The 56497-nt window shown below is 69.6% G+C and carries 51 protein-coding genes and 3 pseudogenes (2 of these 54 only partly in view); 25 read left to right on the plus strand and 29 right to left on the minus strand.

Annotated features, from left to right (window positions below; all coding sequences use genetic code 11):
* The 3 genes from ACIQ8J_RS18520 to ACIQ8J_RS18530 all read right to left on the minus strand — a co-directional run.
* A protein-coding gene (locus tag ACIQ8J_RS18520; RefSeq protein ID WP_403273268.1) for a hypothetical protein crosses the window boundary here: on the minus strand, nt 1-16 show its 5' portion. Its footprint begins 419 nt before the window's first position; the window shows 16 of its 435 coding nt (coding positions 1-16); the start codon lies at nt 14-16; its stop codon lies beyond the left edge, outside the window.
* Nucleotides 13-183: a hypothetical protein gene (locus ACIQ8J_RS18525; RefSeq protein WP_403273267.1), complete on the minus strand. Its 171-nt coding sequence runs from the start codon at nt 181-183 to the stop codon at nt 13-15. Before ACIQ8J_RS18525 ends, ACIQ8J_RS18520 begins: the two co-directional genes overlap by 4 nt.
* A 376-nt stretch (nt 184-559) precedes the next feature.
* A complete protein-coding gene (locus tag ACIQ8J_RS18530) occupies nt 560-937 on the minus strand; it encodes a hypothetical protein (RefSeq protein ID WP_403273266.1) in 378 nt (125 codons plus the stop codon).
* A gap of 317 nt (nt 938-1254) precedes the next feature.
* Here ACIQ8J_RS18530 and ACIQ8J_RS18535 point away from each other — a divergent pair, with 317 nt between their 5' ends.
* Together ACIQ8J_RS18535 and ACIQ8J_RS18540 are read left to right on the plus strand one after the other, a co-directional pair.
* A complete protein-coding gene (locus ACIQ8J_RS18535; protein WP_403273264.1) occupies nt 1255-3636 on the plus strand; it encodes an ATP-binding protein in 2382 nt (793 codons plus the stop codon).
* 48 nt (nt 3637-3684) lie between these two features.
* On the plus strand, nt 3685-3870 hold the full coding sequence (locus ACIQ8J_RS18540) for a hypothetical protein (protein WP_403273263.1): 186 nt from the start codon (nt 3685-3687) through the stop codon (nt 3868-3870).
* A 362-nt stretch (nt 3871-4232) separates the two neighbouring features.
* On the opposite strand, the gene ACIQ8J_RS18545 is transcribed toward ACIQ8J_RS18540, so the two are convergent.
* A complete protein-coding gene (locus ACIQ8J_RS18545; protein WP_403273262.1) occupies nt 4233-4850 on the minus strand; it encodes a hypothetical protein in 618 nt (205 codons plus the stop codon).
* A gap of 1433 nt (nt 4851-6283) precedes the next feature.
* Here ACIQ8J_RS18545 and ACIQ8J_RS18550 point away from each other — a divergent pair.
* The 6 genes from ACIQ8J_RS18550 (at nt 6284) to ACIQ8J_RS18575 (ending at nt 14050) form a co-directional block, all read left to right on the plus strand.
* Nucleotides 6284-7552, plus strand: a complete 1269-nt coding sequence (locus ACIQ8J_RS18550) for a phenylacetate--CoA ligase family protein (protein ID WP_403273260.1) — start codon at nt 6284-6286, stop codon at nt 7550-7552.
* Nucleotides 7549-8880, plus strand: a complete 1332-nt coding sequence (locus ACIQ8J_RS18555) for an MFS transporter (protein WP_403273259.1) — start codon at nt 7549-7551, stop codon at nt 8878-8880. The genes ACIQ8J_RS18550 and ACIQ8J_RS18555 overlap by 4 nt, the downstream gene beginning before the upstream one ends.
* Nucleotides 8877-10016: a GNAT family N-acetyltransferase gene (locus ACIQ8J_RS18560; protein ID WP_403273257.1), complete on the plus strand. Its 1140-nt coding sequence runs from the start codon at nt 8877-8879 to the stop codon at nt 10014-10016. Before ACIQ8J_RS18555 ends, ACIQ8J_RS18560 begins: the two co-directional genes overlap by 4 nt.
* Entirely contained in the window at nt 10013-11185 is a 1173-nt protein-coding gene (locus tag ACIQ8J_RS18565; RefSeq protein WP_403273256.1) for an acyl-protein synthase, read from the plus strand. The genes ACIQ8J_RS18560 and ACIQ8J_RS18565 overlap by 4 nt, the downstream gene beginning before the upstream one ends.
* Nucleotides 11182-13710 carry an aldehyde dehydrogenase family protein gene (locus tag ACIQ8J_RS18570; RefSeq protein ID WP_403273255.1) on the plus strand — a complete coding sequence of 843 codons (2529 nt, stop codon included), beginning with the start codon at nt 11182-11184 and terminating at the stop codon, nt 13708-13710. The genes ACIQ8J_RS18565 and ACIQ8J_RS18570 overlap by 4 nt, the downstream gene beginning before the upstream one ends.
* A gap of 136 nt (nt 13711-13846) precedes the next feature.
* Nucleotides 13847-14050 (plus strand): hypothetical protein, encoded by a 204-nt coding sequence (locus tag ACIQ8J_RS18575; protein WP_403273253.1) that lies wholly within the window; start codon nt 13847-13849, stop codon nt 14048-14050.
* A gap of 804 nt (nt 14051-14854) precedes the next feature.
* Here ACIQ8J_RS18575 and ACIQ8J_RS18580 read toward each other — a convergent pair.
* The 5 genes from ACIQ8J_RS18580 to ACIQ8J_RS18600 form a co-directional block, all read right to left on the minus strand.
* Nucleotides 14855-15523: a TetR/AcrR family transcriptional regulator gene (locus ACIQ8J_RS18580; RefSeq protein WP_403273251.1), complete on the minus strand. Its 669-nt coding sequence runs from the start codon at nt 15521-15523 to the stop codon at nt 14855-14857.
* A 26-nt stretch (nt 15524-15549) separates the two neighbouring features.
* Entirely contained in the window at nt 15550-15984 is a 435-nt protein-coding gene (locus ACIQ8J_RS18585; RefSeq protein WP_403273249.1) for a PPOX class F420-dependent oxidoreductase, read from the minus strand.
* Nucleotides 15981-17564, minus strand: a complete 1584-nt coding sequence (locus tag ACIQ8J_RS18590; RefSeq protein ID WP_403273248.1) for a cytochrome bc complex cytochrome b subunit — start codon at nt 17562-17564, stop codon at nt 15981-15983. The genes ACIQ8J_RS18585 and ACIQ8J_RS18590 overlap by 4 nt, the downstream gene beginning before the upstream one ends.
* Before the next feature lie 541 nt (nt 17565-18105).
* The gene (locus tag ACIQ8J_RS18595; RefSeq protein WP_403273246.1) at nt 18106-19044 is read right to left on the minus strand and encodes an SDR family NAD(P)-dependent oxidoreductase; all 939 of its coding nucleotides are present in this window, start codon (nt 19042-19044) and stop codon (nt 18106-18108) included.
* A 46-nt stretch (nt 19045-19090) separates the two neighbouring features.
* A complete protein-coding gene (locus ACIQ8J_RS18600; RefSeq protein ID WP_403273244.1) occupies nt 19091-19978 on the minus strand; it encodes an SDR family NAD(P)-dependent oxidoreductase in 888 nt (295 codons plus the stop codon).
* Between the two features lie 72 nt (nt 19979-20050).
* Here ACIQ8J_RS18600 and ACIQ8J_RS18605 point away from each other — a divergent pair, with 72 nt between their 5' ends.
* A complete protein-coding gene (locus ACIQ8J_RS18605; protein ID WP_403273242.1) occupies nt 20051-20980 on the plus strand; it encodes a LysR family transcriptional regulator in 930 nt (309 codons plus the stop codon).
* 483 nt (nt 20981-21463) lie between these two features.
* A complete protein-coding gene (locus ACIQ8J_RS18610; RefSeq protein WP_403273241.1) occupies nt 21464-21658 on the plus strand; it encodes an acyl-CoA carboxylase subunit epsilon in 195 nt (64 codons plus the stop codon).
* A gap of 347 nt (nt 21659-22005) precedes the next feature.
* Here the strand turns inward: ACIQ8J_RS18610 and ACIQ8J_RS18615 are convergent, their stop codons facing one another.
* Entirely contained in the window at nt 22006-22851 is an 846-nt protein-coding gene (locus ACIQ8J_RS18615; protein WP_403273239.1) for a dienelactone hydrolase family protein, read from the minus strand.
* 105 nt (nt 22852-22956) lie between these two features.
* Between ACIQ8J_RS18615 and ACIQ8J_RS18620 the strand changes: the two genes are divergently transcribed.
* Nucleotides 22957-23934, plus strand: a complete 978-nt coding sequence (locus tag ACIQ8J_RS18620) for a GlxA family transcriptional regulator (protein ID WP_403273238.1) — start codon at nt 22957-22959, stop codon at nt 23932-23934.
* A 22-nt stretch (nt 23935-23956) separates the two neighbouring features.
* Here the strand turns inward: ACIQ8J_RS18620 and ACIQ8J_RS18625 are convergent, their stop codons facing one another.
* From ACIQ8J_RS18625 to ACIQ8J_RS18635, 3 genes are all read right to left on the minus strand, one after another.
* Nucleotides 23957-24202: a transposase gene (locus ACIQ8J_RS18625; RefSeq protein WP_403273237.1), complete on the minus strand. Its 246-nt coding sequence runs from the start codon at nt 24200-24202 to the stop codon at nt 23957-23959.
* Between the two features lie 29 nt (nt 24203-24231).
* The gene (locus ACIQ8J_RS18630; protein WP_403273235.1) at nt 24232-25080 is read right to left on the minus strand and encodes an arylamine N-acetyltransferase; all 849 of its coding nucleotides are present in this window, start codon (nt 25078-25080) and stop codon (nt 24232-24234) included.
* A gap of 180 nt (nt 25081-25260) precedes the next feature.
* Complete coding sequence (locus ACIQ8J_RS18635) at nt 25261-25590, minus strand: hypothetical protein (RefSeq protein WP_403273234.1); 330 nt, start codon at nt 25588-25590, stop codon at nt 25261-25263.
* Here ACIQ8J_RS18635 and ACIQ8J_RS18640 point away from each other — a divergent pair.
* Together ACIQ8J_RS18640 and ACIQ8J_RS18645 are read left to right on the plus strand one after the other, a co-directional pair.
* Complete coding sequence (locus ACIQ8J_RS18640) at nt 25568-25960, plus strand: ATP-binding protein (protein WP_403273232.1); 393 nt, start codon at nt 25568-25570, stop codon at nt 25958-25960. The genes ACIQ8J_RS18635 and ACIQ8J_RS18640 overlap by 23 nt on opposite strands.
* A gap of 232 nt (nt 25961-26192) precedes the next feature.
* Complete coding sequence (locus tag ACIQ8J_RS18645) at nt 26193-26396, plus strand: superinfection immunity protein (protein ID WP_403273231.1); 204 nt, start codon at nt 26193-26195, stop codon at nt 26394-26396.
* A gap of 560 nt (nt 26397-26956) precedes the next feature.
* On the opposite strand, the gene ACIQ8J_RS18650 is transcribed toward ACIQ8J_RS18645, so the two are convergent.
* The 6 genes from ACIQ8J_RS18650 to ACIQ8J_RS18675 form a co-directional block, all read right to left on the minus strand.
* A complete protein-coding gene (locus tag ACIQ8J_RS18650; protein WP_403273229.1) occupies nt 26957-27403 on the minus strand; it encodes a hypothetical protein in 447 nt (148 codons plus the stop codon).
* Nucleotides 27404-27525: 122 nt separating this feature from the next.
* The gene (locus ACIQ8J_RS18655) at nt 27526-28548 is read right to left on the minus strand and encodes a helix-turn-helix domain-containing protein (RefSeq protein WP_403273227.1); all 1023 of its coding nucleotides are present in this window, start codon (nt 28546-28548) and stop codon (nt 27526-27528) included.
* Nucleotides 28549-28854: 306 nt separating this feature from the next.
* Nucleotides 28855-29832 carry a magnesium transporter CorA family protein gene (locus ACIQ8J_RS18660; protein WP_403273225.1) on the minus strand — a complete coding sequence of 326 codons (978 nt, stop codon included), beginning with the start codon at nt 29830-29832 and terminating at the stop codon, nt 28855-28857.
* Between the two features lie 1072 nt (nt 29833-30904).
* Nucleotides 30905-31876, minus strand: coding sequence for a pyridoxal-phosphate dependent enzyme (locus ACIQ8J_RS18665; protein WP_403273224.1), 972 nt, complete (start codon nt 31874-31876; stop codon nt 30905-30907).
* A gap of 322 nt (nt 31877-32198) precedes the next feature.
* Nucleotides 32199-33029, minus strand: coding sequence for an ABC transporter permease (locus ACIQ8J_RS18670; RefSeq protein WP_403273222.1), 831 nt, complete (start codon nt 33027-33029; stop codon nt 32199-32201).
* Nucleotides 33026-33631, minus strand: coding sequence for an ATP-binding cassette domain-containing protein (locus ACIQ8J_RS18675; protein WP_403273220.1), 606 nt, complete (start codon nt 33629-33631; stop codon nt 33026-33028). The genes ACIQ8J_RS18670 and ACIQ8J_RS18675 overlap by 4 nt, the downstream gene beginning before the upstream one ends.
* 687 nt (nt 33632-34318) lie before the next feature.
* Here ACIQ8J_RS18675 and ACIQ8J_RS18680 point away from each other — a divergent pair.
* Nucleotides 34319-34750, plus strand: a pseudogene (locus tag ACIQ8J_RS18680) (transposase); the annotation flags it as partial.
* 59 nt (nt 34751-34809) lie between these two features.
* Here the strand turns inward: ACIQ8J_RS18680 and ACIQ8J_RS18685 are convergent.
* A complete protein-coding gene (locus tag ACIQ8J_RS18685; protein ID WP_403273294.1) occupies nt 34810-34992 on the minus strand; it encodes a hypothetical protein in 183 nt (60 codons plus the stop codon).
* Between the two features lie 1056 nt (nt 34993-36048).
* Between ACIQ8J_RS18685 and ACIQ8J_RS18690 the strand changes: the two genes are divergently transcribed.
* On the plus strand, nt 36049-36453 hold the full coding sequence (locus tag ACIQ8J_RS18690; protein ID WP_403273219.1) for a hypothetical protein: 405 nt from the start codon (nt 36049-36051) through the stop codon (nt 36451-36453).
* A gap of 1669 nt (nt 36454-38122) precedes the next feature.
* Here ACIQ8J_RS18690 and ACIQ8J_RS18695 read toward each other — a convergent pair.
* Nucleotides 38123-38230: pseudogene (locus tag ACIQ8J_RS18695) on the minus strand (dihydrofolate reductase); the annotation flags it as partial.
* Between the two features lie 248 nt (nt 38231-38478).
* Between ACIQ8J_RS18695 and ACIQ8J_RS18700 the strand changes: the two are divergent.
* The 6 genes from ACIQ8J_RS18700 to ACIQ8J_RS18725 all read left to right on the plus strand — a co-directional run bounded on the left by ACIQ8J_RS18700 (nt 38479) and on the right by ACIQ8J_RS18725 (nt 43845).
* A complete protein-coding gene (locus ACIQ8J_RS18700) occupies nt 38479-39207 on the plus strand; it encodes a hypothetical protein (RefSeq protein WP_403273218.1) in 729 nt (242 codons plus the stop codon).
* Between the two features lie 295 nt (nt 39208-39502).
* On the plus strand, nt 39503-39985 hold the full coding sequence (locus ACIQ8J_RS18705; RefSeq protein ID WP_403273217.1) for a hypothetical protein: 483 nt from the start codon (nt 39503-39505) through the stop codon (nt 39983-39985).
* A gap of 9 nt (nt 39986-39994) precedes the next feature.
* Nucleotides 39995-40282 (plus strand): DUF6585 family protein, encoded by a 288-nt coding sequence (locus ACIQ8J_RS18710; protein ID WP_403273291.1) that lies wholly within the window; start codon nt 39995-39997, stop codon nt 40280-40282.
* Nucleotides 40283-40854: 572 nt separating this feature from the next.
* Nucleotides 40855-41505 carry a response regulator gene (locus ACIQ8J_RS18715; RefSeq protein WP_403273290.1) on the plus strand — a complete coding sequence of 217 codons (651 nt, stop codon included), beginning with the start codon at nt 40855-40857 and terminating at the stop codon, nt 41503-41505.
* Nucleotides 41502-42602, plus strand: coding sequence for a sensor histidine kinase (locus ACIQ8J_RS18720; RefSeq protein WP_403273216.1), 1101 nt, complete (start codon nt 41502-41504; stop codon nt 42600-42602). The genes ACIQ8J_RS18715 and ACIQ8J_RS18720 overlap by 4 nt, the downstream gene beginning before the upstream one ends.
* Nucleotides 42603-42675: 73 nt before the next feature.
* Entirely contained in the window at nt 42676-43845 is a 1170-nt protein-coding gene (locus ACIQ8J_RS18725; protein WP_403273215.1) for an agmatine/peptidylarginine deiminase, read from the plus strand.
* Between the two features lie 171 nt (nt 43846-44016).
* Here the strand turns inward: ACIQ8J_RS18725 and ACIQ8J_RS18730 are convergent, their stop codons facing one another.
* From ACIQ8J_RS18730 to ACIQ8J_RS18740, 3 genes are all read right to left on the minus strand, one after another.
* On the minus strand, nt 44017-44214 hold the full coding sequence (locus ACIQ8J_RS18730; protein WP_403273213.1) for a hypothetical protein: 198 nt from the start codon (nt 44212-44214) through the stop codon (nt 44017-44019).
* A 340-nt stretch (nt 44215-44554) separates the two neighbouring features.
* Nucleotides 44555-45097 (minus strand): RICIN domain-containing protein, encoded by a 543-nt coding sequence (locus tag ACIQ8J_RS18735; RefSeq protein WP_403273211.1) that lies wholly within the window; start codon nt 45095-45097, stop codon nt 44555-44557.
* Between the two features lie 485 nt (nt 45098-45582).
* On the minus strand, nt 45583-46845 hold the full coding sequence (locus tag ACIQ8J_RS18740; protein WP_403273209.1) for a hypothetical protein: 1263 nt from the start codon (nt 46843-46845) through the stop codon (nt 45583-45585).
* Between the two features lie 196 nt (nt 46846-47041).
* Here ACIQ8J_RS18740 and ACIQ8J_RS18745 point away from each other — a divergent pair, with 196 nt between their 5' ends.
* Nucleotides 47042-48298, plus strand: a complete 1257-nt coding sequence (locus ACIQ8J_RS18745; protein WP_403273207.1) for a hypothetical protein — start codon at nt 47042-47044, stop codon at nt 48296-48298.
* Between the two features lie 221 nt (nt 48299-48519).
* On the opposite strand, the gene ACIQ8J_RS18750 is transcribed toward ACIQ8J_RS18745, so the two are convergent.
* Nucleotides 48520-49263, minus strand: coding sequence for an SDR family oxidoreductase (locus ACIQ8J_RS18750; protein ID WP_403273206.1), 744 nt, complete (start codon nt 49261-49263; stop codon nt 48520-48522).
* A 160-nt stretch (nt 49264-49423) separates the two neighbouring features.
* Here ACIQ8J_RS18750 and ACIQ8J_RS18755 point away from each other — a divergent pair, with 160 nt between their 5' ends.
* Entirely contained in the window at nt 49424-50371 is a 948-nt protein-coding gene (locus ACIQ8J_RS18755) for a helix-turn-helix transcriptional regulator (protein WP_403273205.1), read from the plus strand.
* A 190-nt stretch (nt 50372-50561) separates the two neighbouring features.
* On the plus strand, nt 50562-50741 hold the full coding sequence (locus ACIQ8J_RS18760) for a hypothetical protein (RefSeq protein WP_403273204.1): 180 nt from the start codon (nt 50562-50564) through the stop codon (nt 50739-50741).
* A gap of 119 nt (nt 50742-50860) precedes the next feature.
* Here ACIQ8J_RS18760 and ACIQ8J_RS18765 read toward each other — a convergent pair.
* A pseudogene (locus tag ACIQ8J_RS18765) lies at nt 50861-51298 on the minus strand (IS5/IS1182 family transposase); the annotation flags it as partial.
* 474 nt (nt 51299-51772) lie between these two features.
* Between ACIQ8J_RS18765 and ACIQ8J_RS18770 the strand changes: the two are divergent.
* On the plus strand, nt 51773-53626 hold the full coding sequence (locus tag ACIQ8J_RS18770; RefSeq protein ID WP_403607867.1) for an alpha/beta fold hydrolase: 1854 nt from the start codon (nt 51773-51775) through the stop codon (nt 53624-53626).
* A gap of 93 nt (nt 53627-53719) precedes the next feature.
* Here the strand turns inward: ACIQ8J_RS18770 and ACIQ8J_RS18775 are convergent, their stop codons facing one another.
* From ACIQ8J_RS18775 to ACIQ8J_RS18785, 3 genes are all read right to left on the minus strand, one after another.
* Nucleotides 53720-54070, minus strand: a complete 351-nt coding sequence (locus ACIQ8J_RS18775; protein ID WP_403273202.1) for a hypothetical protein — start codon at nt 54068-54070, stop codon at nt 53720-53722.
* A 59-nt stretch (nt 54071-54129) separates the two neighbouring features.
* Entirely contained in the window at nt 54130-55062 is a 933-nt protein-coding gene (locus ACIQ8J_RS18780) for a helix-turn-helix domain-containing protein (RefSeq protein WP_403273201.1), read from the minus strand.
* Nucleotides 55063-55217: 155 nt separating this feature from the next.
* Nucleotides 55218-56497, minus strand: partial view of a LamG-like jellyroll fold domain-containing protein gene (locus ACIQ8J_RS18785; protein WP_403273199.1) — the end only. Its footprint extends 6355 nt past the window's final position; the window shows 1280 of its 7635 coding nt (coding positions 6356-7635); its start codon lies beyond the right edge, outside the window; its stop codon occupies nt 55218-55220.

A 56497-nucleotide genomic window follows, 5' to 3' on the forward strand; every position in this document is an offset into this window, starting at 1 on the left:
GACACTGCGGGCTCACGGTCCCCTCCACCGCCAGCTCGGCGGGGAACGGACGGTTGGGGGGATCTCCAACAGCGGTTCGCTGTCGGTGAGTTCACCGACCGTGCCTTTGATCCCGTCCAGGACCCGACGCCGCTCGTCCATCCGGACGGACAGCTTGTCGATGCCGGACTGGGCCTGGATCACGCTCAGCCGCGTCGGGGACGGTGCGCCACCAGTGTTGCGCGGTCGAGTGGTTGGCCTTCTCCACCACGCCCTTGTGGTTGCCGCGGCGCGGCGGGCAGATGTCCACCCCGGCCCCGTAGCGCTTCGCGACCATCGAGAACGCCGCGGTGACCTGCCCGCCGGTCGGACAGCAGACGGTGGCCATCCGGTCGAGGCGGACCTCAAATTCGCCGCCGACCAGTTCCCCGCCCAGGCCGCCGAGAGATCGGTGTACAGCTCACAAGAGCCGACGCTTCATGGGGACCGAGCCAGGTGCCGGTGACCAGTCCTGACGCGAAGGAGCCCCGCCGCTCACCGTGCCGGAGCGGCGGGGCCCTCCCCGGTCCTCACTTATTGGCTAGGGGTGCAGCTCGACCCAGTCGACGACCGTGTTGCCCGGTACCTGGGTGTAGTCGTCGCACGGGTCGGCCTGGCGCTGGAGCTTGGAGCGGTGCGGCTCTCCGGGGTTGGGCGCCCAGGCGTAGACCGCCCAGCCGGAGTAGACGCAGACCTTGCTGACTCCTGTGATGGGGCCGATGGCGTAGCTGCCTGCGTCGTTGTAGCAGTACCTGATGTCGGGGGTGATGACGGCAAAGGCGCAGTTCGACGCGGCTGCGGCCGTCTTGGTGACACGGACCCCGTCGTCAGCAGAGGCCGAGGTGGACGTCATCCCCAGGAAGCCGAGGCTCGCGGCGAGGACGGATGCGGTGGCGACGATTCTTCGCGGTGTGTTCACCGTGCTCCTTCAGATACGGGCCGTCGGCGGCGTCCCCTCCGACGGCGGATCGGAATGTGAGGAAGACACATCGGCCGCGTGGCGACCTCGCGGCGCTTCAACAGACCTTCCCCCGTGGCGGGTTGACCTCAGTGCGGCACTCCGCCCGCCCCCTGGAATGCGGGGCACGCATGATCCTGCCGTCCGTCCCGCGCCGCCGACAGGACGTCCAGCGGACGTTTAGCGGACGTTCTCCGGGGTTGGCCACGATGTCGCACCGGAAGTGAAGCCGTGTGGCCCGGGGCCGCGCGGTCCGAGCCGCGGGGCGAGGAGAGGACATGCCGGAACGGTTCGACACAGTGCTGCGCGCCTACAGGCGGCGGGCCGGACTGACCCAGGAGGAGCTGGCGGAGCGGGCGGGGCTGTCGGCCCGGACCATCCGCGCGCTGGAGTCCGGGCAGGGACGGGTGCCCCGCACGGCCTCGGTGCGGGAGGTCGCAAAGGCGCTCGGGCTGGGGGCGGACGACCAGCGGCGCCTGCTCGCCACGGCCGCGGCGGACGAGCCGGAGGGGGCGGCGGAGCCCGGGGCCCTTGGCCGCCGACGGTATCTGCCTTATGACATACCGGACTTCACCGGCCGCACAGCCGAGGTGGCCCGGCTTGCGGAGTTGGTCAGCGGCGGCGCCGCGAGCGCGGTGGTGGTCTCGGCGATCGACGGCATGGCGGGCGTCGGCAAGACCACGCTGGCGGTGCACACCGCCCATCTCATGGCCGGAAGGTTCCCGGACGGCCAGTTCTACTGCGACCTCCACGGCTTCACCCCGGGGTACGACCCGGTGGGCCCTGCGTCGGCGCTGGAGGCGCTGTTGCGCATGGCCGGTGTCGACGGCGCACGTATCCCGCACACCTTGGAGGAGCGGTCGGCCCTGTGGCGTACCACGCTGTCGGCCTGGCGGGCGCTGGTGGTACTGGACAACGCCGCCGACGCGGCGCAGGTACGTCCGCTGCTGCCCGGCTCCGCCGCGTGCGCGGTGCTGGTGACCTCTCGGCGGCGGCTCCTGGCGCTGGAGGGTGCCGTTCCGCTCTCGCTCGATGTGCTGCCCGAGGCGGAGGCGTGCGCGCTGGTGGCCCGGATCGCGGGACGCGACCGGGTCGCCGACGCGCCCGAGGCCATCGCCGAGATCGCCGAGCTGTGCGGCTACCTGCCGCTGGCCATCCGGATGGCGGCGGCCCGGCTCGCCCACCGGCCCGCGTGGACAGCGGAAGACCTCACCGCCGAGCTCCGCGCGGGCCGCCGCCGGTCCGGCCCCGTCGGCAACGAGCAGGCGGTCAGCGCGGCCTTCGCCCTCTCCTATGCACGCCTGAGCCCCGGCCATCAGCGGCTGTTCCGGCTGCTCGGCCTGCACCCCGGCGCCGATCTCGACGCGTACGCGGCCGCGGCCCTGGCGGGCACGGACGTGGCAACGGCACGGCAGTGGCTGGAGGAACTCGTCGACGTACACCTGCTGGAGCAGTACGAACCCCACCGCTATCAACTGCACGATCTGCTCCGCCGACACACCCAGGAGGTCCTGCACGAGACCGAGCCCCCCGCACAGCGGGAAGAGGCGGAGCTCCGGCTCTTCGACCACTATCTGCACACGGCGCTGCACGCCCGCCCCCTGGTGGCGCCGGGACAGCGGCTGCTCCCCTTCGAGGTCGCCTGCCCGCCCGCCGACACCCCGGACGTGAGCGACCGGGCCTCGGCCCTGGCCTGGTACGAGGCCGAGCACGCCAACCTCGTCGCGGTGATCACGCACGCCGCCGCGCGGGGCAGGAACGAGCACGTCTGGCAGTACACCCATGTCCTCCAGCACTTCTTCGACATCCGGGGGCGCACCCTGGACTGGGTCAACACCCATGAACTCGCCCTGGCCACCACAAGGGACCTCGACAACCGCCTGGCCCACGCCGAGATCCTGACCAGCCTCGCCGTCGCCTGCTGGCACGCCGGGCGCTACGAGGACGCATTCAACCGGGGGCTGGAGGCGCTGGCTCTGTGCCGGGAGATTGGCGACGCGTGGGGCGAGGCCGTCATCCTCACCAACTTCGGTATTGCCCAAGGGCAGTTGGGGCAGAGCGAGGAGGCCATCGACCTTCACCAGCAGGCCCTGGCCCTCTACGCCGGCATCGACGCCCCCTGGGGCGAGGCCCTGAGCCTGACCAGCCTGGGCGCGGTCTACGCCCGGCTCGGGCGGGCCGCGGAGGCCCTCGACCACCACCGGCGGGCGCTTGACCGCTACCAGGGAATCGGCGACCCGTGGGGCGAGGCCCTCACCCTCACGAACATGGGCACCGGTTACCGGCAGCTGGGACAGTTCGGTGAGGCCGTCGGTCACCACGCACAGGCGCTCTCCCTCAGCCGACGGATGGGCGACCGGCGCGCCGAGAGCGAGGTCCTCAACGACCTCGGTGCCACCTATCACGCGGCCGGCCGACGCGACGCCGCCCGCCGTCGACACCGGCTGGCGCTGGAGATCGCCCGCGCCATCGACAGCAGCCCGCAGATCGCCCGCGCCCACCAGGGCATCGCCTACGCCCTGGTCCCGGACGACCCCGACGCCGCCCGCGACCACGCCGAGCAGGCACTCGCGATCCACGGCGCGTTGAGCGCCCCCGAAACCGCCGAGCTCACCGCGTTCCTCGACACCCTCAACCAGGGCCCGGCCCCGGGTCACTGACAGTCGGCTCGCGCCTACACCAGTGCCTGCCCGTCCCCGGCGGGCCCGGTGTTCGTTGCGGAGACCGGCTCGAACGGCCCGCAGGCCCGCCCCCTCAAGTACGGGTTCGCCGGTACGGACAGCCTCGGCCGCCGGTACGCGCAGCCCCGGTTCCCCCATGTCGGCCCGGCGATGCGCGCGGCCGGGCCGGTCGTCACCCGACTGCTCGGCGCTGCGGTGGAGCGTGCCCTGTGAACGAGCCGGCTACCGACGTGGAGACAGTGCTGACGGAGGTCCTCGGAGGGCACGAGCGGGGCATCCTGTCCCGTGCCGTGGTTGTCGCCGAGGTCCTGGACCGCGCCCCCATGACGACCTCCGTGCACGCGATGCCGGCTGCGGCGACCGGTCGGCCTTGCGGAGTCGGGGGGCTTCCGCTGGTTGACGGCAAACCGGCGCCGTTTCCGTACCGCGTCCTCCACCCTTAGCGGAAGTGAGCTTCGGCACTACGATCGCCTGCACCAACTAGCAACTCTCACCCCGCAGGTCGGCCCACGCCCCCAACCTGCACGAGGTCTTGAAAGTGCGCCAGCACTGGCGATACCGACGCTGACACCCTGCTATTCGCTCAGTCCCACGACGCCCCACCCCCGTCGCGCGGCTTCGGCCAGGACCCTGCCCCACTCCTCCAACAGGCCGACGAAATCGTCGAATTGGCCGACCCAGCCGTCGTCAACGGCGGCATGCTCATCGAAGGCCCCACGCAACCCGCCCAGCCGGGACCGTACCCCCTCCCAGGTCGCGGACAGTTCCCGAACACTGTCCGGCGACCTCGCCACAAGCACGCCGTAGAAGACTTCGGGGTCATCGCAGAAGAAGCCCGGATCCGTGTGCTCCGCCTCACCGTCCAGTCCCTGCCAGACCAGCCCGAGCAACACGGTGTCCAACCCGGCCCGCACCAACGGGTCGGCGTGGTCACGGACGCACTCCCATCGGTGTCCGGCCCAGAAGTGCGCCTTGAACGAGCCGAGAGTGTGCAGGAACTCGTAGACGGCGAAGTGGTCGCCGTCGGGCCCTTGCGGCCACTCCCAGTCGCCTCTGACCCCTGGTCTGTCGTAGTCCCACAGCCCCGTTTCGTCGGAGTACCAGGCATCCCTCAACCGTGCCAGACGCTCCCGCTCCGGCACCTCCCCCAGCCACGACCAGTCAACGATCGTCACAGTGATGTCCAGTCCCATGAAGGATGAGACTACTGAGCAAGTCTGCAGCGTGCCGGCCTTCCCGCCTGCCGCGACGGAGATACTGGCACCGAGGACTCATCCGGCGCGGTGGTCTGTGTTGAGCCCGATGCCGTAACGGCTTCGGCCTCCGTGTCGGTGGTCCGTGGTCCGTGGCCCCTGGGACGGCGATGTGATCCTGGCATCCTCCAAGCCGCTGTCAACAGCCTCGCCTCCGGCAACCTGACGCGCCGGTTGTCCGGTATCCCGGGACAGTCGGTCTCCCCATGCAGACTGCACTGATCAAGATCCTGTAGTCGGCGGGGATCATCGCGACACTGGAGAACGACGCATGGACCCGGAACACATCCTGGAGTTCGGGACGATGTCCGATCTACCGCCCGCGCTGAGACCCACGTTCGTTCCACCGGGAATCCAGCTTCAGTCGTCGACGCGGCCGTCGCATCCGATGCGTCGCATCGTCCAGTGCTCGGGCAACCACCCCGCGCCATTTCTCCAGCGGCTCCCCGGCCTCGTGGACGTCGAGCTCCAACTGACGGCCGGTGTTGTCATCCGCGAGGTCGCTGAGCACGCCGGTCCCCCCAGGGGATCGGATCCAGCCAGCGGACCGGCAGCCCGGTGCAGGCGAGAGTGGTCGGCAGTCACCAGCTTGTCGTCCGGGACGTAGACCAAGCCCTCGATAGGGTACGCACCCTCCGCCTCCGGCAGCCCCGGTGCCCGCACCTGGCCCTCGGTGAGCCAGAGGACGGTCTCGCCGGTGGGCACCGCCCGATCCCGTCGACTGCGCGCTGGGCAGGGTGAATGTCACCGAACGCCGCGAAGTCCTGCGCCAGTTCGCCCACGGTCTCGACGCGACCGGGCACCGGGTGGGCGCCCCACGGGCTGGTGGTCGCCCATGCGGCCTGCTCCTCCTGGGTGACGCGGCGCGGCCTCGCCCAGGGCGTCGGCCGGCTTGGTGGCCCGCGGCTGGAAGGGGCCGGCGTCCGGGGGACGTTGGAGGCTGGTTCACGCCATGGCGGCGCGGATGTGGGGAAGTGTCGCGGTGCGTTGATATCGGCCTCATTCACGCCCGGCGCCGTTCTCCTCCCGTAAGAACGTCGCCGTGAGTTGCCCCATGGCCGCGGCCCTTCATTTACGTGTTCCAAAGTCGCTGGAACGGCTCTCCGAGCAGCCTCGACGTCATCTCCCCGGTGCCCTGCTTCCGGCCACGCGGGCCGGAAGTGCGCTCTGCGGCCCGACTGCACTTGCCATCGATTTGGTGGTGCGTTCCGCGTGTTCCATGATGTGAGTGGGGATCAGGCATGGCTCACACCTGCGAACTGCAGGGCACACGTGCATTGTTGACCAGTCAACAGATGAGGTCGGGGGACCGTCACGCCGTGGATGCCACCTGTTTCCTTTCCCTTCAACTTTCATCTCCAGGTAAAGGCAGCATGCCCGTCCAGCGGTTTTCAGACCTCGTGCGTTTCGCCCGAGACTGCTCCCCTTTCTACGCCGACCTCTACGCAGACCTGCCGCCCGAGGTGAACAGCCTCACCGATCTGCCCGTGGTGGATCAGAACGCGTTCTGGGCCGCCAATACCCTGCACGACAACCGCGTCCTGACCGCCCCCCTGGGCGAAGCCGTCGTGTTCAAGACGGGCGGCACCACCGGTACGCCGCGCTTCTCCTGCTACACCCGGGAGGAGTGGCGCGAGTTCGTCACGGCGTTCGGCGCCGGCCTCGTCGACGCGGGTCTGCGGCCCGGCCATCGGGTGGCCGACCTGTTCTACGCCGGTGAGCTCTACGCGAGCTTCCTGTTCGTCCTGGACTCGCTCGCACACGCTCCCGTGGCCAACGTACGCCTGCCCATCGGCGGCGGAGCCCCCCTGGAGTCGACGATCTCGGCCCTCCAGGACTTCGGCGCCCACGTCGTCGCCGGTACGCCGACCACCCTGTGCCGGCTCGCCGAGCACCTGACGTCGGCGGGCCGCCAACTCCCGCAGGTCGAACTCCTGTTCTTCGGTGGCGAGGCGCTCTTCTCCGACCAGCGTCGCCTCCTCGCGGGCGCCTTCCCCAACGCCGTACCCCGTTCGCTCGGCTACGCCAGCGTGGACGGCGGCCTGCTCGGCAGGCCCGTCGCCGGCCCGGACACGCGCACGCACCGGCCGTTCACCCCGCACACCGTCGTGGAGATCCTCGACGAGACGACCGGCGAACCGATCCGCGAGGCCGGCCGTCCCGGGCGGGTCGTCGTCACGCAGCTCTTCCGCAGCCTCATGCCCGTCATCCGCTACCCCGCCGGCGACCGCGCCGAGTGGACCGACACCGAAGGCGGGGCGTTCCGCATCCTGGGCCGCGCCGAGGAAGGCGTACGCGTCGGGCCCGTCTCGCTGTACTGGGACGATGCCACGAGCGCTGTCGCCGAAGCCGACGCCGACGGCCTCGTCACGGGCACCCAACTCGTCGTACGCCGCTGGGCGGGTCGCGACGGCCTGATCCTGCGCCTGGCCACCGCCCCCGGGCACGACCCGGGCACGTTGGACGTCCTGGCCAAGGCGGTCGTCACCGGGCTGAACACCGCTCGGCCGCTCTACCCCGACAGCGTCGCCACGGGATTCGTCCACCCCCTCGCAGTCGAGTGGACCCGTCACCGCGACCTCGTCGTCAACTCCCGCTCCGGCAAACTCGTCCGCGTCCTCGACGAGAGGCCGACCGCATGAGTACCCCGAACGCGGCCCCCGGCCGCCGGCTCCCGCTCGTCCTGCGCAACCGCGCCTTCGGGACGGTATGGCTGGGCCAGGTGCTCACCCAGGCCGGGACGCGCATGTTCCAGGTGGGCACCTCCTGGTGGCTCATCGGCTACGCGGCCTCCGGCGACGGTGGCCTCGCGGCCGGGTTGCTCATGGCCGTCAGCACCCTGCCCGCCGTGGCCCTGGCCCCGCTCGTCGCCCGCGCCATCGCCCGCCGCTCCCGCCGCTCGCTGCTGCGCGCCGCGGCCGCCGGCGCGGGAACGGCCTCCGCGGCACTCGCGCTCTGGGCCGCGGCGAGCGACCTGCCGGTCGTCGCGGTCTACGCGGCGGCCCTGGCCCTGGCGACCTGTCAGGCCTTCTTCGACCCGTGCCTGACCACCTCCGTGCCCGAACTCGTGGACGACGAGGACATCGAGGCGGCCACCGGCTTCGAACTGTCCACCCAGTCGCTCGCGAGCCTGGGCGGAGCCCTGCTCGGCGCCCTCGTCGTGGACATGGCCGGCGTGGCCGGCCTCGCGGCGGGCTGCGCCGTCGCCTACGGCACGGCCGCGGTGCTCATCACGACCGTCCGCTTCCGCACCCCGCCCGACGACACCGCGCCCTCCGCCGCCCCGGCCGAGCCCGCCCCGCGGCGGACGCTGCGTCAGATCCTGGGCGCGCTGCCGTACGTCCGCGCCATCCTGCTCTGCTTCACCGCGGCCAACCTCTTCACCACCGCCGTCTTCGTCGTCATGCCGCTGTACACTGCCACGGTCCTGCACGGCGAGGGCGGCACCGTGTCCCTCCTGGAGGCGTCCCTCGGCCTGGGCACGCTCATCGGCTCCTTCACCGGCGCCCGGGTGCCCGGCCGTCCCTCGGTGGTCGGCTCCGCCTGCCTGGGCGCGATGGCCGTCGCCCTCGCCGTCCCCGGTCTGATCGCCGCCCGGCCCGTCATCGCCGGCGCCCTCCTGGTGACCGGCTGGTGCGTCGGAGTGATCGGCGTCCGCTTCGTGGCCCTGTTCCAGCGCCTGGTCCCGGCCTCCGACAAGCCCGCCTTCTTCGCCGTCATGCAGGCCGTACTCGGAGCGACCTTCCCGGTCGCCTCGCTGCTGTTCGGCCTGCTGGGCGACCACCTCTCCGCCCGGACGCTGTGCCTGATCCAGGCGGCCGGCCTGGTGCCTGCCGCCCTCGCCCTGCTCCTGCTCCCCGGGCATTCCCGAACGGCGGACGGGCCCGCCGCCGGGCCCGACGACGAAACCGCCGCGCACCCGGCGCCGGCTTCCGTCCCGCCCGCGCCCGCTGCCGGAGGCACCCGATGACCGCAGTGATCGAGCAGGCCGCGCCGGCGGACATCGCCGACCTCCGCCAGCTGTACTACGCCGTCTACGGACCCCACTACCCCACGGCGCTGGGCACCGACCCCGCCGAGATGTCCCGGCTCATCCGCGACCCGCACACCCTCTGGCTCGTCGCCCGCTGCCCCCGTACCGGCGCCCTCGCCGGTTCGGCCGCGATCCACGGCGAGGCCGGCACCCGCATAGGCCGCCTCGAAGGACTCGCCGTCCACCCGGACCAGCGCGGATCGGGGCTCGCCGGGCGGCTGACCGAGGCGCTGTGCTCCGCCACCCTCGACGCCGGGACCCTCGACTCGGTGTACGCCACCGTCCGGACGGTCAGCGCCGGACCCCAGCGGGTCGTGGCCCGCCACGGCTTCCGCCCGTTGGGCATCCTGCCCAACGCGGTCGACCTCGGCAGTCGGGAAAGCCTCGCGCTCTACGCGCGCCACTCGCCCGGGGTGTTGGACCGCCGGGTGCCCGTCGCCGACGTGCCCGCCCTCCTGGCGCCGCTCCTGCGCACCGCCGGGGCGAGCCTCGGCATCAGCTACGCGGACGCCCGGCCCGCGGCTCCGCTGCCGCTGCCCGCCGGGCCCGGGGCCGCGCCACTGGAAGTGATCGAGGCGCCGGCCTTCGTGCGCCGCCGCTTTCACGCGCACTTCCCCGACGGCGGCCGCTGGTTCTACCCGCTGCACACCCCGAACATCCTCCTGACCCCCGCCGACGGAGGCGGCTTCGAGGTGTACGCCTACCTCAACCGCACCGGGGGCTACTGCGCCCTGGTCGCCGCCCACCCCGACCCCGCGGCCGCCGCGGGGTGGCTGGAGCCGGTCACCCGTACCCTCACCCGCGCGGGCGCCGGCTACGTCGAGGCGCTCGTCCCCCTCGAACACCACGCCGCGCTGTCCGCCTTCGCCGCCCAGGGCTTCATCGCCGGGGCCGTGTACCCGGCCATGCGCCGGGACGGGGACGGCTTCCACGACTACGTGGTGATGTCCCGCACCACCGAGCACATCGACTTCCGCGGCGTGGTCGTCGAACCGCCGCTGCAACCCTTCCTCGATTCCTATGTGTCGGCCTGGGCGTCGGCGCATCTGCCCTCACGTGAGGTCGCTCCATGACTCCCTCGAACCCCCATCTCGCCCCCGTCGACGTCCCCGACGCCGCCGCCCTCGCCCGACTGCAACAGCTCTGCGACCTCAGCGATCCCTACACCTGCGGCCCCGCGGAGGAGGAACTGTTCACCGGGGCCATGGCGGAGATCAACGCCTGGCACCGGGACCGGTCCCCGTTCTTCCGCGACCTCCAGGACACCGACCTCCGGGAAGCCGGCCTCCCCGACCTGCCGTACGAAGCGCCCCTGGTGCACGCGAACTTCTTCAAGCGCCACGAGGTCCTCTCCATCCCCCGGGACGACGTCCATCTGCACCTGACCTCCTCCGGCACCACCGGACAGAAGTCGCAGATGTTCTTCGACGAGTGGACGATCCGCTCCGCCCAGCGCATGGTCGCCCGCATCTTCGACCACAACGGCTGGATCACCCCCGACCAGCCGGTCAACTACCTGCTCTACAGCTACGAGCCCGCCCGCGACCTCAACCTGGGCACCTCGTTCACCGACAACTACCTGTGCGACTTCGCCCCGGCCCGGCAGGTCGAGTACGCCCTGCGCGACACCGGCAACGGGCACGAATTCGACCCCTTCGGCTGCGTGGCCGCGCTGCGCCGCTTCGCCGAGGACGACGTCCCGGTCCGTATCCTCGGCTTCCCCGCGTTCCTCTGGTTCACCCTGGAGCGGATGCGCGCCATGGGCCTGCCGCCACTGTGCCTGCCCGAGGGCTCCCTGATCATCCTCGGCGGCGGCTGGAAGGGCCACGCCGACCGCCGCATCGGCAAGCACGAGTTGTACGCCCGCGTCACCGAGCAACTGGGGGTGCCGTCCGAGCGGATACGCGACACCTTCGGCTCCGTCGAGCACTGCGTCCCCTACATCGAGTGCACGCACCACAACCTCCACGCACCCGTCTGGTCCCGCGTCTTCATCCGTTCCACCCGCACCCTCGAACCCCTCCCGTACGGCGAACGCGGCTACCTCCACCTGGTGTCCCCGTACATCACCTCCGTACCGGCGCAGAGCGTCGTCATGGGCGACCTCGCCTCGCTCCACCCGGGCGAGGAGTGCGACTGCGAGCTGACCACCCCGTGGTTCACCATCCACGGTCGCGCCGGAGTCAGCCGCAACCGCAGCTGTGCCGTGGCCGCCGCCGAACTGATGAAGGGAATGTCATGACCGACACCATCAACCACCACTACTGGCAGGGCACCTTCATCGGCGACGCCGAGGCCGCCGACCGGCTGGCCGCACTGCCCGCCGCCGTCGAGGCCGCGCTCGCCGAGCCCCTCGACACCGAGACCGTCCTTGCGGCCTGCGACGCCCTCGCGCAAGCCCTGCGCGACCCGGGCCACCCCGTCCGGGACCGGCTCGCCCCCCACCTGCCCGCGGACGGCGCCGAGGAGCTGTACGCCGAACTCGCCGCCTTCCTCGACCGAGGCGCCCTCACCCGCAAACTCCGCCGCGAACTGGGCGGCACCGCCCCGCAGCGGCTGAACCGCCCCGACGCCAAGGAAACGGTCTACGAGGCCTGGGCGCCCGTCGGCCTGGTCGCCCACATAGCCCCCGGCAATGCCGCCACCGTTGCCCCGCTCAGCCTGATCGAGGGACTCCTCGCCGGCAACGTGAACGTCCTCAAGACCAGCAGCGCCGACACCCTCCTCGCCGCACACCTCCTCGCCGAACTCGCCGCGCAGGACCCGACCGGTGCCCTCGCCGAGCGCGTCATCGTGCTGCGCTTCCCCTCCTCCCGCCAGGACTGGCTGCGCCTGATGTGCGCCCCCGCCGACGCCGTCGCGGTCTGGGGCGGCGAGTCCGCCGTGGCGGGCGTCGCCACCCATGTCCCGGCCGGCTGCCGCCTCGTGGAGTGGGGACACAAGATCTCCTTCGCCTACCTCACACAGGACGCCTGGTCCGACGAGGCGACCCTGAACGCCCTGGCCGAGGACGTCTGCCTCTTCGAGCAGCAGGCCTGCTCCAGCCCCCAGGTCGTCTACCTCGACACCGAGGACACCGGCGAACTCCACGCGTTCTGCGACCGGCTCGCCGCGGCTCTCGCCGCCCGGCCGGCGCCCGCCGCGCAAGAGCTCGACCCGGCCGAGTACGCGGAACTGACCACGACCGAGCACCTCGCCCGCCTGGAGGAACACCTCGGCTTCACCCGTGTCCTCGCCGCCCCCGACGGCACATGGCGCGTCATGGCCGACATCCGCCCGGCCCTCACCGCCTCCCCGCTGCACCGCACCGTCTGGGTCAAGCCGCTGCCGCGCAAACACCTCATGGCGACGCTGCGCCCCATGCGCCGCTACCTCCAGACGGCGGGCCTCGCGGGCAGCCGCACCGACATCGCCGAACTCTCCACCCTGGTCCTGGCCGCCGGAGCCACCCGGGTCACGCCCGTCGGCGCCATGACCGCCGGCTACTCCGGGGAACCGCACGACGGCGTCTACGCGCTCCAGCGCTACAGCCGCCGCGTCGCCGTCCAGGCCGACGAACGCTTCGCCACCACCGCCTGCCTCGACGACCTCGCCCGCCCGGTCGCCTTCCCCCGCCCCGCCGGGCCACTGCTGGACAAGGCCGCCGTCCAGGGCCTCAACCGCGGCGTCGAGCGGGGCGACGCCGAGCTGTACTTCCGCAGCGGAGGCAGCACCGGCGCGCCCGCCCTGTCGCTCTTCACGTACGAGGACTACGACACGCAGATGCGGGCCGCCGCCCGCGGCCTGCTCGCCGCCGGCTACGACCCGGCGCGTGACCGCACCGCCAACCTCTTCTACTGCGGCGGCATGTACGGCGGGTTCATCAGCTTCTTCTCCATCCTGGAGCGCCTGGGCGGCGTCCAGATGCCGATGGCAGCGGGCCCCGACCACCGGGCCACCGCGGAGATGATCGTCGCGTACGAGGTGGACACGCTCTTCGGGATGCCCTCCTACCTCTGGCAGCTCCTGCACGAGGAAGCCGACCTCCTGCGCTCCTACGGCGGCATCCGCAAGATCTACTACGGCGGCGAGCACTTCACCGACGAACAACGCCGCATCCTCATCGAGACGTTCGGCATCGAGGTCGTCCACTCCATCACCTACGGCAGCACCGACCTCGGACCCCTCGGCTACCAGTGCACGCGCAGCACCGGCGGCGTCCACCACCTCCACGCAGACCTCCACACCCTGGAGATCGTCGACGTCGACGCGGATCGCCCGGTGGCACCGGGTGAGACCGGCCGGCTCGTCTTCACCACCCGTGCCCGCCGCGGCCAACACCTCGACCGGTATGTCATCGGCGACCTCGGACGGGCCCTGCCCGGACGCTGCCCCTGCGGCAGCCACGCCCCGCGCTTCGAACTGCTCGGCCGGCTCGGCGAGGTGATGCGCGTGGCGACGTACTTCCTGAACTACCGCCGCTTCGCCGCCATCGCGCAGGAGCACCTGCGCTACAGCGGCGAGATGCAGGCCGTCCTGACCAGCGGGCCCGTCCGCGAGGGCCTCACCCTCCGGATGGAACGGTCCCACGCCCCCGACCCGGACACGGCGCGCGACGCCTTCCTCGCCGCCTACCCGGAGGTGCGCTCGGCGGTCGCGGAGAAGCTGCTCGACTTCACCATCGAGACGGTCGACGGAGCCGCGCTGTTCCGCACACCGACGAGCGGCAAACTGCCGGCGGTCGTGGACCGCAGGAGCGCACAGCGGCCCCCGGACCGGAGCGCCTGACCCGCCGCTCTCGCCCACGCCGCCCCCGGGCCGGCGTGGGCGAGAGCGTCTTCGGCGTGCGGCGCGCTCACCGCACTGGGTGCCCAGTACGGTGTGGCGGTCGGCGTTGACACGGCCGCCCGCCACACACCTCCCGATGCAGGAGCACGGCGACCGGTCTGTTGGGGACGGCCTGTTCGGGGTGTCGGCGTGGCTGCACCGGCTGCCGGAACACATCAACGTGCCCTACAACACCCCCAGCAGTACCGGTGGGTGGCCATCCGGTGGCTTGGGCGGCACCCTGCCCGTCATCGAGTCCGGCGTGATCTTCGAGGGCGAGGGGCCGAGTCGACGATCGTGAAGCTCGGCGTGTAGATCTCCAACACCAAGAGCCGCCACGACACTTGAGCGGTGAGCAGCTCGCGGAGCTCGCCGAGTTGGGAGTTGAGTGGGCATGAATGACGACGCGGGGACCGGGCTGGACCGGAGTGGCTCCGTCGTCCATTCCCAGGGCGGCCGCCGCTACCACCGCACCGCCGACTGCCGCGCTTCCAGTCCGGGCGAGGCCTCGATGGCCCGCCCCGACGACGGCCGAGTGTCAGGCCGGCTGCGCGCATGGCGTGTGCGTCACAAGTCCGAGACGACGCAGTGGTCCTCCGGGGGCGTCAGCACCAGTTGTTGGTGTGGGCCGTCAGCTCGTCGTCCTCCGCCGCCCAGCCGACGGTCCAGGCGAAGTGGTCGCCCTCCTTGCCGTTGGTGTCCAGCACCAGGTCCCAAGTACGGCCGTCGGAGTTGGTCCGGCACGGCGATTTGATCCCATCGACCGTGTCTACATGCGCCGACGGACCGGAGGCGGCGTAGGGAGAGACATGGGTCCAGGTGCCGTCGGCCTTCGTATGGGCGTAGGCGTCCTCGATGTTCCTCGGCGGGCGACTCGCCCTCCTGGTACCGCGCGCCGCTGTGTCAGGCGGGACCGGCCTCGGCCCAGATGGGGCGGCAGAGCAGGACGACGTCCAGGACCTCCGCCGCCCAGAGCCTGGAGATACCCCGAGGGATGTCGCCCCGGGGCCGCGCGACTCTGGAAAGATCAGCGGCAAGCTGGCCGGCGTCCTCGGCGATGCAACCGCCGCCTCCAACGGCTCTGCGGGCAGTGTGGATATCCGGCTCAGCACTCCGGCGGCTCACCGCCCAGTTCCCGCCGCACCCCCTGGGCCTCGTCGAAGGTGAGGGGCGGGCCCGGGAGCGGATGCTGGGCGGCGGCCCGGAAGCCGTCGAGGAGCAGCGCCAGTTGGCGGCGCCAGGACCCGGAGTGCACGGCCTCGACGGCGGGCAGGGAGGCCCCGAGGGCGCCGAGCGCGAACAACAGGTCCTCGGTGATGACATCGGTGCGCAGCACCCCGGCCCTGGCGGCCCGCCCCATCAGTACGTCGAGCGTGGCCCGGTTGTGGACGTGCACCGCGTCCAGGGTCGGGGCGCCCTCGACGCCAGTGGTGATCAGGTCGGCGACGCCCCGGTCCCGGGCGAGCAGGGCGCACACGCCCTCGACGTACGAGGTGAGCGCGGACCACGCGTCGTCCTGCCGCCGCGCCCGCTCGCCCGCCGCCATCACGGCCGTCAGGTCCTCGTGGAAGACGGCCTCGACCAGGTCGCCCCGGGTGGGGAAGCGCCGGTAGAGGGTGGCGTTGCCGACGCCCGCGCGCCTGGCGATCTCGTCGAGCGGGACGTTGATGCCCTGCTCGGCGAAGAGCTCCCGGGCCGCGGCCACCAGCAGTTCGCGGTTGCGCTGGGCGTCACGGCGCAGTGCGGGGGGCTTCTTGGCGGGGGTCGGGGTCATGGGCCCCGACCCTAACGCAGCCGGGTTCAGTTGGGGCTGTAGGCCCAGGAGGGCTGCCACGGGGTCCCGAAGAACCCCCCGTCAGTGCCCCCGGCGACCAGGCGCACCCCGACCGTTCCGGCCAGCCCGTGCCTCATGCGGCTGCGGGCCAGCAGGACCACGGCCGAGAGCCCGTACTTGTCGACGAGCGCGGTCCGGTAGCGCACGCTGCCCTCGGCGCCGAGGAAGCCGGCCCGCGCCCGTATTGGTGCCTCCCCCGGGCCACTGGCGACCAGCACCCCGGGGCGGGCCCGCAGCCGCGCGGCCAGCGCCGAGCCGGTCGGCACGACGAGGCCGAGCGCATGCCCGTCGGGGACGACCCAGGAGGCCTCGGTGACGGCGCTCCCGTCGGACCGGAAGCTGGTCAGCAACACCCGCTTCGCGTCGGCCAGTCGGCCCTTCCGGGCCCGCAGCCCGATCAATGCCGGCCCCCTTGCTGCCCGTGCCCGGCGGCGAGGCTGTCATGCTCCTCGGCCGTCGCCTTGGGGATCTGCCCGTACTCGCCGAAGTACGCCCGCGAGAGGCGGGCCCGTACCGATGTACCCCCGTCCGACACCGGTACGGGCTGTTCATGGGCGGTGAGTGTGTGCAGCCTGTCCTGCGGCAACGGCTCGTGGATCTCGACGTACTCCCCATGCGGCAGCTTCTTGATGATGCCGGTCTCCCGGCCGTGCAGCACCAGGTCCCGGTCGCGCCGCTGCAGGCCGAGACACCACCGCCGGGTGACCTCGAAGACGAGGACCGGCACGACGAAGAAGCCGATCCGCACGCTCCAGGTCATGGCGTTGAGCGAGAGGTGGAGGTGGGTGGCGAAGAGGTCGTTGCCGCCGCCGGCCAGCGTGACCAGGTAGAGGCTGATCCAGGCGGCGCCAAGTCCCGTACGCACCGGAGCGTTCCGGGGCCGGTCGAGCAGATGGTGTTCGCCCGCGTCCCGGGTGATCCACCCCTCCACGAACGGGTAGACCGCGATCAGCCCAAGGATGCCGGGAAAGAGCACGAACGGGATGAAGACGCCGAGTTGGAGGGTGTGCCCCCAGGCGTTGATCTCCCAGCCGGGCATGACCCGGATCAGGCCCTCGGCGAAGCCCATGTACCAGTCGGGCTGGGCGTTGGTGGACACCTGGTCCGGCCGGAACGGCCCGAAGGCCCAGATCGGATTGATGGTGGCGACGGCGGCGACGGCCGCGACGACACCGAAGACCAGGAAGAAGAAGCCTCCGGCCTTCGCCGCGTACACCGGCAGCAGCGGCATGCCGACCACGTTCTTCTCGGTGCGGCCGGGCCCGGCGAACTGGGTGTGCTTGTGGTGGAAGACCAGGATCAGATGGGCCACCAGCAGGCCCAGCATGACACCCGGGATGAGCAGCACATGCAGGCTGTAGAAGCGCGGAATGACCTCCGTGCCCGGGAACTCCCCGCCGAAGAAGAACATTTGGAGGTACGTTCCGACGACCGGTACGGACAGCATGACGCCCTCCATGAACCGGACGCCGGTGCCGGACAGCAAATCGTCCGGCAGCGAGTACCCGAAGTACCCGTCCAGCATCCCAAGGAACAGCAGCAGGAAGCCGAACAGCCAGTTGATCTCGCGGGGCTTGCGGAAGGCGCCGGTGAAGAACACCCGCATCATGTGCACGAGCATCGCCGCGATGAAGACGAGCGCGGCCCAGTGGTGGATCTGCCGGATGAGCAGCCCGCCGCGCACGTCGAAGCTGATGTGCATGGTGGAGTTGAAGGCTTCGGAGACCTTCATGCCCTTGAGGGGCACGTACGACCCGTCGTAGACGACCTCCACCATGCTCGGCTTGAAGAACAGCGTCAGCCACACGCCGGTCAGGATGATGATGACGAAGCTGTACAGGCAGATCTCGCCCAGCATGAACGACCAGTGGTCCGGAAAGACCTTCCGCATGTTCGCCCTGGCGAGCCGGTAGATCCCGAGGCGGCCGTCCGCCCAGTCGGCGACCCTCTCGCCGCGCCCCGCTGTCCTGGCGTCTGGCACCACAATCCCCTTGCTCCCGGGCGCGTTCCGCCGGGAACGCGCATGCCGAACAGCGCGAGAGGTTCACTCCCCGCCGACACCTCCATACTAACTGGGGAACTCTCCCCACTTAACTGTGATCCCACTCATCCCTCAGCAACACCCGTTACGAGTAGGGCACTGGCCGGATACCCCGGTGCTCCACGGCGCCGCCCCGACCGGACCCGCCACCTCGCCCGGCGTTTGGCGGCTGGTCATGTTCTCGTCCGGGTCAACTGCCGCGAATATGGCTTCCGTTGCATGCGGGGAGGTGGCGGGACGTTGGTGTGCATCCAGCAGCCAGGGAGGAGAACAGCAGTAGCCGTATGGCGCGTTGGAGGTCGGCGGGGGCCGATCGCGCTGGTGGTGGGCGGCGGCACCGTCACCCGTACCCGGGGTGAGCGGTTCCTGTGCTGCCAGTTGACCGGCTCGGCGGCAGGGGAAGTGCCAGTCGCCGACCAGCAGGGTCCGCCAGGCCGGTCCGGCCGCCGACCGCGCTGCTGTTCCGGCGCAAGCCGATGGTTCATCCGGTGTGGGTGAGCAACCCCTCCGACAGTGTCCACAGGCGCCGGGCGTTGTCCGGGTCCACGGCGTAGCGGGCCACGCCGTGCAGGGTGCCGGTGCGGTGGTCGACGGTCTCGGTCTCGGTCTCGTTGCAGTCGGCGAAGTAGCGTCCGCCGACGCCTTCCAGCAGGGGTGAGGTGGCGAGGAGTACGGAGGTGGCGGCGCCCTGTTCGACCGTCTTGATGAGCTCGGCCGGGACGCCGCCGCTGCCGCGCCCGCCCTCGGTGTGGCGCTGGAGGTTGGTGTAAATGGCCCCGGGCATCAGGGCGTTGGCGGTGATGTTGTCGTCGGCCCAGCGGCGGGTGGCCTCCACCGCGAACAGGACACCCGCGGTCTTGGACTGGCCATAGGCGAGCCAGGGATCGTATCGGCGGAAGGCGAAGTTGACGTCGTCCCACACGATGGGGGACAGCTGGTGTCCGCTGGAGCTGACGGCGACGATGCGGGCGGCGCCGTCGGCGGCGAGCGCGTCGTGCAGGCCGGTGGCGAGCGCGAAGTGGCCCAGGTGGTTGGTGGCGAACTGCCACTCCCAGCCCTGGTCGGTGTACCGCTCGGGGCAGGCCATGACGCCCGCGTTGTTGACCAGCACGTGCAGCGGGCCCCGCCAGGCCGTGGTGAACGCGGCGATCGACGCCGGGTCGGCGAGGTCCAAGTGTGCGACGTGCACGTCCTGATTGCCGGTCGCTGCGGCGATGTCCTTGGCTACGCGCTCGCCGGCCGCCACGTCGCGGACGGCCAGGGTGACGGCCGCCCCCGTACCGGCCAGGGCGCGGGCCGTTTCCGCGCCGAGACCGGAGGACGCGCCGGTGACGAGCACGCGGCGGCCGGTGAGGTCGATGCCCTGCGCGACCTCTTCGGCCGTGCTGGAGAATCCGTAGGGCGTGGCGATGCGGGACATGAGTGAACTCCTCGTGCCGTGCGGTGAATTGGGGCGAGGCGCGGGGTCAGGGTGTGAGCATGCCGTCCTGTTCCACCGGGGGCGTGCCGCCGTACCAGTCCAGGGCCTTGCCGAACCGGATCAGCTCGCCGTACAGGGCCGGGTCGACGTGCGCGGCGAACACGACGTCGAGCACGGCCCGAGCCGCCTCGGACGGCGACTGGGCCCGGCTGTAGTCGCTGAACCACGGCCGGGAGGTGGCGGTGTCGACCATGCCGGGGCAGACGGAGGCGATCAGGGTGGCGGTCGCGAGGTCGCGCTCGCGGCGGGCTTCGGCGACCGCGCGCACGGCCGCGACCTGGGCGACCTTCGAGGGCACGTTCAGCCAGCGCGGCCAACCCGCCTCGGCGGCAGTGTTGTTGTGGAGGGCGGTGCGCCAGGACTCGACGGCGTACTCGACCTGGTCGAGGCTCGCACCGTCGAACAGGTGGCGCACCCGGGGGTCGAGGTGACCGAGGGTGCCCAGGCTGCTGGCCACCACGAGCAGCCGGCCGCCGGGGCGCAGGACCGGGCCGAAGGAGCGCAGGACCGCGTGGGTGGCGGTGTTGGACACGTCGATGAACTCGTCGGCGCGCTCGGCCTGCGACTCGTTCGGCAGCAGGCGGGCGACGGCGTTGGAGATCACCACGTCGACGCCGCCGTACTGGTCCCGCAGCTCGTCGGCGAGTCGGCCGATCACGTCGGTGTCGGTGACGTCGAGGACCCGCCCGCGCACCTGGGCGCGCGTGCCGGGCAGCTGAGCCACCTCGCGGGCGGCATCGGTGACGCGCCGTTCGCTGCGTCCGGTGAGCAGGACCAGGTCGTTCGTTCCCATGCGGGCCGCGAGTCCTTCGACGAGGGCCCGGCCGAGTCCCTGGTTGGCGCCCGTGACGAGGGCGATGCGTGGAGCGTTCATGCCTGCAACGGTAGGAACGCGCGGCTGCATGAGTCCAGCGAGAGTTACGCACCAGTGGTATGCGTAAACGTCATGGACTTCACGGATGTGTCGCTGACCGCTCTGCGGGTGTTCCGCGCGGTGGCCGAGCAGGGGACCTTCACCGCGGCCGCCGTGTCACTGGGGTACACGCAGTCGGCGGTGTCCCGGCAGATCGCTTCGATCGAGCGGGTCGCGGGTGCGGAGTTGCTGGAGCGGCGGCGCGACGGCGTCCGGCTGACCGCGGCCGGGCGGGTCGTCATGCGCCGCGCGACGGTCGTGCTCGACCAGATCGACCAGGCCGCCCGCGAGCTGTCGGGCCTGCCCGAACAGGGCGGCACCGTGCGACTGGGCTGGGTCCCCAGCACCGGGACGACCCTGGTGCCGTACGCCCTCGCCGCACTGCGGCGCAGTGACCCCGGCCTGCACGTGGTCAGCCGCGAAGGGGGCACCCCGGCGCTGGTGCGCGCCCTGCGGGCGGGCAGCGTCGACCTCGCCCTGATGTCGTCGGCACCGCCGTTTCGCGCACCGGACACCGAGTCGCCCCCGCTGGCGCTGCAAACGCTCAGCGAGCGCGCCCTCTGCTTGGCCGTGCCCGCGGCGCACCCGCTGGCCCGCGGGGATTTCGTCGACGTGGCCGACCTGCGCGGACAGCGGTGGATCGCCGGATCGTCATCCGGCGCGGACCGGCTCATGGGGGTGTGGCCGGGCCTGGACGAGCGCCCCGAGATCGCCCACACGGCCCGGGACTGGCTGGCCAAACTGCATCTCGTGGCGGCGGGCTGCGGGCTGACCACCGTGTCCGCCGCGATGGCCCCCGCCGCGCCGCCCGGCGTGCGCATCCTGCCGGTACGGGGCGGACCGCAGGAGACGCGGCGCCTGCTCCTGGCCCGGCTCCCCCAGCCGCCGACCGAGCCCGTCATCCGCCTCGCGGCCGCCCTACGGGCCGCGGCCCTCGGCACCGACACCGTCCCGAACCCGTGACACAGCCGGGGAGCGGACCCGCATGGAGCGGGCATCCCTGTCGGCGGCGGACGCTATGGCGTCCCAGCCGCGTGGTGTGATGTTGGAGGCGGTCACTGCGGGACGCAGGGCTCGGGCGAGTGTGACGGCGTCGTCGACGGCCCGGCGTCTGTTGCAGTTCGTCCTCGGTGAACACCAGATCGCCCATGACCATGCTGGTGAGAGCGATTCAACGCATTGCGGCGTGGCGCCGCGGGAGCAGAATCCACGACGCGGGACCGTTCCCCCCTCCGTCTTCCCCGGTGGCCACCACGTTCCCCGGTCGCGGACAGCGGCTCCAGCCTGCGCTGACAGCAGGCAATGAGGTGCCGGAGGTGAGGTGCGAAGGTCCGCCCCGCCGTACTGAACAAAGCCCTAGGCCATCACGCACGTCGGCGAAACACGATCCACCCGAATGGCGGAGCTGGAGATGAACCGCCGCACCATTCGGAGCAACGTGAAGAAATGCGCCATCACCTGCACATCCACCGTGGCCGGCCCAATGCCCTCGAAATAGCAGCCCTCACCGTCGTCCTGAGTGCGCTTGGTAACGCGATATCCGCAGGGGGAGGCGAACCCGCACGCAGGACGTCCAGAGCGCACTGGGACCGCTCCTGGACCGACCACGTGCCGGCGACCTCCTGGCAGAAACGCCACTGACCCCTCCCCCACCACGACCGGCACCAACACGGCCTCCGGCGTGGCTCCTCGGCCTCGGGCTCCGGTACGGCCAACACCCGCCCCGCCTCCCGGCCCAGCCCGGGGTGCCCTGAGCCGCGGCAAAATCCACCCCGGTGTGGTAGTCGATGGACCACATGCCCCCGGCCTCGTGGTACGGGGTGATGACCCGGTCCTCGTCCAGCGGGGCGGTGGGCGGCCGATGCCAGGCCGGTGAGAGTCCCAAGGGTGCCGATGTGAAGTCGATGCCCGTGTCGCAGAACGGTCTGTCCTGCGAATTGCTGGAGGATCTGGCCGCGCTCGCGGCGGCGAAGGCCCAGGTGCGGCGCTCAGCCGGATGTCGTCTCGGAGCGTCCGAACGGGCTCAGGCGGTCGGTCAGGAAGGCGAGGATCTCGTCCCTGGCCTTCAGTGTGGGATGCCCGTCCTCGTCGACGAGGTGTGCGGTGACGACGCTGTGGGGAGTCCCGACCACGTCACGGAAGAACGGGGGCGGGCTGCTGCTGGCCGAACTGCCCGCAAGGACGCGGCCGTCGAAGGCGTCGCCAAGGAGTGCCCGGTAGGCGGCGAAGCGCTGGCCGGTGCACCAGCGGTCGTCGGCGAAACGGTAGGCGAGAACCTTCAGTCCATCGCGCGCGATGCGGTCTCGGACCGCGCGCGCGTCCTCGTCGCTGATCTCAAGTCCGGCGGGGTCGTCCAGCGGCAGTGACGGATGGTTGACCACGGGCGCGATGACGGCCGGTTCGAGCGCCATGGTGAGGGCGAAGTTGCCGGTGAAGCACAGACCGATCGCGCCGACTCCCGGACCGCCGCACTCGGCGTGGGCCTGGCGCGCGAGCCCGCGCAGCCAAGTGGTGACGGGGCTGGTGCCGCCCCCGGCGAACGCGCGGAACTCGGCACTGACGCACGCGCGACGGACAACCTCCTTACCACCCTCGACGGTGGGATAGGCGCCGTCGATCCCGAAGAGTGAGGGGACGTAAACGGTGAAGCCCGCCTCCCGCACCCATCGCGCCAGCCGAAGGACGTCAGGGCTGATGCCGGGCATCTCCGGCATCAGCACGACACCCGGCCCGGAACCCGCGGCGTACACCGTCTTCACCACCCCCTCGACGTCAACAACTCGGCGAGAGAAGTCGGTGATCGCGTCGTCAAGACGTCCGTCGGCAGCGTTCATGGTGACAGCGTGGACCGATGTCCTGTACAAGGTGAGAGGCCAGATCGCCATGTATGAGGGTGATCTCGCCATGGGTCGGGCCGGCGGTGCGGAGGGGAGGCGAGCGTGAGCGTGAGCGCGCTGCGGGTTGGTGTCCTGGCCTATCCGGGTTGCTTCGCTTCCGAGGTGTTCGGCGTACCCGATCTCCTGACGATGGCCACGCACGTTGCCGGACCGGACCACCCCGGATACCAGGTGTCGATCATTTCGCCCCGCCATCGCGTCGCCGCATCGGGTGGTGCGGCGTTGGCCGTCACTCCGCTGCGCGAGGTCGACGTCCTCGTCGTGCCAGGGTTCGAGCTGGTGCCGGGCCTCGACCTGGACGCGAAGCTCGCGCCCCTCGCCCCCGAGATCGCGGCGATCCGCTCACACGCCGCTGCGGGCCATGCCGTCGTCTCGATCTGCGTCGGTGCGTTCCTGCTCGCCGAGGCCGGACTCCTCAACCGACGCCGGGCTACGACGTCTTGGCTCCTCGCGGACGAATTGGCGCGACGCTGTCCGGACGCCGAAGTCCGACCCGAACGTCTGGTCGTCACCGACAAGGGGGTGACGACGACGGCGGCCTTCAGCGCCATGTACGACTTCGCGCTGAAACTGATCCGCCGGCACAGCGGTGCCGACGTGGCACGGACAACCGCGCGCGTGGCGCTCGTCGACGATGCGCGATCGTCCCAGACTCCGTACGTCGACGCCCGGCTTCTTCCGCAGCCCGGAAATGAGTTCTCCCACCGAGTCATGCGACGGCTCGACCAGAATCTTGCCGCCCGGTACGACCTCGTCGCGCTGTCGGAATCCTTCAATGTCAGCACCCGGACGCTGCTGCGACGCTTCGCGGACGAAGCCGGTCAGAGTCCGCTCGAATATCTGCAGTCGTCGCGCGTCCGTCGCGCCCGCCACCTCCTTGAGACCTCGGACCAAACCATCGCCCGCATCTCCACCGCGGTCGGGTACAGCGACCCCGGCACCTTCGCCGCTCTCTTCGCCAAGCACACCGGACGACGCCCAAGGGACTACCGCGCAACCTTCCGACGAGGTACCCGGTGACGGCCCTCCCCGGTGGTCCGGCTTAACGGGCCGGCGCCCCAGGGCGCGCGCGGAGCATCCGCTCGAAGGTGCCGTCCTTGGCCCAGCGCTGGAAGCGGGTGTGGAGCGTGGCCCACGACCCGTACCGCTCGGGCACATCCCGCCAGGCCACGCCGATGCTGAACTTCCACACGACTCCGTTCAGGACCCTTCGGTCATCCGACCGCTTCCGCCCCCCTGTCGACCGAGGTGATTGCGGGGGGCCAGGAAGGATCGGAATTCCGTCCAAGGCTGATGCGGGACGCAGGGGCGGCGTGCTCAGGTCAGCTTGGGCAGCAACAGCTCGACGTCCTCTGCGGACAGCTTGATCCCGAAGACATCGGCCAGCACCTCGGGCACCTCGCTCGGCTCCAGCTCCCGCGCCTCCGGCGGGCCCGGCACCCCCGGCCTCACCGTGGTCAGCAGACGGTTGTCCAGGAGGTGGAGCCGGTCGGGGTGCACGCGCTGCACGAAGACGCGGTCGCTGAAGGGCGAATGCGGGCTGGAGGCGCCGAAATGGTTCGTCACCCGGAAGTCGGCGGGATACTGCGGGTTGAGCGTGAAGGTGTGCCGGACCATCCATCCGTCGCCGGAGTTGTCGACCTGGCCCTCGCCCGCGGGCTGGTAGAGCGCCCACCCGTCAGCACCCGGCGTGATCTCCTCGCGCCGTAGCCGATACGCCCACACCCCGTCCGTCACGTCCGTCGCGTCGGTCAACTCGATGGGCTCCAGCGGGCTCGCGCCGAAGCCGATGTCACTCAGCCAGCGCTTCCCTTCCAGCTCGACGATCACCATGGCGTGTGTCGCGGGCCTGATTCCCGTCGACCCCATCTGGACCCGGCCCTGGACCGCGAAGAACGTGAAGCCGAGGCGTTCCAGGGCCGCCGAGTAGAGGGTGACGTGCTCGTAGCAGGTGCCACCGCGCAAGTCGCCGATCAACTTGGCCTGAAGTGATGCGAGGTCGAGCGGACGGCTCTTGCGGAGTACCGCCTCCAGGTTCTCCCAGCGCACGGACAGCACATGCGCCCGATGCAACGTACGCAGCGTCGCCAGGGACGGGGAGCGGTCCCCCTGGTAGCCGAGGTGAGCCAGATAGGCATCGAGGTCGAGGTCGTCGCCGTTCCACATGCGGGGGTCTCCTTGTGTCATCACATCAATTGCCGGATGGCGTACGCCATTCGCAGCGATCTCCCCCGCCGTGCTATTCCGTCCCGGACCTCAGCCTTTGGTCCCCGGTCCCCGGCCCTGGATACGACTGGTCGATCTCCGCGACCATAGCCTTCGACGCACGGACCCCGTCGTGACCGACTACACCTCGTTGAAGCCACGCGACGCGTCGTAGATGTCAGCCTCGACGACGACTGCGAAGAAGCTCGTCCTCGTCACGACGTAGTGGACCATTACGTGGTCTTCCCAGGCCGCACGCGTCACAGCGTCGTTCGTGTAGGCAAGGTGACTGCCGGCGCCTTCGGGCTCAGCGGCGATTCTGCCGACGAGACGCAGGAACTTCTCCCGATCTGCGGCCGGCATGTAGTCACGGAGCCGCACACCCGACGGGAGACCGTCACCTCCCAACAGCGCCTGTGCAAAGCCGAGTTCGAGCAAGCCGGTCACTTTGGAGGAGTTCGACTTCTCCACCTCCCCAAAGCTGCCCGCCGCCCAGATCGGCGACCTGGCCGCCCTGCGCTGGCCCCACGCCGGCGCGTCCGTCGTCCTGTTCAGACCCGTCGGCGTCGGAGACACATGTCGCCCAGGCCATGGGGCACTTGGCCCTCCGACAGGGCACCCACGCCCGCACGCCCGCTTCGCCAAGACCAGCCGTATCCTCGCCGAACGCGCCAGCAGCCACGCGGACCGCACCCGAGAGAAGCACATCCGCGAACTCGTCCGCCCCGACGTCCTCGTCCTCGTCCTCGTCCTCGACGACTTCGCCATGCCCACCAGCTCTCCACCGCCCAGGCTGACGACCTCTACGAGTCGGTCAGCGAACGGCAGGACCGGTCCCTGATCACCACCGGCAACAGGCCCCCAGCGACTGGTATCCGCTTTACCCCAACCCCCGTGGTCGCCGCATCCCTCCGGCATCGGCCGATCAACACCAGCCACCAGGTCGTCATGAACGACCCAACTACGGGCCGAACCAGCGCCCCGAGAACCACACCGGCAAGCCCGCAAGCCCAAGGGGACCTGACCAGCTCGTTAAGCTGGAGCCACTACTTGATCAACTTGGGAGGCAGCAGATGGCCGCAGACATAGGGCCCGTCGAGGTGGTTCCGCTCATCGCACTGGCCTTCGCGCTCTACATGCTGCCGTCCTACATCGCCTTCCGCCGACACGTGCACAACCGCTCGGCGGTGCTGTTCATCAACATCGTCCTGGGGGCAACGCTTGCCGGGTGGGCAGTGGCAATGTTCCTCGCAACCCGACGGGTCCGTTCTGCCTGACCCTGCGAGACGGATCCAGCCGGACCTCCCTCCGGAGACCACCTGATCCCGAGGCTGTCGAAGAGAACAGCCCAGCGGGCAGTCGGCATCCTCATCCCGATCCTCATGGACCGTCATCTACCAGCAGACACTGACATCGCCGTACCACAGGCGTCGTGAAACAGCCAAGACGCCCTATCCAGCGCCTCGTCGGCCTGAGAGCCATGCCACGCAGAGCGATCCCGGCAACCGTCTGGAGCCGCCGTGCAGCGCGTGGCATGCCCCGCGCGGGATGGCGGTGTTCTGCTCCTGGTGGCTGCGGTGATCGGTGCCATTGAGAGCGAAGCAGCGCAAGGCGGCGACCTCGGACTCGATCCAGTCCAGCCACGAGCCGTATGTCGGCAGGAAGACCAGGCCGACGTCTTCAGGCCTGGGCCGGTTCCAAGTTCACGGTGTTGCGACTCCAGCCATAAGCGTCTCTACTCGCGGCTGTCGCCGCTCGACCCCCTTGGTGGTGTCCGACGGGTCAGTCACTGGGCCCGCCGGGCACCCCCTGGAGGTAGGGCCGCTGGCGTCAGCGGCTACTTCGGGCCGTAGTCGCTGCATGCGTAGCCGCTGGTGCCGACACCCTCATAAGTGTGCGCCTCCAGAATCACATATTTCAGGCCCTTGGGCTGCTGCAGGGTGGTGTCCCAGTACGACTGGACGTACTTGCCCACGTCGCCGACATACCAGGGATAGATGGTTCGCGAGCCGTCTTGGTTGGCTGTGATCAGGCGGGCCTTGGGGGGATTCCCAGCGCCTAGGTCAACGACGGAAATCTTGACGTCGTACCGAGCGGTGGGTGCCCCGCTGCCGACGAGGGACACATGGGCGTGGAGGGTCTTCTCCTTGTCTCCGCAGTCCAGTTGGAGAGCCTTCTGTGCGGCCTGTGCGGCTTGGGCTTGGGGCCCGGTAATCAAAACTCCTCCCAAAGCCAGGGATACTGTTGCCGCTAGAGTCACTGAGCGCTTGAACTGGCGTGCCATCAGGTACTGCCCCCGTGGTTGCTGAACGGCCGAGTCCACCCCGGCCGTGAGTCATCGAGGCGACTCATCCATGCCTCGTCAACGGACATCTACGAGGATTGCCGGGATGCAGCAGGAAGTCGTTAGCCGTGAGTCCACAGTTCTTGGCGATGGGTCCACTCGGTCGGCTCGTGGCTGCGGAGGGCTTGGTGTCGGTAGCCCTTGGGTGGCATGCCGTAGGCGGTGCGGAAGGCACGCGTGAAGTCGGCGGCGCGGGTGAAACCCCAGCGGGCGGCGATGCAGTGGATGGCGGTGGAGCACATCGCTGGGTCGGCGAGGTCGCGGCGGGCACGTTCAAGGCGCTGGTGGCGGATCCAGGCCGCGATGGTCTCGTGCTCGGTCTGGAAAAGGCGGTGCAGATAGCTGGCGGAGATGTTGTGGGCGGCGGCAATTGCACGCGGGGTCAACCGCGGGTCGTGCAGGTTCTGTTGGACGTAGGCCCGAATGCGCAGCACCAGAGTCCGGCTACGGGATTCCGGCGGCAGGGAACGGTCGGCGTCCAGAGCGTGAGCGAACAGCGCGGACAGCAGGTCGACCACGACCGTTCCCAGGCGAGGGCCGTCGGACGGCTGATAGGGGCTGGTGTCCGCGGTCATCTGAGTGAGGAACTGTACGAGCAGGGCGCCAATCCCTTCCCGTCCCGGCATTCGGTGGGCGAACAGTCGGTCCATCCTGTTCCGGGGCAGGTGCAGTAGCGCCCTGGGGACTTCGATCCCCATCCCCGAGAACAGGTCGGTTCCGTTGGAAGAGTTGACTTCGAATGCCCGTGAGCTGTCGAAGACCTGTATCTCGTAGGGCCCGTACACGGCCTTCTGGTCGGCCCAGGTGATTCGGTTGGTCCCATGCAGCGGAATCCCGATGTGGTATTGCTCGGGATCGGACTGGCGGATGAGCTTCGGGGTGCGGCGAAATCGAAGCGCCTGGTGGGTGGTGGGCCAGACATGAACCGCGCCGAGCTCCAGTACTCGCTGATGCGCCTGGTAATCCGCCGCGTATTCGCTGTGAAGGTCCAGCGGCGCATGGGTTCGCCCGATGCGCTCGCACCAGAAGTCGAACCGGTCCGCAGCGGGTAGGTCTTCCGTTCGGAACTCCGCCTCGGTCAGCATCCCGTCTCCTCCGCCTCCTGGCCTCGAACTGCCTCGCCGCCCTGGATCAGGCGCCGATGGGCAGGCTTCGATTCTCGTGCACCTCAAAACCCACCCCCGTCTGCACCTGCCGTCACGGCGGCGCGCGGAATCGTCGTGCCTCCGGGTGGCCTGCCGCTGGGGGCCCGGCACCTGCCCACGGCCCCGCCGCCGCACCTCGGACACGACCGGCGCGGAGTGGCAGGTCACCGCGGCGGCCATGCCCCGGCCGATTCTCGGGGATGTTCGTTGTCGGCCCCCTTTGTCCAACCGGAGTGCGGGGCTTCGTCAGATCCAGTCCTTGCGCTTGAAGGCGGCGTACAGGACGACGGACAGGATGATGATGGCAGCGGTCGAGGTGACGAAGCCCGCCTGGGTGCTGAAACCGGGATAAGGGACGTTTTGGCCGTAGAAGCCGGTGATGGCGGTTGGCACAGCGATGATGGAGGCCCAGCTGGTGACCTTCTTCATGATGAGGTTCATGCGGTTGCCCTGCACCGTCAGGTTGGTCTCCATGATCGAACCGATCATGTCGCGCAAGGACTCGGTCCATTCGCCGGCCCGCAGAACGTGGTCGTAGACGTCCTGGTAGTAGGGCACCAGCGGCTCGGACACGATGTGCAGGTCCCGGCGCAGAAGACTGTTGACGACTTCACGCATGGGCAGGACGACGCGCCGGAGTCTGGAGAGGCTTTTGCGCAGCTCGTACGAGCTTCGCTGGACGGTGTCGATCTGCTGGCGGCCCTCCTCGAAGAGGAGGTCTTCGACGGTTTCGATGCGGTCGTCGAGGTCCTGAACGGCGGCGAAGTGCCCGTCGACGATGTGGTCGAGCAGCCCGTGCAGGAGGTACCCGACACCGTACTTGGCCAGATCCGAGTTGTTGTCCCAGCGTTCGACGACCTCCTCGATGTCGAAGCGGTCGTCGGGACGGATGGTGATGAGCGCGGTCTGGGTGATGAAAACTGACAGTTCGCTGGCGGTCAGCCGACCGCTGGCAGGGTCTGTGCCGACCGCGTAGGCGCTGAGGAAGGCATGGGTCCGGTAGCGGTCGAGTTTGGGACGCTGGTGCTCATTGCGGGCGTCTTCAACCGCCAGTTCGTGCAGTCCGAACTCTTCACTGATCATGGCGAAGTCGGCCGGGCCAGGTGCGCAGAGGTCGAGCCAGACCGCCACATCCGGTTCTGTTACATATTCGGATATATCCTCTACGGGGAAGTCTTCCAACGCCAGGGTGCCGTTGCGGTAAAGCCGTGTTCGAGTCGCCATGGCGCCCCACCCTAAGCGCCGGTGCATCGAGGCCGGAGGGCGGGAGGCGCAGGCGGCCCGGGGCCGGCCGGCAAGCCATCATTTGTCGGCAAGACGCCCTGCCAGTGCCAGTCGAGCGCTGCCGCCCGGCCTCCGGCGGGCAGGCTTGCCGGAGGCCGCAGTGAAGCCGTTTCCTCTTGAAAGTTGCCGCTCAACGGGGATGGTGTGGCTGGACGGGTTGCGACACTGCGCCGCTGGCGCACCCCACACCACATCACCGGCCTCTGCCCCCGTCCCGTACGACACCGAGGTCGGCACCACGAAGACGTTCCCGCTCGTCCGCCGGGTCTACGCCAGCGTGAGGCCCTGCGGACGAAACAACTGAAGGACCGTCGCAAGAGACAGGTGGACAAGGAAGGAATGGTGCGGGAAGCCCGGCGAGGAAGCCTGGGAGAGCAATCTCGCCCTGCTCCACTCCTACCGGCACGCCCACGGCCACCTCGGCCCCGAGCAGGACGCCGTACGGGGCGGAGACGGCGAACAGACGGTGATCGGCCAACTGATGGCCAACCTGCGGCGCACCGGCGGCCTCGGCAAGGACAACGACACCACCACAACCCGCGCCGCCCAGCTCGCCTGAGCACCCTCGGCGTCCAGCCCGCGCCTCAGCAGGCCGCCAAGCGGGCCCGCCCGACCGCCTCACCCAGTTCCCCAGGGCCAGTTGCCCGGCGCGGGAGGCGACGCGGCGTACCAGGGACGCGGCATCCATATCTCCGCTGGCGCTGGCGTGGATGGAGGCGAAGAGGGTGTTGTCCGCCTGCCGTACGACGCCGAGGGCGGAGCGGTACACGCCGGGGATCGCCTCCACACAGTCCGGCCGGAAGGAGGTGATCATGGCGGGATTCACGCCCCGGGCCGGGTTGCCAGTCCACCGTCGGGCCGGGACCGCCTCGTGACAACCGAGGGCGAACGACGGGGCAGAACTCGGCGCTGACGAGTCCTCCAGCTCCTCCGCGCCAGTCAGGCCATGGTTGGCTTCTTCTCCGATCCGCCCTCCGCGCGGTCACGGTGTCCCCGTTCGTACCCGTCGGTGTCACTGCTGGGCACGCGACACCTCGCTGATTCGACGTGTCGCCTCGTCGTGGCCGAACAGTCCCGGCAGACCCCCGGTGTGCAGCAGGACGGTGCGCTCCCCGGGCCGGATGGTGCCGTCCCTCACCGCGGCCGCGAGCCCTGCGGCGGCGCGGCCCGTGTACACCGGGTCCAGGATCACGCCCTGCGTGGTGGCGACGGTGGTGATGGCGTCGAGGACCGGTTCGTGCAGCACTCCGTATCCCCGGCCCACCTGGTCGTCCCGGACCCGCAGATGATCTGCTGTCAGGTGCCGGCCGGTGAGCTCCGAGGCGAAGGCGGCGGCGACATGGGCGGGATCGGGGAGCGCGCCGACATCGATGCCCAGGACCCGTTCGGGGCCCAGGGCGGCGACCAGTCCTGCCATCGTGGCGCCGGAGCCCAGGGCGGTGACGACATGCTGGATGCCGGGCTGCTGGGCAAGGATCTCTTCGCCCGCCTCCTGGTAGCCGCGGGCGCCCAGCGCGTTGGAGCCGCCGAAGGGCACCAGGTACGGCACAACGCCCGTGCCGCGCAGGTCGGCGCAGGTCTGCTCGGCTCGGTCGCTCAGCGCGGCGGGCCCCGAGACGTCGCCCGCCCAGACGATCCGGGCGCCGAAGACGGCGTCCAGGAGCAGGTTTCCGCTGAGGTGGTCCGGTCGGCCCGAGCCCGGCATCACCAGCACCACGGCCAGTCCCGCTCGGGCGCCCGCGGCTGCGGTGAGGCGGGCATGGTTGCTCTGCGGGCCGCCCGTGGTGACCAGGGTGTCGGCGCCGTGCCGTAGTGCGTCGGCGATCAGCCACTCCAGTTTGCGTACCTTGTTGCCGCCTCCGCCGAGCCCGGTCAGGTCATCGCGTTTGATCCACAGGTCGTAGGGGTGCAGGCCGATCGCCGCGGCCAGCCGCGGGGCCGACTCCATCGGCGTGGGCCACGCCGACAACGTCATCTTCTCCATCACAGCAGGCTCCCTCGCCGACGTCACGACGCACCGGTCCAGGCCGTCCAGTGCGCCCAACCCAGCTTTCCACACATCTCGGAAGGCCAGCGGGGACGGGAGAGTGACCGCCGCAAAGACCTGATCCTGAGAAGACTCCGACGCCGCCGACGCGCTGGGACTACCGCGGGGGCGGACTCGGTGGCGACCACACTACTGGTGTCCGGTGCCGGTGAGGGCGTGGATCGGTGGTCAGGGCCGTAGCGGCCCGGCCCCCAGCTCAACTCGCTGTCCTTCCACGCCCATACGGACCAGCCCCGAACCCTTCGTGCTTGGTTGCGAGTCAGGTCGCGCCTCGGCGGGCTTGTCCAGCACCGCTTGGGGACCCGATGAGTGCTGCAGCACACGGGGTGCCGGACAGGGCGTTGCGCGTGCGTCGGTGGAAGGCGAGCAGGCCGAGGATCGCCGCCCCGGCGAACCAGGTGAGCTGGAGGGCGAGGCAGGAGAGCAGAGGTGTGCCGGTGAACCCGGCGGCGGTGGCGGCCTGGACGGCACCGTAGGAGGGGAGGTAGGCGATGGCCCAACTGTTGGCGCCGGCGCTGACGATGGGGTTCTGCAGGGCGATGTCGAGGACGCTGGTCATGACCAGCGCGAACATTCCCTCGACCTCGCGCCGCAGCAAGGCTCCGAAGACGACGCCGAGGGCGCCGTAGGTCTTCGCCGCGCAGAACAGTGCGGCGGCCAGCAACAGGGGCTGCTGCGGCGTCCAGAACAAGTAGGCGATGGCGGTGGCATAGGCAGCGATCGCCACCGAGGCGACGGCGAGTGCGGCGGTCTTGGCCAGTACGAGGTGGATGCGCGGGTAACCGGCCAGTGCGAGGCGGCGGTCGAAGCGGCCGCTGGCGAAGGTCGCGGCGAACATCATGAAGCCGGTGATCAGTGTGACGGCGTTGATGGCGCCGGTGACCTGGGTGAGCTGGTTGCCGGCGGGGGTCAGGACGCTGCCGGTGGCCCGCAGCCGGAAGTGGACCTGTGCGCTCGGGATGACGAAGTGGGCCACTGCGCTCCAGGTGGGCACGTAGGCGGCCACCAGGAACATCGCGAACCGGTTGTTGGCGTGGACAACGAGCTCATACCGGCTGGCGGTGCCGAAGAGGATCAGGTGCCGTTTCACACCGACGCCTTCCGGTGCGCGCGCAGCACGCCTTCGTCCAGATGCCAGAGTTCGTCGAGGCGGTCCGTGTCGTGCGCGAGGTGGGAGACGACGAGCACGGAACGCCCGGCATCGCGCAGGTGGTTGGCGAGGTCCCAGAAGCACAGGTAGGTGTCCCAGTCGAAGCCCTGGTAGGGCTCGTCCAGCAGCAACGTCTGCGGGTCGTGCATCAGGGCCAGGGTCAGATTGAGCTTCTGCTGGGTGCCTCCACTGAGCACCTCGGCGCGTTCGTCGAGGTAGTCAGCGAAGTGCAGGCGCTCCATGATCTCCCTGGCGCGGTGTAAGTCGGGCAGTCCGTAGGCGGTCCGGAACAGTTCGAGATGATGGCGGACCGTCAAGGAACCGTTGAGAACGACGCTTTGCGGGCAATAGCCGAACCCGCCGTGGTGGTGGACGGTGCCGTGGTCGGGCCGCAGTTCACCGGCGAGGATCTTCAGCAGGGTCGACTTACCGGCGCCGTTCTCGCCGACGACTCCGGCAAGAACGCCGCCGTGCAGATGCATGTCGACCCCGCTCAGGACCGTGCGGCGGCCGTAGCGGTGGTGCAGGTTCCTGGCCTCCATGAGACCTCCCCTTCGAGTTGATGGCAGTTTCGCGATCGTGCATGGCAGCGGACCGCAATCTCCTGATCAACGCACCGCGCCGCGGGACGTCACGCCACACCGCCCTGCGGCCCGGGTCGGCACGGTTTACTGACGACGGGCCGTCGACCCGTGATCGAGAGACGGCGGACTCGTTGCCGTACGTGCGGGCCTCAACGCCCGACCAAGAGGGAAGCCGACGACCAGCCGGGAGCAAGCAGCGCGGCCACTCGCCTGGACACTGTCAGAAGCTGTCCTACGTGTTAGGGGCGGGCCTGAGCCGGTCGTTCGTAGAATCGGTGAGACCCAGGGGCTTCGGCTATGGCTCAGAAGCTGTTGCTGTCCTCAAGGCCGTGACACTTGGCCGCCCGGAGCCCCGCGACGACTCGACCGCCGATGGTAGACCGAAGTCTGGCGGCGCTGATGGCTGGCCGAAGTCTGGCGGCTGGGGCCCTGTTGATGTCCTTGCGGTGCTCCCCTGGTCGGAGCGGAGCGGTTCCGGCGGTCGGAGGGGTGACCGCGATGTCGATGGTTCAGGTTCGGGGGTCGAGTGATCCCGCCGCTGACGGTGCGGATGGCGAGGGCGAGTAATCCCCGGGGGGCACGGCCGCGATGTGGGTGCGGGACTGGCTGGCTGAGGAAGACCGGGCGGACCGTCTCCTGACGGTGATGGTCGACCGGCCAGCCCGGACAGCATCCATCACGCCGATCAACGATGGGGCATCACCCTCTGGGACCGGTCCGCGACGATCCGCGAGCCCCAGAGCGGCCCGGATTCGCCAAGGAGGACTTTCACATCTACTGGGACCACCGCACACTGACCTGCCCGCGCGGCGTTACCAGCCCGCTACGGAAGCCCACGCTCGGCGAGGACACCCCCGCCTGTCGGTCCTGCTCCCCCGTAAAGCATGCCGAGAGCGCGACGACCGGCTCAAGTGCACCGGCAATGTCGAGGGCAAAGGGCGGCACATCTGTCTACTGCCACGGCCTCAGCAAGAGATCCAGACTCTGGTCCGCGCAGAGCAGAAGACCGATCCATGCCGCAAACGCTATGCGCTCAGAGCAGGTTGCGAGGCCACCATCTCCGAGACCGATACGGCCCGCCGCCTCGCCCTGACTTCTCGGTCGGGGCGAGGCGGCGGGGACAAGCGCTCAGAACATCAGCCGGTCATGGTGCCAACCGACTGGTCGACAGACCCGTGGTCGTTGTCCATCGGTGCCAGCTGGCTCTGGGCTGCGGTGCGTACGTCGGGCGAGGCGGCCGCCGCTGTGGCGGTGGCTGCCGAACCCAGCAGGGCGAGTGCGGCCAGGCCGAGAGCCGTGACAGTGAGTCGAATGTGCATTTGTGCCTCCAATGAGAGTGCGGTTGATCTCTTAAGCACGATCTCCGGGCATACGGTCCGCCGCAATAAGTACAGATCCATTCGGGTGGCGGGGCACGGTTTCGGCCCGCAGCTCCTTAGGGTCGGAGATGTGGTGTGGTAGCGCGGGCCCGGTCAGACAGCGAGCAGTTTCGCGATCGAGGTGGTCGAGGTGATCGAGGTGATCGAGCGGACCGGTCGGGCAGCAGGCCCCAGGCGGCGCGGATGACGTCTTCGGTGGCGACGCGGGAGGCTCCAGTGCCTCCCAGGCGGTAACCGACCAGTAGGTCACGACATGGCGTGTCGGAGGCGTTGTACGCCGAGGACCGATCACTGAGGCAACACGCTTCCCCACTGCCAGTTTTGAACTCACGGGCCTGCCAGGGTGGTTGCCGCAAAGTGGTCTGCGCGGTCCGCAGGCGCATGCAGGTGCTATGCGCATGCAGGGGCCTACACAGCGCCCGCCGATGTGATCGTTCCGTGGCCGGACGGCGACATCACCATCGGTGTCAGTTCCGTGATCCGGATTGATCGTCAAGATCTGGGCGGCGGCACGGGCCAGGGATCGCCATCGGGTGAGCTGTGCGCCGGTCGTCCAGCTATCACGTAGTCGTGATACTCGTCCTGAAGCACAGCGGTGTTGACCCACCGTCCGCGTACTGCTCCAGTGACGTCTTCGGGACGGCTGTGAGGGCGGCGAGGGTGTCGTCCCACTGCAGGGCCCTCTTCTCGTGCAGATGATGCCCGGGATGCAAACGGAATCGGGACCGGAATACCGCGCCTTCCCCCCTCCCGTCGCGTCACTCGCCATCGTGCCCGTCCTGCCAAAGCCCTGGGCAAACGAAAGTCACCTTCCGCAAGGAATTCATCACCAGCTCTGCCGCAACCCTCGACCGCTCCCGCGTCGACGCACGACCCACGGCTTGCGGCCAACAGGCGCTATTTCGGGTGGATTTCACTGGTGGACATTACGTCGCGGGTGGACTGGGCGTTCAACCACGCGTCCGTGATCCATCTGTGGAGGCCACCGTGAAAGCCATGAAAATGGGGACCGGGATCGTGTTGGCGCTGGCGGCGGCCGTTATCACCGCAACCGCGACCGCAGCGCCTCGACGCGCTCTTTCCACGGGCTCCGTCTCGCTCACCAACGCCGACAACGGCCGCACCGTGGTCGTACGGGCCGGTGACGAGATCAGGGTCCGACTGACCGGCGGCCGCGGGCAGGGCGTCACCTGGGTGTGGAGCGAGCCGGTGACCAGCGCGCCCGCCACCCTGCGCCGTACCCGGGGCGCCACGTCACCGAACGGCGATGCCACCGCGGTGTTCCTCGCCGTGAAGAACGGCGAGAGTGACATCACCTCCGCCCGGCGATGCGTCCCGAACCCCGGGTCCCTGTGTTCCCAAGCCGTCCTGCAGTGGAAGGTCACCGTCGACGTGCGGTGATACGGAGCACGGTCCGGGAGCCCGGACACTGGGGGCGGTCTTCGACGGTTGGAGCGGATGCCCTCGGGGGCCGCCTCTGCCCGCAGCAGGACAAGCCGAACACGGCCACCTCCTGGCGCCGCTGGACGCCACCTACCAAGGCGCAGCGGTGAGCATCTGGCTGAAGAAGAACGTACAGGCCGCAGCCAGGACGGCGCAGGAGCACGAGCAGCGCCGGGCTGGAGGGCCACCGATAGAGCGGGTCCTCGGCCTGCTGCCACTCGCCACCTGCTGTCACTCGCCATTCGTGGTGAATACCCAGAAGAAGACCCAGATCTTGTTGTCCATGCCGCCACCGTGTCCCAAGTCCCGGGCCAGCGTGACCTGTTCAGGAGTCGGACCACTGAGGGCAACCGCGCCGGTGGCATCGCCTCCAGGGGGTACAGAGGAGAGCGTGGTCCTTGCCCAGCAGCTGGACTTCCTTTGCCCGCGCCGCGGGGCACACGTCGCCCAAGCCCGCCAGGATCTTGCCCAGAGCCACACGGGCTCCTTGCCTGGAAGCCACCAGCCCCGCACTCGCTGAACAGACCGCCTCAACCCCAGCAGGTGCACACCGTCAGGCCCCTGCGGACATCCGCCCGCGAGGGCCTGACGCGCATCCGGATGCCTCTCCCGAGAACGCCGGGCCCTCCCCCGCACCGTCGCGGCCGGCCACCAACCCGACGCCCCCAACCAGCCCAGCCCGCGCAGCACCACCTCCGCCGACACGCCCCGCCCAGCCACCCCCGCCACCCCTCGGCGTTGAGGACTCTGCCACTCATACGTTCGAGCTCGGCGCAGTGGCCGGAACACTCCAACCCGCCTACTGTCTGGAGTGGAGCGGTTCCGCTCCGCGTGCAAGGGTCTGGCCCTGAACGGGAGAGGTGTCCTCATGCGCGCTTTCCGGGTGGCTCCCGCGCTCGCCGTAGCACTGAGCCTTATACCGGTTGCTGCTGCGACCGCAGCCGTACCACTTCACCAACCCCAGGCTCCCCGGGCAGCCGCACCAGTGACGCCAGGGGTGTCCGGGCCCTCGGATGCACCGGCCGCACCCTCGCCCCCGACGCCGTCCTCGCTGCCTGAGGCCGGGGCAGTGACGGCCTTGCTGAGCAGCGGGCTGTCGACCGTGACCAACCTGCTGTCGAGTGTCGGCCTCCCGGTCACACTGCCGTCGCTGCCTCCGGTCTGAACGACGAGCACCCGCGACCTGCTGTTGGCCATCGCCCATCTATGCCTGCCGTACCTTGCGAAGGCACCGACCACAGCACGCGCATGGTGGGCGTCTCATCGACGGCCTGCGCAGCAACACCCCACAGCGGCAGTTATGACCACGGCCAACTGCACCTCCGTCACCACGCGCACCTCGCACCCCGCAGGATGAGGCAGCCGCCGGTACACCAGGCGGCCGCACAGAACACATCACGGTCGAGGGCGAAGCCGCGTCCGTGACCATGAACGTGTCCGTGACCGTGACCGTGACCGGGAAGCTGGGCATACGGATCTCCTGCACCAAAACCCGCCGCGACAGGCTCAACCCCGAACAGCGCACTGCATTCACGGAGTTGGGCATTGAGTGGGCCTGCACCCGGCAGCGGAAGTCGGACTCGACCGGAACCCACCGGCCCGCTCGATGTGGAGTTCCGCAACGGCGTCATCCGAGGACGTCGTAGGTCAGGTGTGTCGCGGTCGATGTCGACGTCACGCTCCGCTGCACCAGCGTGCGCGGCGCTCCGCCGGTGAACAGTGGCGTCCCGGTTCCGGAGTGTCCGGTTCATGTCACCGAACGGCCACGGCGACTGTGACACCGACGGGAGCAACCTCGGCCCGCCACGCCTCGTGTACACAGTTGTGCGGTGGTGCTTGTACGTCCCACGCAGCTGCGGGGCGGGCCGCCACCGCTGATCAGCGCAGTGAAACACGGACCCGCTGAGCACGGCGAGACAACGAAGCCTGCTCGGCACAGTGAGACAGCGAAACGGGGAGTTCAGCATGATTGTCCGTCGGCACATGGTTCCACTCGCTCTCGTCGCCGCCACCGCGTCCATGGCCCTGACCGCCTGTGGCGGCGGCAGCGACTCGGACGGCGGATCCGCCACACCACCCGGTAAGGGTTCGGGTACGCCGAGCGCCACGGACACGGCCACGGCCGCACCGGGGTCGGGCGGGGCGAACGGCGGTGCCAAGGGCGGCCCGTCGTCCGGGGCCAAGCCCGGCTCGTCCACGGGCACACCGACGGGCGGCGGCCGGGACGCCGCCAGCGACGCCTACGCGTACAAGCACTTGTGCGCCGCCAGCCAACTCGCCATCAATGCAAAGGAGTTGGACTCAAACCCCGACCAGTACGTCATCACCGTGACCAACCGGGGCCAAGCCGCCTGCGGCATTTCCTCGTACTACCCGCTCGTCGCCCTCAGCCCCAAGAACGCCGTCGACCGGTCCAAGAGCACCCACCCCCTCGTCCCCAGCGGCCTCGGCGGCGCCCCGGCCGTTCCCGTGTACGCGGGGCACACCGTCTACGCCGTCCTCGACACCGACCCCGGCGGCGCGAAGGGCGGGAACGGCGGCATCGACGAGATCAACGTCCTCGCGGACGAGCGGTTCCCGAACGCCGAGATCCACAATTTCCCGATGGACGAAGGAGCCACCGTCACCCGGCACCCGAAGCTGGGCCTGTACCGCGACACCGTCCGCGACGCGGTCACCAGCATGCGCTCGGCGGACATCAGCAGCAGCTGACCGCCCCCGCCGCAGTCCAGTGGGTCAGGCCGTGACGGCATCCGACAGGCACACGAACCGACAGCCCTTGTCGAGGAGTTGCGGCACGGCGCCGCCGACTCCCTTCACGGTGTTGGAGGTGCGTCGGCGGACGCCCGGCACTCTCCCGCTGGCCGCGTTCAAGGCACAGACTGGGGTTCACCGGCCGTCGCTAGCGTCGTGCGCTCGTGTGTGGTGGAACGTCACCGTGACACCTGTGAACCGGAGGGGGCCGGAGTTGAGCGATCAGGGAACCCACAGCAATGGGCCGGAGGCCATGCCCGTACCTGGCCCGGTCGCGGAAGCCGCGGACCGGGGACGGCTCGGTGCCCATGTGGCCGCGTACGGTGGGCGGCAGGATCCGAGCGGTCTGGGGTGCATGACGATCCTGGCGATCCTGCTCGGGGTGGTCGCACTCGTCCTGCTGGTGGTCGGCGCGGTGGCCGGGGCGGTCGTCCTGGTCGTACTGGCCGGTCTCGCGTTGCTGGGCCGCTCGTGGGAGCGGGCCGGCTCGCGGCGGAACGGGGACCTGAGGCTCGACCTCTACCAGAACGGCTGCGTCACCTGCCGCGACGGGGGCGTGAACGTCGTACGGTACGACACCACCTCGGTCTGGCAGAACAACGTGCGGCACACGGGCGCGTTCGGCCACACGGATTACAAGTACACCCTCATCGACGTCGCCGGGGCGAAGGTCGTCCTGCGCGGCCGCTCGGACCAGACGGTGGTGCGCGGCGTGCTGGAAGGCTCCGACGCATGAGGCAAGGCGATACAACGGGCCGTCACCGACGCCCGGTTACCGAGGGCCGTGGCGGCGCTCCAGGCGGGGGAACGACTCGACTTCGGTCACCTCTGGATGACCGCGGAACAGATCGGCTCCCAGAAGGAGTCCCTGCCGTGGCAGCAGATCCAGGCGGTCGAGGTCGTCAACGGGTACCTGAAGATCAAGGTCACCGGACGGTGGCTGACGCTCAGCAACCGCTCCGTGTCCGTCGTCCCCAACCTGTTCGTCTTCCTGACCCTCGCCGACCGCCTGCTGCGCACCGCACGCCGCTGACCGTTCTCCACCGCATCACCTGCGCTCCCTCCGCTTCCGCGTCCCGAGATCCTCACAGCCATCGGCGAAGGGCGAATTCGTAGGGCAGTCAGTAATGGTTTCGGCGAGGTCTGTCGGGATACAGACGAACGTGCTCAGTCATCGGTGTGTTGCGGCGGCACGCGGCGTGCCGGTGGCAGACGCTATTCGCCCACCAGCAAGGATGGCCAGCAACCTCACTATCCAGCGCTGCCAGTAATCGTTGTCGTCAAGGCTCATGCGCGCAGGGTCGCACTGGACCAGTTCAGCCCACCAGCCTGGGCACGTTTCTCCGTACCTCTATGACACCAACCAGTACGTCCACAAGGTTCTCCCGGGCGGTGAGCAGCGGGGGGGGGGAGGAAGCAGGCCGCACCCCCGCCACTCGGCGGGGGTGCGGCCCCTCCGAACGACTGGAACCGGCCCGCCGCACGACTGCCCGTGCCGCTGCGGGCTCCGCGAAGAGGGCGGATGACTCTAGGGTCACAACGTGGCCGGACAGCGAGGACGAGCCATGACCAGGACAGAAAGGCGCAGTGCGAGTGATCCGGGTAATGGTGGTGGACGACGAGGCGCTGATCCGCTCCGGCTTCGAACTGATCCTGAGCGCGGCCGACGACATCCAGGTCGTCGGCACCTCGGGAGGTGCGGATGCGGTCGACGCGGTGCGCCGGGAGCGCCCGGACGTCGTGCTCCTGGACATCCGGATGCCGGACGTCGACGGTCTGACCGTTCTGCGCGAGGTCCGCACCCTGCCGGACGTACCGGTCGTGGCCATGCTGACGACCTTTGACACCGACGAGTACGTGGTGACCGCACTGCGATCCGGCGCGGCCGGCTTCATCCTCAAGGACACCGAGCCCGACCAACTCGCCCAACTCGTCAGGACGTTGGCGGCAGGCGGTGTGGTGCTGTCCCCGAAGGCTTCGCACGCCGTCCTGCGCGGCTACCCCGACCAGGGCACCGTCGACGCAGCGGAAGCCGAGCGCGTCGGGCGGCTCACCGGCCGCGAGCGGGAGGTGCTCGTCCTGATCGCGGAGGGCCTTTCGAACGCCGAGATCGGGACCCGGATCCACCTCAGCGCGGCCACCGTCAAAGACCACGTCAGCGCGATCCTCGGCAAGCTGCGGGTGAGCAGCCGGGTGCAGGCGGCCCTCCTTGCCCAGCAGGCCGGCCTCCTGAAGCGGCGGCAGGACCCGCGATGAAACGGCGCTCCGTACCCGCCCCGCTCGTTGACGCGTCTTTCGTCGCCGCCGCGGCCGTCGATGTGTGGATCAGCTACGACGGCGAGCCTCCGCTGGTCCTGGCGGTCACGGCCCTCGGCTGCGCCGCCCTCGCCTTCCGACGACGTTTTCCGCTGCCGGTCTTCCTGCTCACCCTCCCGGCGACCGCGCTGATGGCCATCCTGGTCGCACCCCTGGTCGCCCTGTACTCACTGGCCGAGCGCACGCGCGACCGCAGGCTCCTCATCGGATGCGGTACCGCGTTCGCGGCCGCCGCCGCGCCCTGGCCGCTGTTCCGATTCCTGTCGGACGACCAGACGTGGACGTTCGTGGACTTCATCTACCTTCTCGCGACGTCGGCCGCTCCCGTACTGCTCGGCCAACTGGTCCTGGCCCGCCGGGACTTGGCCCTGCGGCTGGCCGAGATCGAAGAGGTGCGCGAACACGAGCGCCAACTGCACGCCCAGACGGTGCTCGCCCGCGAACGTGCCCAACTGGCCCGGGAGATGCACGACGTCGTCTCCCACCAGGTGAGTCTGATCGCGGTACGGGCCGGGGCGCTGCAGGTCGCGGCCAAGGACCGGGACAGCCGGGAGGCGGCCCGCACGATTCGAGGGCTGAGCGTCGACACGCTCGACGAACTGCGGCACATGGTGAGCCTGCTGCGCGCCTCGGGCGGCCACACCACCGAACTCACCCCCCAGCCCACCCTGGCCGACCTGCGCCGACTCGTCACCACCAGCGGCATCGAGGCCCGCCTGGAGGGAGAGCTGCCCGCCGACGTCGGCGCCACCGCACAGCGGGCCGTCTACCGCACCGTCCAGGAAGCCCTCACCAACGTCCGCAAACACGCCCCCGGCGCCACCGCGACCATCCAACTCTGGCAGGCCGCCGGTGAGTTCGGCGCCACCGTCACCAACACGCCGTCGACCCGGCCCACCCTCCGGCTCCCCAGCGCCCACCATGGCCTCATCGGCCTCAAGGAACGCGCCGAACACCTCCACGGCCAGTTCTCGTCCGGGCCCACCCCGGACGGCGGATATCAGGCCCGGCTGCGCCTTCCGTACAGCAACGACTAGCCGGTGCCCGCGCCGAAGGCACCCGCTCGTCCGCACGACCGAATCCCCCTGCAAGTGAACTCTGGAGTACTACGTGTCCGGTTTCCTCCACGCCCGCCGCACCGTCCTGCGCACCATGGCCGCGGCCGGCGCCGTCGCCCTCGGCGCAGCCGCCTGTTCCCCCAAGGACGTGGCGGCCGGGCCGGACGACCCGTCCTCGGCGCCCTCCGGAAATCCCTCGGGCGAGGCCTCGGGCCGTCGGCTGGGGGCGGAGTGGGAAAGCCACGCGCGAACGTTCATGTCATGGCCCGCCTCTCAGGACATCTGGGGTGAGCACCTGGCACCCGTCCGCCAGGACATCGCCGGGATCGCGCGAGCCGTCGGGGCTCATGAGCCGGTGATCATGCTCGCGCGCCCCGACCAGGTCGACGCGGCGCAGAAAGCAGTCGGGGCGGACGTCGAGGTCGTACCGATCTCAGTGAACGATCTGTGGGCCCGGGACACCGTGCCGGTGTTCGTGGAGGAGGGCAAGCAGGTCCGGGGCGTCGACTTCAACTTCAGCGGCTGGGGCGGCAAGCAGCAGCACACCGCCGATGCCAAAGTCGGCCGCGCGGTCCTGTCGAAATACGGCATTCCCCGCGACCAGACCTGGATCGTCGCCGAGGGCGGTTCGTTCGAGACCGACGGCGAGGGCACGTTGATGGTCACCGAGAGCTCGGTGGTCAACAAGAACCGCAACCCCGGCAAGTCCCGGCAGCAGATCGAGGACGAGTTGAAGCGGGTGCTCGGCGTCCAGAAGGTGATCTGGTTCGACGGCGTACGCGGCGAGGACATCACCGACGCACACGTCGACTCGCTGGCCCGGTTCGTCGCGCCTGGCGTCGTCCTCCTGGACCAGGCGTTCCCGGGCGAACCCGCCAACTCCTGGTCCCGCTCCGCCGACCAGGCCAAAAAGGTGCTCAAGGACGCGACCGACGCCCGGGGCAAGAAGCTCCAGGTCATCGAGCTGCCGCAGCCCGACCCGAATGCCATCACCGGCCGTGACCCGAAGATGGTCACCACCTACGCCAACTTCTACGTGGCCAACCAGTCCGTGTTCCTGCCCAAGTTCGGCGATGCCAAGGCCGACGACCGTGCCCGGCAGATGCTCCGCGACCACTTCCCGGGCCGAGAGGTCGTGTCGTTGAAGATCGACACCATCGCCTCGGGCGGCGGCGGGATCCACTGCTCGACCCACGACGAGCCCGGAAAGCCCGCTTCGTGAGCCGCATCGCCAGGCCTCATCAGAAGGCAAGGCACCCTTGCCCGCCGCGGTTCGCCCGTACAGCCGCCGAGCCGGAGCCGCTGCCCTTCCGGTGCACCGCCGGAACGAGCGCCAGGCTCTCTGAGCACATACGGATGCCGCGGGCAGCAGCCTGTTGACCGGGCAGGTGTGTCAGCTCACCGCTTGCTTCACGAGCGCGCCGATCCGGGTCTCGGCCGTCACCCCGGTCACGGCGAAGCCGGCCACCCACATCGTGCCGTCGGCCAGCTTGACCTGGTCGCTGAACCCGAGTGTCGCGTAGCGTGCCTTGAACTTCTCCGCGCCGATGAGGCTGAGAACCGGGCCTGTTCGTGGGCGTGCGGCTCGCACAACTGGCGCGAGATCCGGCGGACACGAGCGAGGACCGATACGGCCAAGCGCAACCGTCGAGCCGTCCGCCTGGAGTGCGGGGCGGGTTGGGCGGCCAGGGCAGACCGTCCTACTCGCTGGAGCCCTGACTGGTCCGCGCATGTTGCGCATAAGGGCGAGGAGGCTTGGCGACCGGGTATACCCACACAGCGGCTCAACCCGCCCCTCTGCCCTCCGCCCGGAGTGACGACTACGTGGGTGGGGCCGGGGCCGTATAAGAGCAGGCATGACTGTCTTCCATTGCGCATGCGCAAAGTGCGCAGCCGAGCTCACGCCGACACGAATCAGCAGACGAACGCTTTCACCGTACGTAGGTGAGGCCCCACTGCTGGGTGGGCAGACCTTGGTTGTCCCAGATGGCGATCCGGGCCCCGTTGGCACCGCCTGCGCCGCGGTCGGGTTCGAGCACGCGGCCGTTGAGGTTGGAGATCGGCCCGGGACCGGAGTGGTCGGCCGGGTAGACGTACCACAACTGATCGATGTCGGTGAACGAGCCGTCGCACGCCGCCTTCCACAACGACCAGCCGTTCGGCCCCTGCGTCCAGCCCGCCAGGCAGCGGCCGTCGATCCCGTTCGCCAGCTGGTATCTCCCCCGGCTGTCCGGAACCAGGTACCAGAGCTGGTACGTCTCCGTGGTGCAGTCCCACACCCGTACGCGGTCATCGCCCGCGGGGTAGCCCATGCAACGGCCCGTGCCCTGGTTCCGGACCTGGAACGGGCCCACTGCGCCTGGCGGCAGAGGAGCAGCAGCCCTCGGGGCGGCGTCGGAGCCCGGCGCGGCGGCCACGAGGGCCGTGAGCAGTCCTGCGACGAGCAGCGCCAGTCGCGTACGCGGTGATGTCACGAGTCCCCTTGTTCCCGAGTTCCGGACTGTGGTTCCTGAAGCACACGACCTGAAGCACACGAGAGCAAGCCATCCTCTCCCGGCAGGGCCGCGCCTGACAGGGATCCGTCCGCCAAACCACCCGGACGGAGTGTTGGCCTTGCTTGTCGACGACCAGCGGCAGACGGAAGGTCAGGCTGTCACCGGCGAACGTGTCCAGCGCGTCCAGCAATTACTAGGGGCTGTCTGATGGTCGGTGACGAACCGAGACGAGAACTCGTTGGCCACCGTCAACAGGCCTCGCATACGCATGCGCTGACGTCGTTTCTGTCGTCGGGTTGAAGCGCGCACCACCCTGGCAGGGGTTCGCCGCATGCCCCAGGGGACGTTCGGCCGCGGGCACCGGTCCCCCAAGGCTGGGCTCGGAGTGGAGACGCGGAAGGCCCCGCACGGAACCGGGAGGCCGGGGGTTCACGTGCGGGGCCGCGCTCACGGGGTGGGGGCTGTCAGACTGCGGTCAGGGTGTACGTACCCGTGCCGTCCTGCCTGCCGCTGGAGTACTGGCGGATGAGTTCCCCGTCCGCGTACCGGTCGTGGCCCATCATGGAGCCGGTGTACTTGTTCTGAAGACCGATCTTCGTGCTGCCGGGTACGTCGCGGTAGATGTAGAACCGCTGGAGGTCGTCCTCCCCGCAGTTGGCCGTTGTCAGGTAGGCCTGTTCCTGGTTGGCGATGTCCGCCGGGATGGTGGCGCATCCGCCGTTGCCCCAGTTCCACAGGGACGCCTCAAGGACTCCGTTGTTCTCCGTCACGTTGCACAGGCGCCAGTTGTCCAGGTGGGCGCTGAAGAATGTGGATTCGCGCAGGCGGATGCCGTCGTTGGCCAGGAGCGGTGCGCTCCAGTTCAGGGGCTTGCCGGGAACGTCGATCTTGTAGGCGCCGGGTTGGCAGTTCAGGGCGGCGCGCGGGGCGGGCTTGGCGGCCTGGGTGGCCTTCATGCTTTGCGCGGCCTTGGCGGCTGTTGCGGCGTTGTCGGCGTCGTGCTTGGCCTGGTCGGCCTTGGCCGAGGGGACGGGGCCTGCCGGGTGCTTCGCGGTGGCGGCGGGGGAGCCGCAGTCCAACAGGCCCTGGGCCTTGGCCATGATGCTGTTGGCGGGGACCTTGTCCTCGCAGCGCACCGCGCCTTCTTCGAGGGTGGTGTAGGTGGTGTAGCTGCCGGTGTCGGGGCCCTCGGTCCACTTCAGGCCGCCCGCATCCGAGCGGTTGCAGTTGAGGCTGCCGTAGGTGCCGGTGACCTTCTTCGTTCCCTCGTACAGGCCGTAGTAGCCGGGCTGGCGGAAGTTCCACGAGATCGACTGGGAGGTGCTGGATGTGTGGGTGTAGTTGACCTGGACGTTCAGGCCAAGGCTCGCGCCGACGGAGCCGAGGGCCTCGACGGCGAAACTGCCCTGAACGGTGCCGTTGAGACCGACGGAGACGGAGATGGTCTCCGTGGTGTTCGTGCTGACGCTCTGGTTGCCGGTCGAGCCTTCGGTGACGTACCAGCCCTTGAAGTGCGTGATGGTGGGGGCGACTTCGGCGCTCTTGATGATCGGGTGGCGGGTACCGAGATCGGCTGCGGTACAGGTCTGGCCGGGCTGGACCGTCTGCCCGGAGGCGGGCGCGGCCGGGGCGGCGGCGGCCGGGGTGGCGGCCAGGCCCACGGCCGCCGTCGCGGTGGCTATGAGCGCTCCGAGCCCTCTGCCCAGGCGGGTTCTTGTGCGGCGCATCGTTGTTTCCCCCTGTGTGTGGTCTGTGAGGTGAGTGTGAGTGAAACTAGCGCCGCCGGGGGCGGCAGGTCTAGACCGCAACTGGCCAAACGTGATCAAAAACTGTCCCGTTCCTTACCTTGGCATGAACGGGAGTTGACCGGTTCCATACCTTCGGTATGCCCGCAAAGGGGCCACCGAAGGAAGGGACCACCTTTTGAAACACGTCAGACGCGGCCTGGCGGCGATAGCCTCGCTCGCCCTCGTCGCAGCCCTGTGTGCCCTGGGCACCTCACCGGCCACAGCCTCCCCCGCGAGCCGGGTGACCCCCCAGGGCCACTGCACGGCCGCGGCCGACGGATCCGCCGCGCGCAGCCAAGGCGCGGCGTGGACCTGTGTCGAGGCGGACCCCGTCGCCGACCTCGCCCCCGCCCCCTCCTTCGCCCCCTCCGATCCGGGGGAGGCGCTCAAGCTCTGCCTCGACCACTCCAGTAACCGTGTCATCTCCAACCGGCACGCGTACTGCACGAGGATGCCCCTCAAATACATTCTCCTCGACGACAAGAACGTGAAGATCGGCGAAGCCCACATCGTGGTCGATGCCGTGGGCACGCTCGACTCCTACGCGGGGCAGTGGACCGAGGACATCATCGCTGTCCCCGGCGACATGGACGACAAGGTGTCCGCCGTGGATGTGGCCGTGAATGCCACGTGCAGCGGCATGTGCAGCACGGCGGGGCCGGCCTGGGGCGGCGCGCACGCGGTCGTGGAAAAGGGGGGTGACATTGTGCAGGGCACCATCACGTACAGGTCCAGTGTCGCCGCCAAGACGGACATCTCCCACATCGATGTCACCTATTATTTGGACGGCGCCGCCCTCGGTGCCACCGGCGTTCCCGGGTATGACAGCGCGATCTTCGACGGCCCCACCGTGCGCTGTGACGCGACGATCGGCGACACCAGCCCCATCCCCGGCTGCATCGTCATGGGGCACACGCCCAATGTGACCTTCTCGAAGTCGAAATACCGGGGGGCGGCCGTCGCCTACGAGTGGGCGCAGAAGAACCTCACGGGCAGATTCGGCGACGCCGACCATCTGCTGTCGCGGTTTATCGACCCTCTTGACCCAGACGCCGAAAAGAGGCGTGCCAAGACCTGTGACCGTGGGCCGTACAAATTCCCCCGGGGCGCCACCGGTGTCCCCAACGACTCCTGTGACGAGTACCCCTTCGCCAGGTCCTGGCAGGGCGGGAATGACGGTGAGCAGTGTATTGACATCACCCCGCGCCAGATCGGCGGTGTATGGGACGTCGCGGGTGTCACCGTCGACCGGGGCACCCCGCCCAACGCGCCCTGCATCCGGGCCCATGTCGACAATAAAGACAACACCGCTGCGGGTGGCGAGCTGGGGCGGGCGGTGCAGGCCGACCGCATCCTCGACAGTGAGTGGTACCAGGTGATCATCACCCCGTAGGCGGCGGGTCCGCCTCTCCGGGCACCCGGGGAGGCAGACCAGGGGCCGGTTAGGTTCCGTCTGACGAGCGCACGCAGCTCGTCCCTGTCCTCCAAGTCCCTCACTCGGCGCGCCAGGCGGTCGAAGTCGGCTGGGGTCGGGGGCACAACGGCTCCTGTTCGAAGAGGCATCGGTGCCGGTTCCGGCGGATGCTGCGAGCGGGGCGGTGTCATGGGGGCCAACTACTGCGCGCTGGCGGCGGGGCGTACGACGATCTCGTTCACGTCGACCTCGGGCGGCTGGGCGATGGCGTACGCGACGGCGTCGGCGATCGACTCCGCGGGGAGGGAGGCAGCACGGTAGGCCATCATGATCCGGCGGGCTTCGGGGTCCGTGAGGTGGTCGACGAGTTCGGACTCGGTCACGCCCGGGGAGACGACGGTGATCCGGATGCTCCCGTCCAACTCCTGCCGCAGTCCCTCGGAGATCGCGCGCACCGCGAACTTCGTGGCGCAGTAGACGACTGCGGTGGGCGTGACCTCGTACGCGCCGACGGAGGCGATGTTCACGAACTGGCCGCCCCCTTGTTCCCGCATCACGGGCAGGGCCGCGGCGATACCGTGCAGCACACCACGGAGGTTCACGTCGATCATGCGGTCCCACTCATCGGCTCTCACGGCTTCCAACCGGGACAGGGCGATCACACCCGCGTTGTTCACCAGGACGTCGATGCGGCCGAACTCGGAGCGAGCGGCCGCGGCGAACGCACGCATGTCCGCCGCGTCGGTCACGTCAACGCGCCGGAAAGCGGCGCTTCCGCCCGACCCGGCTATCTCCTTGGTCAGTTCCTCCAGACGGTCGGCGCGGCGAGCACCGAGATAGACCTGGTGTCCTTCGGCGGACAGCAGGCGTGCCGTCGCCGCACCGATACCGCTGCTCGCACCCGTGATGAGTACGACCTTGCTCCTGCTGGCGGGCTGCGTCATGTTGCCTCTCCTCGCATCTCTTGATCTGCACCTCAACTCCCCCGTGTTCAAGGGCGGTTGACAGAAACGATGGACGGCGTCGCGCACTGCGGCCAGGACAGCTTCTGCCTGGGTACGGCACACCCAGGCAACCCGCAAACACCCGACATAGCCTGGATGGATGACAAACACCGGCCTCGGAGACTTCTTGCGGGCGCGCCGCGCGCGTCTGCGGCCTGACGACGTGGGGCTCGCCTCCTACGGGCAGCGCCGGGTGGCGGGTCTGCGCCGCGAGGAGGTCGCGGTGCTGGCGGGGATGAACGCCGACTACTACGCGCGCCTGGAGCAAGGACGCGAGCGCAACCCCTCACCCCAACTCCTCGACGCGATCTGCCGGGCGCTCCAGTTGGACGACGAGGGGCGCAACCACCTGTACCGGCTCGCGGGAGCCGCGCCCGACGGCCCTGGGGAACAGCCGCAGGAGACGGTCACTCCCATGCTGCGGCAACTCCTGGACGGCTATGCGCACACCCCGGCATTCGTCGTCAACCCGGCCCTGGACCTGCTGGCGTCCAATGCCCTGGCCGATGCGCTGTTCTCCCCGTTCCAGCACGCGGACAACCTCGCCCGCATGGCGTTCCTCGACCCGGTCGCATCCGCCTTCTTCCCCCACTGGGACCGGGCGGCCGAGGCGACGGTGGCCAGCCTGCGCCAGGCCACCGGCCTCACCCCGCGCTACCCCCGGCTCCACGAACTGGTGCGGATGCTCAGCGAGTCGAGCGAGGAGTTCCTGGCGCTCTGGCGCTCACACTCAGTCCACTGCAAGAGCTACAGCGACAAACAGCTCCACCACCCTGACGTGGGCCCACTGTCGCTGACCTACCAAACCTTCGACGTACGTGGCGCAATGGGGCAGCAGTTGGTCATCTACCACGCGGAACCGGGGAGCCCCAGCGCCCAGGCCCTCGCCCTGCTCAGCCCCCTCGCCGCCACACTCCGACCGGCACCATCGGGAATCCACCAACGCAGCACGTCTGCCCCCGGCGGTGGCTCATCAGGGCGCGTGGATTCCGGGGCCGTCCTCGGGGAGCAGCGCGAGCCGAACGTCAATGGCCGGCACCGCAGCTAGCGGCGCCGACAGGGGCGGGCCGGTGGTTGAACGCCGGGCGCCTCCGGGGCGATCGGTGGAACAACAAGGTGGACGCAGGAGCTGATCGTTTTATCGCGCCCAATTGGGTGGTGGGGTGCGTGTGCACGTTGCTGCGTGACCCGACGTGACGTTGCACAGCTCCCAACCAGCCATGAGAGAAAGGGTAATCATGGAACGCCGCATTCTCCGCGCCGCAGCCATCGCCATCGGGGCCGCCGCGCTCATCGGACTCACGGGCCCGTCAGCCAACGCCACTGGTCTTGGCGGCACCGACGGCACGATTAATGCCGTGCGTGCCTTCACCGACGGCACGATTACTACCGTGAGTAACCTCGCCGGCCTGCGTTGAGGGCCGACCGACACCCGTTCCCCCGTTGACCGGATCACCAGCCTTCTCGCCTGACCCGACCGGGGCATCATCGGCCGGTAACAGGCAGGTCTGGGGCTACAGCCCATCCGGCAAGGTCATCACCGCAGCCACAGCCGGACGGAAGCGAGGGTGACCGTGCCATGAAAGACGTAGGTTTTTCCGTCGCACCTCGTCGACACGGCCCGGAATGCCTTGAGCGCGTTGATTTTTTGTCCGCTCGACCTCGTTGCTGCGCGCATACCGTGAAGGGGACGAATTTGGTGGGCCCGCCGCCGTGACTGCCACGGCGCCGGCGGTTGGCCCGCTGGCCCCTCCGTTCCGGAATGGTGTGCTTGATCTGTCTGCACCGCATGTATCGGCGGTTACGGCGTGAGCTGTACGCTTTGCCGCCGCAGACATGCTCCGGGCGAGTCCTTGGGTGCCCCCCCGGCAGGGCGCGGGACACGGATACGGTCCAGGACCGGGGCCAGTTGCGGGGCATCCCTCATTGCCCGGGTGATCACGAAGGCCAACGGTCGGCATCTCCCGACACTCGCCTTGTCTTCCAGCAATCGATCAGTTCGTCGCTCGGACGGGTGGTCGGTAGACCGCCCGCCTTTTGAAGGCGGCTCTCACCTGGGGTTGGGCTGGAGATGTTTCGTGCTCCGAACCGCTACGGCCGCCGACGGCAAACGTCCGGGATGCCCTTGTATGGATCATTGCCGGTCTGCTTGCCTTGGGTCTGGGCTGCAGCGGGGTCGGCACGGGAGGTGTCGGACCTGCCTGACCACCACGGTCGCGGGCCTCAGGGGCCTGACCGTGTTCAATACTGCGGGGTTTGGAGCAGAGACGTGAACCACCGCAGGGTCTGGACGCCGGTCCGAGAAGCGCGTCGCGGCGTCATCGTCCTCATCGTGGCCATGCTGTTGGCGATTCCTGGAGCAGCCCGGTCCGGCGGTCCCGCAACACTGACGGTCGGTACGGTGCGGCTGACGCCGTGCGAGGGATCCGGCTGGTGCGGAAGCGTCCCTGTGCCACTTGACCGCACCAGCCCCAAGAGCCCGACGATCGATGTCGGGTTCGCATGGTTTCCGGCCCGCGACGGCCGGGCGCAGGGCACAATCGTCGCCATCGAAGGCGGCCCCGGCTACCCCACGACGGGCGATACCTCCCGAACCCAGTACCAGGCCATGCTCGGGCCCTTGCAGGCACACCGCAACCTGCTGCTCTACGATCTGCGCGGCACCGGCCGGTCCCAGGCACTGAACTGCCCAGGGCTGAGCGCCTACTCCGGTCAGGCCTCCGGGCCCGCATTCGCGCAGGCGGTCGGCGCCTGCGGCACCATGCTGAACGACACTTGGCAATACTCCGACGGCACACCCGTACAGGCCGCAGACCTGTTCGGCACCGCCAATGCGGCCCGTGATCTCGATACAGTGCTGCACAGGCTCGGCCAGGGGAAGGTCGACCTCTACGGCGACTCCTACGGAAGCTGGTTCGCCCAGGCCTTCGCCTCCCGCTACCCCGCCGCACTGCGCTCGGTCGTCCTGGACGCCACCTACGAGGTGCTGGGTCTGGATCCGTGGTACACCTCCACCGTCACCAGCGCACGAACCGCATTCGACCGAACTTGCGAGCGCTCGCCGGCCTGTCCCCGCACCCATACCTGGGCAGTGGTCCAGAAGCTCGCAGACAGGCTGCGCACCGCACCCGTCACCGGCACCACCCCCGGCCCCAACGGCAGGGCAGTAAGCGAAACGGTCACCGTGACGACGCTGGTCGACATCGTCAACAACGCCGCGTCGGATCCCGGAATCTACAAGGCGCTGGGCGCCGCCGCCCAAGCGGCCGTCTCCGGTGACGACCAGCCCTTGCTCCGCCTGGCCGCGCAGTCCGTCGCCCCTGGTGAATCCCTGCCCGAGAGCTACTCGCGCGGCCTGTACTTCGCCGTGGCCTGCACCGACTATCCGCAGTTGTTCTCCATGACCAGCGGGCCGGAGCAACGCCGCCGGCAACTGGCACACGGCATCGACCAGGAGCCACCGGGCGTCTTCGAGCCTTTCCGGGTGCCCGAATGGCTGGCGGTCGACGCCTACACCAACGCCTACGACGCCTGCCTCGACTGGCCTGCCCCGACACACCCGGCCGACCCACCCATCACTGCCACCCCGCCGATGGTGCCTCCCACCGTCCCCGTGCTTCTCCTGAGCGGCGATCTCGACTTGCTCACCCCGCCCCAAGGAGGCCGCACCGTCGCCGCCCAGATCGGCCCCTCGGCACGATTCGTCGAGATCACAGGTGTCACCCACGTCACGGCCATGCCGGACACCAGATGGCCGGGCCTCAATGCCTGCGGCGCGTCCCTCTACCGCCGGTTCATCGACGACCCTAAGGCCCTGCCCCGACTGGACACCTCCTGCAGCCGAACCACACCACCCATCCCCGTTCTCGGCAGCTACCCCCTCACACTGGACGACGCTGCCCCGGCCATCCCCGCACCTGGCGACCAATCCAGCCCAACTACGTTGCGCGCAGCCCAAGTCGGAGTCTCTGTGGTAGGGGACGCCATCACTCGCAGCCGATACGTCACCGGCCAGACCGACACCGGACTGCGCGGCGGCACCTGGACCTGCACCACCGGCACTCCCGCAGTGACCTTCACCTTCAACTCCGTCGGCTGGGTGACGGACGCCACCGTCAGCGGCACCGCCACATGGAACCAAGACACCGGAACCGTAAGCGCCGCGCTGACGGTGAGCCCTACCAACGGACAGCCACTCGCCACCATCCATGCCGCATGGAACACGCTCGCCACGCGCACCCCGGCCACCGTCCACGGCGACGCGGGAGGCAAGACACTCAACGCCACCCTCCCCGTCCCCTGACCCCGGCCACGGCAGGACGCCAACAGCCGTGAACGGCAGCCCTACAGCACGTTCCGCGAACCATCGGCGCCCGGCAGGCGCGGGCGGAGCCGTTCAGGGCTGCAGGAGGATCGAGTTGATCGGTGTCAGGTCCTCGTCGCGGTAGTTCCACGGCTGCATCTTGTCGCCGCAGTTGTTGCCGTCGTAGCCCGTGCAGGTCTGCACGGTCGCCCCGCCGGTCTGGTTGTTGAAGATGCGGTGCACGCCGAACTCGTTGGTCAAGTTGTACGGCCGGTAGTTGTAGTAAAGGTGCTCCGGAACACCGTTGTTCCAGGACGCGTTCGGGTAGATGCACACGTACCCGGACGGGCATCCCTGGTAGTCGTCGGTGACCTGCGCGTGGGCGACACCAGGTGTTATCAGCGCTGCAGCGGTGACCGCGAGCGCTGCGGTGGTTCTCCTCATCCAGTACATGACTGGTCCCTCCGGTTCCCGCGGCCCGGTGCCGCGGAGCACTGCTGACGTTAGGAGGAGCCGTGGGGCCGGGTCTTGAAGGAATGCGCGGTGCCACCGTTCTGTCCGAGAGACGGAAGGGCGGCGGGACGGATCAGTGTGCGGATCTCGCGCGGGCTGAGGCCGGACATGGCCTTGACCTCCCGGCTCAGGTGTGCGTGATCGGCGTACCCGCAGTCGAGCGCGATGTCCGACAGGGGCAGGCCCTGTGGACGGGCGAGCATGCGGACCGCGTGGTGGAAGCGCAGGATGCGGGCGGCCCGCTTGGGCGGCAGACCGATCTGTTCGTGGAACACCTCCTCGATGCGCCGCCGACTCAGCCCGAGGTCGTCGGCGAGGGTGGTGACGGAGACCCGGCCCGCAGTGCGGCGCAGCCGATGCCAGGCGACTGCGGCAGTGCCGGCGGCGGCCGGACGGCGGACGCCCGTCAGCACGGAGAGCAGCACGGAGTCCAGGTGGGCGAAGCGCGCCTCCCACGCCGGTGTGCCCGCCAGCCGTTCACTGAGGTGGTCGCTGCGCGTGTGTCCCAGGGCCTGTGCGAGCGGGATCCTGGTGTTGGTGACTTCATGCATGGCCATGCCGAGCAGCGCGAAGGCTCCCGGCGGGGTCAGAACGATTCCGGCGCCGAAGACCGCCCCGATCGTCTCGGCGTCCACGGGGCGGTCCAGGAGTCCCGTGCTGGGCGAGAGCATGCCGCAGTGCGGAGAGCGCGTGCCGTCCGGGCCCACCGTCCGCCGGTCCGCCGACTCGAAGTCGACCATCACCACCACGGCGCCGGAAGGAAGCACCCGTTGGGTGACCGAGCCGCCGCCTGCCCGCTCATAGCCGAAGTACCCGTCGACAAGACCGGCCAGCCGCGCATGCGCGGGCCGCCGAGCCACGACCGGCCCACTCGCCTCCCAGGCTCGCCACACCACCGCGCCGCCACCTGTCCTCACCAACACCCCCGTGTCTCCTGCCCTGTTCAACGCCGCAGACTCGTACGCCCCCGGGCACTCCTGCCCAGCGTGCACGCAACGGGCTGTGAGGGGCAGGGGATTTCCGGTTCGCGGAAGGGGGGGCACGCCCGTGCCGGGCGTGCCCCCCCTTCACGCTCGGGTCAGCCCTCCACGCCGTAGTACTGCGCGAGGAATCCGATCACTTCGTCCGCGTGCGGGAGCAGTTCCGGCAGGTGGGCGGCCAGTGCGTCGCGTACCGCCGCCGAGAGCTCGGGCAGGCCGGTGGCCGCGCCCTTGACGTACGGATCGAGGCGCCGGACGAGCTCGTAGTTGCTCTCCACGTCCAGCTGCCGCATGGTCCGCTCCAGCGGCGCCGCGTCCGGCGCCGCCACCGGCGGCAGGAGCCGGCTGACGAAGGTGACGCGGTGCATCACGCGCCAGCACGGCGGCTTGCGGTCCGACTGACGGGCCTGGCGCAGCGCGGCCGCGTTCGGATCGTGCGCGCCGTCCAGCCAGGCCGGGTCGACGACCTTGTGGAAGAAGGTGTCGAAGTGCTCGGTGTCCTCGCCGAGGTAGAAGCTGAGGAACCGGTACGCGTCCACCTTGCCCGGTGCGTTGACCGGTCGGCCGTCCGCGTCGTAGACGGGCTTGCGGCCCGCGTCGTACCGCTGGAGGTTGCCGGACGGCGCGCAGGCGACGTTCAGTCCGAAGGAGCGGGTCGCCTCCTTGCCCCGCGCCCGGGTGGCGGACATGCCGCCGCCGATGGAGGCGTCGAGCTGGGCGCTGACGCCGATCCCCATGACGTCGAAGGACGTACCGACGGAGGTGCCCACCGAACCGGTCAGTGAGTACGAGCCAGAGGTCGTCTCGGTGACGACGTCGGTCGTCTCCGTCGTCTCGGCGAAGAATCCGCCGTCCGCCGTCCACACATAGGTGTTGACCAGGTCGCGGCGGGAGAACCCGTCCCCGGTCGCGTTGCCTGCCGTGTCGCGCGCCCGGCCGGGCCCGGTGTCGCCGCCGATCGCGCCGCCCAGGACGCGGCCCGCCCGCTCGGCGGTGGGATCGGGGGCGTGGGTCTCTGTGGAGACGGACTCGTAGTAGCCGCGCCGCCGCTGCTGCTCGCGCTGGATGCGCCGCTTGACGGCGTAGGCCTCGCGCGGCTTGTAGTAGCTGTATTCGCCGTGGTCGCGGGCGTTGGCGAAGTCGGGATCGAGGACCTTGCCCCGCTCGTCGAAGCCGACCGTGCCGTCCAGCGTGCCCTGCTTGGTGTAGCGGGGGTTGAGCGGGAACGGGATGACGTTCCAGTCCTTGGGGATGTCGGGGTTGGGCTGGATGCGGTAGGCGACCAGGGCGGCGCTGTGGGCGAGCCGCAGCGCGAAGACGTCGGCGGTCTGGGACTGGACCACCGCGAATCCGGTGTTGACGGGGATGTAGCGGCGGC

Origin of the sequence: Streptomyces sp. NPDC094147 (assembly GCF_044764265.1) — a bacterium.
Lineage (GTDB): Bacteria > Actinomycetota > Actinomycetes > Streptomycetales > Streptomycetaceae > Streptomyces.

Excerpts from the sequence above, each read along its gene's own strand:
- ACIQ8J_RS18535 (WP_403273264.1), top strand. The coding sequence starts at position 1,255 with ATGCCGGAACGGTTCGACACAGTGCTGCGCGCCTACAGGCGGCGGGCC.
- ACIQ8J_RS18545 (WP_403273262.1), bottom strand. The coding sequence starts at position 4,850 with ATGGGACTGGACATCACTGTGACGATCGTTGACTGGTCGTGGCTGGGG.
- ACIQ8J_RS18550 (WP_403273260.1), top strand. The coding sequence starts at position 6,284 with ATGCCCGTCCAGCGGTTTTCAGACCTCGTGCGTTTCGCCCGAGACTGC.
- ACIQ8J_RS18555 (WP_403273259.1), top strand. The coding sequence starts at position 7,549 with ATGAGTACCCCGAACGCGGCCCCCGGCCGCCGGCTCCCGCTCGTCCTG.
- ACIQ8J_RS18560 (WP_403273257.1), top strand. The coding sequence starts at position 8,877 with ATGACCGCAGTGATCGAGCAGGCCGCGCCGGCGGACATCGCCGACCTC.
- ACIQ8J_RS18565 (WP_403273256.1), top strand. The coding sequence starts at position 10,013 with ATGACTCCCTCGAACCCCCATCTCGCCCCCGTCGACGTCCCCGACGCC.
- ACIQ8J_RS18570 (WP_403273255.1), top strand. The coding sequence starts at position 11,182 with ATGACCGACACCATCAACCACCACTACTGGCAGGGCACCTTCATCGGC.
- ACIQ8J_RS18575 (WP_403273253.1), top strand. The coding sequence starts at position 13,847 with ATGCAGGAGCACGGCGACCGGTCTGTTGGGGACGGCCTGTTCGGGGTG.
- ACIQ8J_RS18580 (WP_403273251.1), bottom strand. The coding sequence starts at position 15,523 with ATGACCCCGACCCCCGCCAAGAAGCCCCCCGCACTGCGCCGTGACGCC.
- ACIQ8J_RS18595 (WP_403273246.1), bottom strand. The coding sequence starts at position 19,044 with ATGTCCCGCATCGCCACGCCCTACGGATTCTCCAGCACGGCCGAAGAG.
- ACIQ8J_RS18600 (WP_403273244.1), bottom strand. The coding sequence starts at position 19,978 with ATGAACGCTCCACGCATCGCCCTCGTCACGGGCGCCAACCAGGGACTC.
- ACIQ8J_RS18605 (WP_403273242.1), top strand. The coding sequence starts at position 20,051 with ATGGACTTCACGGATGTGTCGCTGACCGCTCTGCGGGTGTTCCGCGCG.
- ACIQ8J_RS18610 (WP_403273241.1), top strand. The coding sequence starts at position 21,464 with ATGCGCCATCACCTGCACATCCACCGTGGCCGGCCCAATGCCCTCGAA.
- ACIQ8J_RS18615 (WP_403273239.1), bottom strand. The coding sequence starts at position 22,851 with ATGAACGCTGCCGACGGACGTCTTGACGACGCGATCACCGACTTCTCT.
- ACIQ8J_RS18630 (WP_403273235.1), bottom strand. The coding sequence starts at position 25,080 with ATGTGGAACGGCGACGACCTCGACCTCGATGCCTATCTGGCTCACCTC.
- ACIQ8J_RS18645 (WP_403273231.1), top strand. The coding sequence starts at position 26,193 with ATGGCCGCAGACATAGGGCCCGTCGAGGTGGTTCCGCTCATCGCACTG.
- ACIQ8J_RS18650 (WP_403273229.1), bottom strand. The coding sequence starts at position 27,403 with ATGGCACGCCAGTTCAAGCGCTCAGTGACTCTAGCGGCAACAGTATCC.
- ACIQ8J_RS18655 (WP_403273227.1), bottom strand. The coding sequence starts at position 28,548 with ATGCTGACCGAGGCGGAGTTCCGAACGGAAGACCTACCCGCTGCGGAC.
- ACIQ8J_RS18660 (WP_403273225.1), bottom strand. The coding sequence starts at position 29,832 with ATGGCGACTCGAACACGGCTTTACCGCAACGGCACCCTGGCGTTGGAA.
- ACIQ8J_RS18665 (WP_403273224.1), bottom strand. The coding sequence starts at position 31,876 with ATGGAGAAGATGACGTTGTCGGCGTGGCCCACGCCGATGGAGTCGGCC.
- ACIQ8J_RS18675 (WP_403273220.1), bottom strand. The coding sequence starts at position 33,631 with ATGGAGGCCAGGAACCTGCACCACCGCTACGGCCGCCGCACGGTCCTG.
- ACIQ8J_RS18685 (WP_403273294.1), bottom strand. The coding sequence starts at position 34,992 with ATGCACATTCGACTCACTGTCACGGCTCTCGGCCTGGCCGCACTCGCC.
- ACIQ8J_RS18690 (WP_403273219.1), top strand. The coding sequence starts at position 36,049 with ATGAAAATGGGGACCGGGATCGTGTTGGCGCTGGCGGCGGCCGTTATC.
- ACIQ8J_RS18700 (WP_403273218.1), top strand. The coding sequence starts at position 38,479 with ATGGTTCCACTCGCTCTCGTCGCCGCCACCGCGTCCATGGCCCTGACC.
- ACIQ8J_RS18705 (WP_403273217.1), top strand. The coding sequence starts at position 39,503 with ATGCCCGTACCTGGCCCGGTCGCGGAAGCCGCGGACCGGGGACGGCTC.
- ACIQ8J_RS18715 (WP_403273290.1), top strand. The coding sequence starts at position 40,855 with ATGGTGGTGGACGACGAGGCGCTGATCCGCTCCGGCTTCGAACTGATC.
- ACIQ8J_RS18720 (WP_403273216.1), top strand. The coding sequence starts at position 41,502 with ATGAAACGGCGCTCCGTACCCGCCCCGCTCGTTGACGCGTCTTTCGTC.
- ACIQ8J_RS18740 (WP_403273209.1), bottom strand. The coding sequence starts at position 46,845 with ATGCGCCGCACAAGAACCCGCCTGGGCAGAGGGCTCGGAGCGCTCATA.
- ACIQ8J_RS18750 (WP_403273206.1), bottom strand. The coding sequence starts at position 49,263 with ATGACGCAGCCCGCCAGCAGGAGCAAGGTCGTACTCATCACGGGTGCG.
- ACIQ8J_RS18755 (WP_403273205.1), top strand. The coding sequence starts at position 49,424 with ATGACAAACACCGGCCTCGGAGACTTCTTGCGGGCGCGCCGCGCGCGT.
- ACIQ8J_RS18760 (WP_403273204.1), top strand. The coding sequence starts at position 50,562 with ATGGAACGCCGCATTCTCCGCGCCGCAGCCATCGCCATCGGGGCCGCC.
- ACIQ8J_RS18775 (WP_403273202.1), bottom strand. The coding sequence starts at position 54,070 with ATGAGGAGAACCACCGCAGCGCTCGCGGTCACCGCTGCAGCGCTGATA.